This is a genomic window from Paenarthrobacter nitroguajacolicus, assembly GCF_051027655.1.
GTDB lineage: Bacteria > Actinomycetota > Actinomycetes > Actinomycetales > Micrococcaceae > Arthrobacter > Arthrobacter nitroguajacolicus.
This window is the reverse complement of sequence record NZ_CP073234.1, coordinates 4,273,834-4,329,780: the sequence shown is the minus strand read 5'-3', so window position 1 is coordinate 4,329,780 and position 55,947 is coordinate 4,273,834. Positions and strand designations below refer to the sequence as shown.

The 55,947-nt window shown below is 62.2% G+C and carries 55 protein-coding genes and 2 rRNA genes (2 of these 57 cut by a window edge); 35 read left to right on the top strand and 22 right to left on the bottom strand.

What is annotated here, in order from left to right; genetic code table 11:
* The 3 genes from KCX59_RS20395 to KCX59_RS20385 form a co-directional block, all read left to right on the top strand.
* On the top strand, window positions 1–695 hold the 3' portion of the coding sequence (locus tag KCX59_RS20395) for a hypothetical protein (protein WP_179016749.1). The gene continues 277 nt to the left of window position 1, outside the view; the window shows 695 of its 972 coding nt (coding positions 278–972); the start codon falls outside the window, past its left edge; it ends in the stop codon at window positions 693–695.
* 105 nt (window positions 696–800) lie between these two features.
* Entirely contained in the window at window positions 801–1,187 is a 387-nt protein-coding gene (locus KCX59_RS20390; protein ID WP_178993523.1) for an ArsR/SmtB family transcription factor, read from the top strand.
* On the top strand, window positions 1,184–1,651 hold the full coding sequence (locus tag KCX59_RS20385) for an SRPBCC family protein (protein ID WP_178993522.1): 468 nt from the start codon (window positions 1,184–1,186) through the stop codon (window positions 1,649–1,651). Before KCX59_RS20390 ends, KCX59_RS20385 begins: the two co-directional genes overlap by 4 nt.
* Before the next feature lie 11 nt (window positions 1,652–1,662).
* On the opposite strand, the gene KCX59_RS20380 is transcribed toward KCX59_RS20385, so the two are convergent.
* Window positions 1,663–2,319: a LysE family translocator gene (locus tag KCX59_RS20380; protein ID WP_091463573.1), complete on the bottom strand. Its 657-nt coding sequence runs from the start codon at window positions 2,317–2,319 to the stop codon at window positions 1,663–1,665.
* Window positions 2,320–2,422: 103 nt separating this feature from the next.
* Here KCX59_RS20380 and KCX59_RS20375 point away from each other — a divergent pair, with 103 nt between their 5' ends.
* The gene (locus KCX59_RS20375; protein WP_179016748.1) at window positions 2,423–2,878 is read left to right on the top strand and encodes an Lrp/AsnC family transcriptional regulator; all 456 of its coding nucleotides are present in this window, start codon (window positions 2,423–2,425) and stop codon (window positions 2,876–2,878) included.
* Between the two features lie 6 nt (window positions 2,879–2,884).
* On the opposite strand, the gene KCX59_RS20370 is transcribed toward KCX59_RS20375, so the two are convergent.
* Window positions 2,885–3,343, bottom strand: coding sequence for an Lrp/AsnC family transcriptional regulator (locus KCX59_RS20370; protein WP_024818488.1), 459 nt, complete (start codon window positions 3,341–3,343; stop codon window positions 2,885–2,887).
* A 360-nt stretch (window positions 3,344–3,703) separates the two neighbouring features.
* On the opposite strand from KCX59_RS20370, the gene gluQRS reads away from it, so the two are divergent.
* A complete protein-coding gene (gluQRS, locus tag KCX59_RS20365; RefSeq protein WP_179016747.1) occupies window positions 3,704–4,591 on the top strand; it encodes a tRNA glutamyl-Q(34) synthetase GluQRS in 888 nt (295 codons plus the stop codon).
* A 27-nt stretch (window positions 4,592–4,618) separates the two neighbouring features.
* On the opposite strand, the gene KCX59_RS20360 is transcribed toward gluQRS, so the two are convergent.
* Window positions 4,619–5,230 carry a TetR/AcrR family transcriptional regulator gene (locus tag KCX59_RS20360; protein WP_179016746.1) on the bottom strand — a complete coding sequence of 204 codons (612 nt, stop codon included), beginning with the start codon at window positions 5,228–5,230 and terminating at the stop codon, window positions 4,619–4,621.
* Window positions 5,231–5,333: 103 nt separating this feature from the next.
* On the opposite strand from KCX59_RS20360, the gene KCX59_RS20355 reads away from it, so the two are divergent.
* Together KCX59_RS20355 and KCX59_RS20350 are read left to right on the top strand one after the other, a co-directional pair.
* The gene (locus tag KCX59_RS20355; protein WP_178993518.1) at window positions 5,334–6,125 is read left to right on the top strand and encodes an SDR family NAD(P)-dependent oxidoreductase; all 792 of its coding nucleotides are present in this window, start codon (window positions 5,334–5,336) and stop codon (window positions 6,123–6,125) included.
* Window positions 6,126–6,253: 128 nt separating this feature from the next.
* The gene (locus tag KCX59_RS20350; protein WP_179016745.1) at window positions 6,254–6,790 is read left to right on the top strand and encodes an HD domain-containing protein; all 537 of its coding nucleotides are present in this window, start codon (window positions 6,254–6,256) and stop codon (window positions 6,788–6,790) included.
* 81 nt (window positions 6,791–6,871) lie between these two features.
* On the opposite strand, the gene KCX59_RS20345 is transcribed toward KCX59_RS20350, so the two are convergent.
* Together KCX59_RS20345 and KCX59_RS20340 are read right to left on the bottom strand one after the other, a co-directional pair.
* Entirely contained in the window at window positions 6,872–8,116 is a 1,245-nt protein-coding gene (locus KCX59_RS20345; protein ID WP_178993517.1) for a low temperature requirement protein A, read from the bottom strand.
* A gap of 117 nt (window positions 8,117–8,233) precedes the next feature.
* Window positions 8,234–9,532, bottom strand: coding sequence for an ATP-binding protein (locus tag KCX59_RS20340; protein ID WP_178993516.1), 1,299 nt, complete (start codon window positions 9,530–9,532; stop codon window positions 8,234–8,236).
* Window positions 9,533–9,738: 206 nt separating this feature from the next.
* Between KCX59_RS20340 and KCX59_RS20335 the strand changes: the two genes are divergently transcribed.
* Together KCX59_RS20335 and KCX59_RS20330 are read left to right on the top strand one after the other, a co-directional pair.
* A complete protein-coding gene (locus tag KCX59_RS20335; RefSeq protein ID WP_370629159.1) occupies window positions 9,739–10,893 on the top strand; it encodes an FG-GAP repeat domain-containing protein in 1,155 nt (384 codons plus the stop codon).
* 39 nt (window positions 10,894–10,932) lie between these two features.
* Window positions 10,933–12,108, top strand: coding sequence for an FG-GAP repeat domain-containing protein (locus tag KCX59_RS20330; protein WP_370629158.1), 1,176 nt, complete (start codon window positions 10,933–10,935; stop codon window positions 12,106–12,108).
* A 34-nt stretch (window positions 12,109–12,142) separates the two neighbouring features.
* Here KCX59_RS20330 and KCX59_RS20325 read toward each other — a convergent pair whose 3' ends face one another.
* Complete coding sequence (locus tag KCX59_RS20325; protein ID WP_179016744.1) at window positions 12,143–12,904, bottom strand: SDR family NAD(P)-dependent oxidoreductase; 762 nt, start codon at window positions 12,902–12,904, stop codon at window positions 12,143–12,145.
* A 4-nt stretch (window positions 12,905–12,908) separates the two neighbouring features.
* Window positions 12,909–13,823: a fumarylacetoacetate hydrolase family protein gene (locus tag KCX59_RS20320; RefSeq protein WP_178993513.1), complete on the bottom strand. Its 915-nt coding sequence runs from the start codon at window positions 13,821–13,823 to the stop codon at window positions 12,909–12,911.
* A 140-nt stretch (window positions 13,824–13,963) separates the two neighbouring features.
* Between KCX59_RS20320 and KCX59_RS20315 the strand changes: the two genes are divergently transcribed.
* The 4 genes from KCX59_RS20315 (at window position 13,964) to KCX59_RS20300 (ending at window position 18,469) form a co-directional block, all read left to right on the top strand.
* Entirely contained in the window at window positions 13,964–15,268 is a 1,305-nt protein-coding gene (locus KCX59_RS20315) for an L-fuconate dehydratase (RefSeq protein WP_179016743.1), read from the top strand.
* Entirely contained in the window at window positions 15,265–16,557 is a 1,293-nt protein-coding gene (locus KCX59_RS20310) for an alpha-L-fucosidase (protein ID WP_179016742.1), read from the top strand. The genes KCX59_RS20315 and KCX59_RS20310 overlap by 4 nt, the downstream gene beginning before the upstream one ends.
* A 102-nt stretch (window positions 16,558–16,659) precedes the next feature.
* Window positions 16,660–17,607, top strand: coding sequence for an aldo/keto reductase (locus tag KCX59_RS20305; protein ID WP_256871336.1), 948 nt, complete (start codon window positions 16,660–16,662; stop codon window positions 17,605–17,607).
* Entirely contained in the window at window positions 17,600–18,469 is an 870-nt protein-coding gene (locus tag KCX59_RS20300; RefSeq protein ID WP_179016740.1) for an amidohydrolase family protein, read from the top strand. Before KCX59_RS20305 ends, KCX59_RS20300 begins: the two co-directional genes overlap by 8 nt.
* On the opposite strand, the gene KCX59_RS20295 is transcribed toward KCX59_RS20300, so the two are convergent.
* From KCX59_RS20295 to KCX59_RS20275, 5 genes are all read right to left on the bottom strand, one after another.
* On the bottom strand, window positions 18,466–19,137 hold the full coding sequence (locus KCX59_RS20295; RefSeq protein ID WP_091463513.1) for a FadR/GntR family transcriptional regulator: 672 nt from the start codon (window positions 19,135–19,137) through the stop codon (window positions 18,466–18,468). The two genes, KCX59_RS20300 and KCX59_RS20295, sit on opposite strands and share 4 nt — an antisense overlap.
* 205 nt (window positions 19,138–19,342) lie before the next feature.
* On the bottom strand, window positions 19,343–20,851 hold the full coding sequence (locus KCX59_RS20290; RefSeq protein WP_091463511.1) for an amino acid permease: 1,509 nt from the start codon (window positions 20,849–20,851) through the stop codon (window positions 19,343–19,345).
* Between the two features lie 137 nt (window positions 20,852–20,988).
* Window positions 20,989–22,404, bottom strand: a complete 1,416-nt coding sequence (gene aspA / locus KCX59_RS20285) for an aspartate ammonia-lyase (RefSeq protein ID WP_091463509.1) — start codon at window positions 22,402–22,404, stop codon at window positions 20,989–20,991.
* 13 nt (window positions 22,405–22,417) lie between these two features.
* Window positions 22,418–23,443, bottom strand: coding sequence for an asparaginase (locus KCX59_RS20280; RefSeq protein WP_370629157.1), 1,026 nt, complete (start codon window positions 23,441–23,443; stop codon window positions 22,418–22,420).
* Window positions 23,440–24,159, bottom strand: coding sequence for a FadR/GntR family transcriptional regulator (locus KCX59_RS20275; protein ID WP_014923019.1), 720 nt, complete (start codon window positions 24,157–24,159; stop codon window positions 23,440–23,442). Before KCX59_RS20275 ends, KCX59_RS20280 begins: the two co-directional genes overlap by 4 nt.
* 102 nt (window positions 24,160–24,261) lie before the next feature.
* Between KCX59_RS20275 and KCX59_RS20270 the strand changes: the two genes are divergently transcribed.
* The 3 genes from KCX59_RS20270 to KCX59_RS20260 all read left to right on the top strand — a co-directional run bounded on the left by KCX59_RS20270 (window position 24,262) and on the right by KCX59_RS20260 (window position 26,000).
* Window positions 24,262–24,768, top strand: coding sequence for a hypothetical protein (locus KCX59_RS20270; protein ID WP_179016739.1), 507 nt, complete (start codon window positions 24,262–24,264; stop codon window positions 24,766–24,768).
* Window positions 24,769–24,846: 78 nt separating this feature from the next.
* Window positions 24,847–25,455 carry a hypothetical protein gene (locus KCX59_RS20265; protein ID WP_256870567.1) on the top strand — a complete coding sequence of 203 codons (609 nt, stop codon included), beginning with the start codon at window positions 24,847–24,849 and terminating at the stop codon, window positions 25,453–25,455.
* A gap of 83 nt (window positions 25,456–25,538) precedes the next feature.
* Window positions 25,539–26,000, top strand: coding sequence for a DUF3817 domain-containing protein (locus KCX59_RS20260; protein WP_218648887.1), 462 nt, complete (start codon window positions 25,539–25,541; stop codon window positions 25,998–26,000).
* Between the two features lie 188 nt (window positions 26,001–26,188).
* Here the strand turns inward: KCX59_RS20260 and KCX59_RS20255 are convergent, their stop codons facing one another.
* The 5 genes from KCX59_RS20255 to KCX59_RS20235 all read right to left on the bottom strand — a co-directional run bounded on the left by KCX59_RS20255 (window position 26,189) and on the right by KCX59_RS20235 (window position 30,799).
* A complete protein-coding gene (locus tag KCX59_RS20255) occupies window positions 26,189–27,055 on the bottom strand; it encodes a hypothetical protein (protein WP_434122538.1) in 867 nt (288 codons plus the stop codon).
* 95 nt (window positions 27,056–27,150) lie between these two features.
* On the bottom strand, window positions 27,151–27,579 hold the full coding sequence (locus KCX59_RS20250; protein WP_434122537.1) for a DUF6318 family protein: 429 nt from the start codon (window positions 27,577–27,579) through the stop codon (window positions 27,151–27,153).
* A gap of 362 nt (window positions 27,580–27,941) precedes the next feature.
* Window positions 27,942–28,319, bottom strand: a complete 378-nt coding sequence (locus tag KCX59_RS20245; RefSeq protein ID WP_018779945.1) for an RNA-binding S4 domain-containing protein — start codon at window positions 28,317–28,319, stop codon at window positions 27,942–27,944.
* Window positions 28,320–28,496: 177 nt separating this feature from the next.
* On the bottom strand, window positions 28,497–29,600 hold the full coding sequence (locus tag KCX59_RS20240) for a sulfite oxidase (RefSeq protein WP_178993545.1): 1,104 nt from the start codon (window positions 29,598–29,600) through the stop codon (window positions 28,497–28,499).
* A 164-nt stretch (window positions 29,601–29,764) separates the two neighbouring features.
* Window positions 29,765–30,799, bottom strand: coding sequence for an aldo/keto reductase (locus tag KCX59_RS20235; RefSeq protein WP_091463495.1), 1,035 nt, complete (start codon window positions 30,797–30,799; stop codon window positions 29,765–29,767).
* Between the two features lie 251 nt (window positions 30,800–31,050).
* Between KCX59_RS20235 and KCX59_RS20230 the strand changes: the two genes are divergently transcribed.
* Window positions 31,051–31,542, top strand: coding sequence for a flavin reductase family protein (locus KCX59_RS20230; RefSeq protein ID WP_091463493.1), 492 nt, complete (start codon window positions 31,051–31,053; stop codon window positions 31,540–31,542).
* A gap of 7 nt (window positions 31,543–31,549) precedes the next feature.
* Here the strand turns inward: KCX59_RS20230 and KCX59_RS20225 are convergent, their stop codons facing one another.
* A complete protein-coding gene (locus tag KCX59_RS20225) occupies window positions 31,550–32,413 on the bottom strand; it encodes a hypothetical protein (protein WP_179016989.1) in 864 nt (287 codons plus the stop codon).
* Between the two features lie 137 nt (window positions 32,414–32,550).
* Between KCX59_RS20225 and KCX59_RS20220 the strand changes: the two genes are divergently transcribed.
* A complete protein-coding gene (locus tag KCX59_RS20220) occupies window positions 32,551–33,006 on the top strand; it encodes a YchJ family protein (protein WP_179016991.1) in 456 nt (151 codons plus the stop codon).
* Between the two features lie 4 nt (window positions 33,007–33,010).
* Here KCX59_RS20220 and KCX59_RS20215 read toward each other — a convergent pair whose 3' ends face one another.
* A complete protein-coding gene (locus KCX59_RS20215) occupies window positions 33,011–34,975 on the bottom strand; it encodes an acyl-CoA dehydrogenase family protein (protein ID WP_178993548.1) in 1,965 nt (654 codons plus the stop codon).
* Window positions 34,976–35,037: 62 nt separating this feature from the next.
* Window positions 35,038–35,340, bottom strand: coding sequence for a hypothetical protein (locus tag KCX59_RS20210; RefSeq protein WP_091463474.1), 303 nt, complete (start codon window positions 35,338–35,340; stop codon window positions 35,038–35,040).
* A gap of 371 nt (window positions 35,341–35,711) precedes the next feature.
* On the opposite strand from KCX59_RS20210, the gene KCX59_RS20205 reads away from it, so the two are divergent.
* The 3 genes from KCX59_RS20205 to KCX59_RS20195 are packed head-to-tail and all read left to right on the top strand — an operon-like array spanning window position 35,712 to window position 41,621.
* Window positions 35,712–37,169 carry a DUF3375 family protein gene (locus KCX59_RS20205; protein WP_091463472.1) on the top strand — a complete coding sequence of 486 codons (1,458 nt, stop codon included), beginning with the start codon at window positions 35,712–35,714 and terminating at the stop codon, window positions 37,167–37,169.
* Complete coding sequence (locus KCX59_RS20200; protein ID WP_179016988.1) at window positions 37,162–38,133, top strand: DUF4194 domain-containing protein; 972 nt, start codon at window positions 37,162–37,164, stop codon at window positions 38,131–38,133. Before KCX59_RS20205 ends, KCX59_RS20200 begins: the two co-directional genes overlap by 8 nt.
* Window positions 38,130–41,621 carry an ATP-binding protein gene (locus KCX59_RS20195; protein WP_179016987.1) on the top strand — a complete coding sequence of 1,164 codons (3,492 nt, stop codon included), beginning with the start codon at window positions 38,130–38,132 and terminating at the stop codon, window positions 41,619–41,621. Before KCX59_RS20200 ends, KCX59_RS20195 begins: the two co-directional genes overlap by 4 nt.
* Before the next feature lie 100 nt (window positions 41,622–41,721).
* On the opposite strand, the gene KCX59_RS20190 is transcribed toward KCX59_RS20195, so the two are convergent.
* Complete coding sequence (locus KCX59_RS20190) at window positions 41,722–42,216, bottom strand: FBP domain-containing protein (RefSeq protein WP_091463466.1); 495 nt, start codon at window positions 42,214–42,216, stop codon at window positions 41,722–41,724.
* Window positions 42,217–42,673: 457 nt separating this feature from the next.
* Here KCX59_RS20190 and KCX59_RS20185 point away from each other — a divergent pair, with 457 nt between their 5' ends.
* The 7 genes from KCX59_RS20185 (at window position 42,674) to KCX59_RS20155 (ending at window position 49,774) form a co-directional block, all read left to right on the top strand.
* A complete protein-coding gene (locus KCX59_RS20185; protein ID WP_091463464.1) occupies window positions 42,674–43,744 on the top strand; it encodes an iron-siderophore ABC transporter substrate-binding protein in 1,071 nt (356 codons plus the stop codon).
* 5 nt (window positions 43,745–43,749) lie between these two features.
* On the top strand, window positions 43,750–44,865 hold the full coding sequence (locus tag KCX59_RS20180; protein WP_179016986.1) for a FecCD family ABC transporter permease: 1,116 nt from the start codon (window positions 43,750–43,752) through the stop codon (window positions 44,863–44,865).
* Window positions 44,862–45,971, top strand: a complete 1,110-nt coding sequence (locus KCX59_RS20175; RefSeq protein ID WP_179016985.1) for a FecCD family ABC transporter permease — start codon at window positions 44,862–44,864, stop codon at window positions 45,969–45,971. The genes KCX59_RS20180 and KCX59_RS20175 overlap by 4 nt, the downstream gene beginning before the upstream one ends.
* Before the next feature lies 1 nt (window position 45,972).
* Window positions 45,973–46,797 carry an ABC transporter ATP-binding protein gene (locus KCX59_RS20170; RefSeq protein ID WP_091463454.1) on the top strand — a complete coding sequence of 275 codons (825 nt, stop codon included), beginning with the start codon at window positions 45,973–45,975 and terminating at the stop codon, window positions 46,795–46,797.
* Window positions 46,794–47,849, top strand: coding sequence for a siderophore-interacting protein (locus tag KCX59_RS20165; RefSeq protein WP_091463451.1), 1,056 nt, complete (start codon window positions 46,794–46,796; stop codon window positions 47,847–47,849). Before KCX59_RS20170 ends, KCX59_RS20165 begins: the two co-directional genes overlap by 4 nt.
* 270 nt (window positions 47,850–48,119) lie before the next feature.
* Window positions 48,120–48,956 (top strand): SGNH/GDSL hydrolase family protein, encoded by an 837-nt coding sequence (locus tag KCX59_RS20160; RefSeq protein WP_178993557.1) that lies wholly within the window; start codon window positions 48,120–48,122, stop codon window positions 48,954–48,956.
* Window positions 48,953–49,774, top strand: a complete 822-nt coding sequence (locus KCX59_RS20155; RefSeq protein ID WP_179016984.1) for an SGNH/GDSL hydrolase family protein — start codon at window positions 48,953–48,955, stop codon at window positions 49,772–49,774. The genes KCX59_RS20160 and KCX59_RS20155 overlap by 4 nt, the downstream gene beginning before the upstream one ends.
* On the opposite strand, the gene KCX59_RS20150 is transcribed toward KCX59_RS20155, so the two are convergent.
* Window positions 49,750–50,037 (bottom strand): YciI family protein, encoded by a 288-nt coding sequence (locus KCX59_RS20150; protein ID WP_091463445.1) that lies wholly within the window; start codon window positions 50,035–50,037, stop codon window positions 49,750–49,752. The two genes, KCX59_RS20155 and KCX59_RS20150, sit on opposite strands and share 25 nt — an antisense overlap.
* Before the next feature lie 68 nt (window positions 50,038–50,105).
* Between KCX59_RS20150 and KCX59_RS20145 the strand changes: the two genes are divergently transcribed.
* The 7 genes from KCX59_RS20145 to KCX59_RS20115 all read left to right on the top strand — a co-directional run.
* Window positions 50,106–50,585 (top strand): MarR family winged helix-turn-helix transcriptional regulator, encoded by a 480-nt coding sequence (locus tag KCX59_RS20145; protein ID WP_091463442.1) that lies wholly within the window; start codon window positions 50,106–50,108, stop codon window positions 50,583–50,585.
* A gap of 53 nt (window positions 50,586–50,638) precedes the next feature.
* Complete coding sequence (locus KCX59_RS20140) at window positions 50,639–51,403, top strand: SGNH/GDSL hydrolase family protein (protein ID WP_091463440.1); 765 nt, start codon at window positions 50,639–50,641, stop codon at window positions 51,401–51,403.
* Between the two features lie 402 nt (window positions 51,404–51,805).
* Window positions 51,806–52,042, top strand: a complete 237-nt coding sequence (rpmB, locus tag KCX59_RS20135) for a 50S ribosomal protein L28 (protein ID WP_011776361.1) — start codon at window positions 51,806–51,808, stop codon at window positions 52,040–52,042.
* The gene (rpmG, locus tag KCX59_RS20130; protein ID WP_003798558.1) at window positions 52,042–52,209 is read left to right on the top strand and encodes a 50S ribosomal protein L33; all 168 of its coding nucleotides are present in this window, start codon (window positions 52,042–52,044) and stop codon (window positions 52,207–52,209) included. Before rpmB ends, rpmG begins: the two co-directional genes overlap by 1 nt.
* Window positions 52,210–52,213: 4 nt before the next feature.
* Window positions 52,214–52,519: a 30S ribosomal protein S14 gene (gene rpsN, locus KCX59_RS20125; RefSeq protein WP_011776360.1), complete on the top strand. Its 306-nt coding sequence runs from the start codon at window positions 52,214–52,216 to the stop codon at window positions 52,517–52,519.
* Between the two features lie 934 nt (window positions 52,520–53,453).
* Window positions 53,454–54,974: ribosomal RNA gene (locus KCX59_RS20120) — 16S ribosomal RNA — on the top strand.
* Window positions 54,975–55,544: 570 nt separating this feature from the next.
* Window positions 55,545–55,947: ribosomal RNA gene (locus tag KCX59_RS20115) — 23S ribosomal RNA — on the top strand (it continues 2,751 nt past the right edge of the window).
* The 16S and 23S rRNA genes sit together here, the layout of an rRNA operon.

Sequence of the window (55,947 nt, the reverse complement as noted above, 5' to 3'; positions counted from 1 at the left end):
CATATCCGGGCTGGGCCGGCTTATGCCACGTCATGGCGGGGCTGCTCACCTACAAGCATGGCGGATTCCTGAGGGCTTCCGAACTGTTGCAGCGCGGTTTAACAACAAGGATCGACGACGACGCCAGCCAGTTCTCGGCTACGTACCTTGGGCAGGTGGTCACGAAAGTCGAGGTAGCCGAACGCATCGAAGTTCCGGTCCTGTTCAGTGAGGAAGCCGTGTTTCTGGCGTTGTCCCATTGTCTCCGGGAAATGGGGATGATCGAGGCGGCCTTGGAAGCGGTGGTGACTTTGCCGCCGTCGTTGCCTTCTGCATTGGCGCGTTGCACGGCGGCGTATTCCCTGGAGCGCCACCGCGACGTGGTGCTGTGGACCGAAGGTTTGCTGAACACGGATGACCTGTCGGCCGCGCTGTTGTTGATGCGGGCGCGGTCGCAGCGGGCAAGGGGCGACTTCGAATCGGCCCAGGTTGCCTTGAAGGAAGTCCTCCGGCGTCGGAAAACCAACCTGGCCTTGAAGAATGATGCCTTGACCGACAGGGCGTTGCTCGCGCTTGACCAAGGCCGCCGCACCCTCACTCCGCGCTCCAAGCGGCCAGCCCCGCCCGCCGAGCTTGAGACCTTGGAAGTCATCCGCAAGGACGCTGAGATGCGGCGTCTCTGGGAGAACGACTTCAGGCAGCTGGGCGGCGAATAAAAACCCTTGTGCCGTACTTGGGAGAGGCGTATTCTCTTAATCAACCAATCAGTTGATCAACGATTCAGTTGACTAGCTTTGGTTGAAGAAAGGGTTGAAGCGGAGATGGAACAAGATGCCCTGGGGTCGGAGTCCCTGGACAGGGCCTTCATGGCGTTGGCAGATCCGGTGAGGCGGGCCATGGTAGCCCGGCTGTCGCGGGGAGATGCCACTGTCAATGAGCTGGCCGAACCCTTCGCCATCACCAAACAGGCAGTTTCGAAACACATTCAAGTCCTGGAGCATGCCGGTTTGGTCACCCGTTCCCGCGACGCCCAGCGCCGGCCGGTTCATTTGGATGCAGCAGCCTTGGAGCGACTGACGGCTTGGATTGACCAGTACAGACTGATCGCCGAGTCACGCTTCCGCCAGTTGGACGAGTTGCTGGGTGTCGGCATCTCCCACCATGAACAAGAGAACACGCCAGCAAAGAAGAAAGAGGAACTCAAATGAGCAATCCAACAACAATCACCGCTGATAGTGGCGTCCCGTTCGTTGATACAGTCCGCGAATTCGATGCCCCGGTCAGTGCAGTTTTCAAAGCCCACGTTGATCCGGACCTCTTGGCTAAATGGCTGGGCCCGCGCAGCACGGTCACGAAGATTACCGAATACAACGCCACCACCGGCGGAAGCTGGCGGTACGAAAGCGGCGACGATAGCGGGATGTACGGATTCCGCGGCGTGTTCCACACGGTCGAGGCCGACGCGTTGATCATCCAGACAATCGAGTTCGAAGGAGCGCCGAACCAGGTGGTCATCAGCACCACCATGTTCGAGGAAATCGACGGCAGGACCAGGATGTCGGCGCACGAGGTCTACCCCTCGGTTGAAGCACGCGACATGGCCCTGGCTACAGGGATGGACTACGGCGTGATCGAAGGATACGAGCGGCTGGACGAACTGCTCGCCGCCTAGCCGCTTATCGCTTAGCTGCTTGCAGCCTGGAACTGCGGCAGAAGCGACAGAAGTTGCTCTGACAGCAGCACTGTCCCAAGTCCGATCATGATGACTCCGCTGACCAGGGTCACTACCCGGGCGGCGCCGGGCCGGGAGGCCAGCAGCTTCCTGGAAGTCAATGCGACGGCGGTGTAAACCAGCCCGGCGAGGATTACGAACGTCAGGCCCAGCAAGCCCGACTGGACCGGAACAGGCAGTGCTGCCTCGGGGCTGACGAACTGCGGCACCAGCGCCACGAAGAAGAGCAGGCCCTTGGGGTTGATGCCGCTGGTGCCCATGCCCTGAAGGAAGGTGCGGAGCTGGTTTCCGGACTGCACGACGCCGCCTTCCGCACTAAAGCTGGCACCTCGCCACGTGCGGAGGGTAGCGATGCCGAGCCAGAGCAGGTAGGCGGCCCCCGCGATGGTCAGCCATCCCAATAGTCCTGGAACTCCAGCCAAGAGGGCGGCCAGTCCTGCAGCCATCAGCAAAGTGTGGATGACGTAGCCACTGCATAAGCCGGCGACGGCAGGGACGAAGCTGCGCTGACGGAGGCCCGCCGAAATCGAGTACGCCCAGTCGACGCCCGGTGTGCACGCCAAGCTGACGGCGACGAGCATGAAGGCGAGGAACAGCTGCGGATTCAAGTTTTCTCTCCCAGGCTAGGTGGTAGGAAAACTCTAGGGAAAGTAGGCCCATAAGTGTTCCCATTTTTAGCCCGGACGGAGCGGTTTTCGGTAAGATACTTGCGTGATCGACGGGATTGATAGAACTATTGTGCGCCACCTCAAAGAGGACGGCCGGATGACTGCCACAGCCCTTGCTTCCAAGGTGGGTTTGACCGTGGCTCCATGTCATCGGAGGCTCCGCGATTTGGAGTCCTCAGGGGTGATCCGTGGCTACCGCGCAGACATCGATCCTGCCGCGGTGGGCCTGGGCTTTGAAGCGATAGTTTTTGTCACGCTCAAGCAGGTGGAGCGCACCATCATGGCGGAGTTCGAAGAGCGTGTGACTGCCAGCCCCAACATTGTGGAGGCTCAGCGGCTCTTCGGATCCCCTGATTACCTGCTCAAGGTCATTGCCGCGGACCTGCCAGCGTATCAGCGCTTCTACGACGACGAACTCGCGGCACTTCCCGCCGTGGAGCGCCTCACGTCAACCCTGGTGATGAAGAATCTGAAAACCAACATAGGACCGCCGGTCTGAGGAGCCCTACTCCGCCAGTAGTCCAGTGGTCCGGTAGGGAATCACTTCGCGGAGGAACATGCTGGTGGACGTGCGCACGATCCCTGGGCACAGCCGGATTTCCTCGGATACCCGGTACAGGTCGTCCGGGCTTTTGGCTACCACCCTGATGATGAGGTCGGTATCGCCGGCGGGAGCATGGCATTCGAGAACTTCGGGTATCTCCCGCAGGGCAGCAATAGCTTCGTTGAGGTGGCTTTGGTCGAGCTCGGCACTGACGGCGGCAGCCACGCCACGTCCCAAGGCCGAGGGCAAGACGCGACTGCTGTTGGGGCGGAGGGCCCCGGACGCCGTCATTCGCTCGAGGCGCGACTGAACTGTGCCCCGGGCGAGGTGAAGTTTCTGGGCCAGCACCATGATGGGCACGCGCGGATCTTCGTCCAAGGCGGCGAGGATCCGACGGTCCGTGGCGTCGAGTTCCTGCAAAGTGACCACTTCCTGTCGAGCTTTTCACTTGAGACTGGTCAGATCGATCAATCAATATGATGTCCGTTGCACCAACTGTATGCCTTCTGCTGAAATGGTGACAACGAAGCAGGTCGCGGCTACCGCCAAACCCCGCAGGCATCAGGAACCCGGAACATCACCCGGAGCCCTGCACAGGTTTCCCGCAAGGAAGCAGCCGCTGATTGACTCTTGTTCACAGCATTGTCATTCTGCACCCGTCCCTACACTGGGGCGCCACAGCAAGAGCCCCTGAGCTACCGGATCGTTGCGGTAGCTGAGGGGCTCTTGTGTTGCCTGGCGCGGTCTTAGCCTCCCCTGTCCGGCGAATAGGCTTGGATCATGACTGCTGCTGGCCGCTTCGCCCCGAGCCCCTCCGGCGAACTGCACGTAGGCAACCTGAGGACCGCGGTTCTTGCTTGGCTGTTCGCGAAGTCCACTGGCCGCGATTTCCTGCTGAGAGTTGAGGATCTGGACCGCGCCCGCTCCGGCGCTGAGGCGGAGCAGCTCCGCGATCTGCGGGCCGTCGGCGTCAGTTGGGACGCCGCCGTCGTTCGCCAGACTGAACGCGCGGCGCTGTATGACGAAGCGATTGCGCGTCTGGCGGCCGATGGCCGGACCTATGAATGCTTCTGCACGCGAAGGGAAATCCAGGAGGCCCCCTCCGCGCCGCATGCTCCGCAGGGCGCTTATCCGGGAACGTGCCGACGGCTTTCCCATGCCGAACGTGAGATCCGGCGCGCCACGCGTCCCGCCTCCGTGCGCTTACGGGCGGAGGTTTCGGAGTGGGCTGTTGAGGACCAGTTGCGCGGTAAATATGCGGGCGTCGTGGACGACTTTGTGCTTCGCCGCAACGACGGCGTGACCGCCTACAATCTCGCGGTGGTGGTTGACGACGCCCAGCAGGGAATCGACCAAGTTGTGCGCGGCGATGACCTCCTCCCATCCACGCCGCGGCAGGCCTATTTGGCGACGCTGCTGGGGTTGCCGATCCCTGAATACGCCCACGTTCCGTTGGTTGTTAATCACGACGGCGTGAGGCTGGCGAAGCGCGACGGGGCCGTCACGCTGGGCGACCTCGCCGCCGTCGGAATTCCTGCAGAACGTGTGCGTGACCTACTACTGGAGTCCCTTGGATTGCCAGCGGGAACCCTGCAGGCGGCCCTGCCGCACTTCACTCCTCGTCACGTGCCGAAGACGCCTTGGGTGTGGAAAACTCCCCGGGCCTGAACTTGCACCGCGCAGGGCAAGTGCAGCTTAGTTGAGCTGCGCTGCCGGGACTCCGGCCGCCATTCCCGCCCACAACGTGTCGGTGGTAGCGGTGACCACGTACTCCACTGAATTCCCGTCCAGCTGCCCGCCGGCGGCGAGAAGGGCCGTGCCATGAAGGCTCACAAAGCACACCATGGCCAGGGTTTCGGGGTCACCGGCGGCCAGGACGCCGGCTTGCTGTGCCTCGGCAATCATTGCCCGGGCAACGTGGATGCCTTGCACGCCGGTGCTTCGCAGCTCTTCGCTGGAATCGGGATGGTGCTTGGTGGAGTACATCACCGTCAGCAGGGCGGGGTGATCAACCGCGAAGTCCACGTAGGCCTTCCCAACACTGACGAAACGCTCCCGGAGGTCTTCGCCTGACTGGGCGGCGTCGAGGATGCGGCGGTTCATCGACTCAAAGCCGGCCAGTGCCACGGCGTCGACCAGGGCTTGCTTGTCGCGGAAGTGCTTGGCCGGCGCGCCGTGGCTGACTTTCACATCACGGGCCAGTTGCCGCAAGGAGAGCCCGTCCACGCCAGCTTCTTCGATGGTTTCCATGGCGCGGCCCAAGAGTGCTTCCCGGAGTTTGCCATGGTGGTAGGGCTGGTCAGTCATGACTACATTCTATGCCAATGTAGTCATTGACAACAAAGTAGACACTGCCTACCATGTAGACAGCGACTACATTAGTCTCCGACTCAATTGATTGGATTCCGCCATGACCATGACATACACAGGCACCACTGCACTCATCACGGGCGCCAGCTCCGGCCTGGGCGCTGAATTCGCCGGACAATTTGCTGCACGAGGCTCAAACCTTGTCCTTGTGGCCAGGCGTGCAGACCGTCTGGAGGAGTTGGCTCAGGACCTGCGCGCACGCCACCGCGTCACAGTGACCGTCCTCCCCATGGACCTCGGCCGCGCAGGAGTGGGACGCGAGCTCCTCGACGAACTGGCCGGCCGCGGAATCACCGTCGACACCTTGATCAACAACGCCGGTTTCGGCACCCACGGTCCTTTGGTCAAGGAAGACCCGGACACCATCGCATCCGAGATTTCCTTGAACGTTGCCGCCCTCGTGGACATCACGCGTGCCTTCCTTCCGGACCTGCTCGCCTCCGGGAAGGGTGCCTTGGTGAACGTAGCCAGCACTGCCGCGTTCCAACCCATCCCCGGCATGGCCGTCTACGGCGCCACCAAGGCCTTCGTCCTGAGCTTCACCGAAGCAGTTGCCCACGAAACCAAAAACACCGGACTCAACGTCCTGGCCCTTTGCCCCGGTGCGACGCGTACTGAGTTCTTTGACGTCCTCGGCGGTGAGTCCGCAGCGGTAGGCAAGATGCAGACCTCTGCACAGGTTGTGGGGACTGCCCTCAAGGCCCTCGATCGCAAGGACACTCCCGGCAGCGTCGTCTCAGGTTGGGCCAACCGTGTTGCAGCCGGGTTCGCCCAGCGTTTGCCACGGGCCATTACCGTCGCCATCGCGGCGCGCGCTGTTCAGGACTGGTAGGACCGGCGGGGCTGGTAGGACCGGCGGGGCTTTGCGATTGATGGGGCTTTGCTGCGGGTCCGGGAACAGCGGATAGCCTGAAGGTGAGGACCGATCCCCGTCGGTCCCTCTTCAAGCCGGAGGCCAGCATGACCGAACCACGCTTTACCGTAGAGACAGCCCAGGTTTTGGCCGAGGTGGCTCACAACCGGCAGAAGGACAAGCTCAAACGTCCTTATCGGGAGCACGTTCTGGCTGTGGGCGACGCGCTCGCCGACTTTGACGAGGATATCCAGATCGCAGGCTACCTTCATGACATCGCCAAGGATACGCCCATCACTCGCCAGGCCCTGCTTGAAATGGGAGTGTCCGAGCGGGCGGTAGACATCATCGAACGCGTCACCCGCCGCTTCCACGACGACCCGGATGATTACGACGCCGGCATCCGTTTCGTTGCGGAGGACCACGACGCAACGTTGGTGAAGATCGCGGACAATGCGCACAATTCACTGCCGGAGAGGGTCAAGGCACTAGCTGAAAAGTGGCCGGACAAGCCGCCGGTAACCCGATACGCCGATGCCCGACCCGTGCTCTACACGGCGGTTCCCCGCGAAGAGGTCCGGATGATCCTGGAGCGGATCAACCCGTACCTGCTTCGGGAACTGGACGAGATCGTTCCGGAGTAGCCCACTCGTTGTGGGGCCCGCTCTGCGCGCAATGGGACGGACTTGGGGTGCAAAGCGGGCCCCGCAACGCAGGGGGATGCCTTAGCCCGCGGCCGTTTCCAGCCGCCGGAGTGCCGCGGCCCGGCCCTTGTGCCCGCGTCGTTCGTCGTAGGCAATGGACAGGCCCAAAACGACCATCATTTCCAGCATGCACAGCGGGACGGATGCGCCCGCGGCCGCCATGGCAACGCTTGCAGCCAGTCCAAGGACCACAACGGCAGAGCTCCAGAGCAGGTCCCGGTCCGGGCCAAGCATGATGCTGTAAAGCGCGGTGAGCGAGACCTTGAACAGGATGATCGGGATGGCGATGGAGGCCACCGCAGCGGCCGCAGGAATGTGTGCTTCGTGGTCAATGTAGTAAGCGGCAACATGCAGTCCCGCACCGGTAGCGGCAATAGCTGCGAAGACAGGCATGTGCCCGTAGCCGAACACCCATGAACGGTGCCGTTGGACGTGCAATGCAGGGCCTGAGGGCAGGATGAAGTAGATCCACCACATGGCAAAGGCCAACCCTGTTCCACTGAGCCCAACCAAGGCGGCATCCAAGGTCCATCCGTGCAGGGCAACGATTGCCCGCAGCGTCTCGATGGCTCCAATCAGGCACTCGCCCAGGGCGATGATGGCAAGCAGGCCATATCGTTCCGCGATGTGGTGGGCATGCCAAGGAGTTCGAATCTTTCGTTCTGCAAAGTACGGCGTCGCCATCTCAAGGACGAACAATGGAGCTGCGAGGAGGAACGTGGTGAGCACGTCCGTCTCGATCACCAAGGCGATGACCCAGCCCACCTGCACGATTGCGAGGTACTTTGCGTAGCGCAGGCATGTCTCACGGCGTTCGGGATCCTGGCGGGCTGCGCGCAGCCACTGGAAAATCAGGGCCACACGCATGATGATGTAGCCAAAGAGGATGGCGACGTTGTTGACGTGATCCCCCTCCACAATCGAGTGGAACATCGGCTCAATGCCCATTGCCAGGATGAGGACGCCCACCATCTGGATCATGGTGACCACCCTGAACACCCAGTCATCGGTGTCGTAGGCGCTGGCGAACCAGGTGAAGTTGATCCAAGCCCAGATCACCGCAAACATGGCGAAGCCAAAACCCAGAAGGCCCGCCCCGAAGTGGGCCTCCGCCACCGCGTGCGCGAACTGGCTGCCGGCAACGCCGAAGGCAATGACAAAGGTCAGGTCGAAGAACAGCTCCAGCGGTGTTGCTGTGCGGTGCTTTTCATGGGGATCGCGGCCGCCCATGCGGGACAAGGCATGGCGAAGGGGATTCGAGGACATGGCAAAAAGATTACCGTTGCCCTTGCCTCCACGCCGAGATCGCCGGAATGCGTCGAGATCCCCTGGAATGTTCCAGCGAGTCCGCAGCGTTCCGGCGAACTCGAGGAAAATGCAGCCCTACACGCGCCCCAACACGTCGATGTCTTCCAGAAAGTCCTGGTGAACTTCGGCGCTGACGGTGGTCCGGGTATCACCGATCGCGTCGAGGTAGTCCTGGGTGGCCGGCCCTTTACGTCCATTGGGCGCAAGCCCGGAGCCGCCGTCGTCGTACACTGCTTTTTCCAGGGCCCGCTGGGAGGCGCTGCGGGCAGCGAACTCGATGTCCGCGGGGGAGAACCCCTCGGTGCGCTCAACCAACTGGGCGATATCGACTGAATCCACCACGGTAGCGGGGATGAATCGCTGCCACATGGCTTCACGGGCGTGAACGTCGGGCAGCCCGATGGGGATGACGTAGTCGAAGCGGCCGTGGCGCAGGAACGCGGTGTCCAGCGCACGGATGAAGTTGGTGGCACAGACCAGCAGCCGGCCGGGTTGTTCGCGGAAAGCCGGGATGATCTTGAGGAGTTCGTTGGTGACTCCCTGCAGCGGCGACGGCGGATCACCGGCGCGCTGCGACGCGATTTCCTCCACTTCGTCGATGAAGACCACGGCGTGCTCCAGCTCGGCGATTTCCAGGAACGTCTCGCGTAGTGCACCGGCCAGGCCCTTGGGGTCGGCGGCCAGACGGGACGGGAAGACTTCCACGAACGGCCACTCAAGCCGGGATGCTATGGCTTTGGCGAAGGTGGTTTTGCCGGTGCCCGGAGGGCCGAAAAGGACTACTGCCCGGGGCGGGACAACGCCGTATTCGTCGGCGAGGTCGGCCTCAGCCAAGGGCAAAACCAGCCGCCGCTCCAGCAACTCCTTCTCGCGGCGCATGCCGGCCACGTTCTCCCACAGGTCCCGGGCAAGGATCCGCCCGCCCAGCAGCCCCAATGCGCCCAGCTCCTGCCGCTGCACGGGTATGGTCCGCTCGAAGTAGCGCAGGTTTTTCTTGACCACGAACCCGCGTCCCAGGAAGGCCTCGACACGTGTTTCGGTCTCCGGCATGAGCGCGGAGAGTTTGTTGAGGCCGTGCGGGGCCATGCGGTTCTCGACGGCGGATAGCAGCGAGGTGCCGATGCCGCGGCCGCGGAACTCCGTCAGGGTGGCCAGGAAAACGATCCAGCCTTGGTCATGGGCGGCGCGTCCGACGGCGGCGCCCACCACCTGGTCACCTTGGACGGCCACCACAGCGTGGTCCTTCTCGCAGGATGCCAAGACCTCGGACAATGCGTAGACGGGCTCCACGCCGTCTGCCTTGAGTGACTCCCAGAGGTGCAGGATGCCGTCCAAATCGGACGAGTGGAAGTCCCTGATGCGCCAGTTGCTCATGGCTGTATCTCCTGAGTCTGCTAAGTGAGTCGCCGTTGATCTCTTGGAGTTGAGCATAGGCGAAGCACAGCTGCCGGACGTTGCGGGTCCGTTGCGTTACGCAGCTACGCACGACGGCGGCCTGTCGGCGCGCAGGTTCGTTCCGGCGTCGTACCTCCCACCTAAGATGAGCCCAGAACCAGTTGGCGTCCATTCGAAGGAGAATCGTGGGCCTGTTTTCCGGGAAGTCGATGGCCACGGGCGGTGCGGCCGCGGCGCTCGCGGCTATCCTCATGGGCACAGCGCTCGTGCCGGCCGCTCATGCGGTGGATGCGGAGGACCTTGTCGTCCAAGGACCTGCTTTTGTGGGTAGCGGCCTATATGTAAGAGGCGCCTACGAGTACTTCTCGGCGTGTGATTCGAATCCACAGCCGAGTTACTCGGTTCAATGGCTTCGCGACGGACAGCCGGTGTACCCTGAGCCGGACTTCTCCCAGTTCTACGACCTGGACATCGAAGACGTCGGGAGCCGGATCTCGGCCGTGGTGACGGGGTCAAGCAGCTGCGAACCCGCGGAGGTTGTGGTCCCGGCATCCGACGTCGTCCGGAGCCAGCCCATGCGCGCCGAAGACTTCACCGGGAGGGGCGTTTTCGAACTGCTGGCGCGTCGCCACGATGGTGCCTTGATGCTGTATCCGGGCCAGGACAGTGTACAAGGCTGGAAGCCGCCACAGTTGATCGGCCCTCATTGGGGCTCTTACACCAGGATTATCGGTGGAGGAGACCTCACCAGCGATGGCCTGACCGAGCTGCTGGCCACGGACGCATCAGGCAGGCTATGGATGTTCTGGGGCCGCGGCGACGGCACGTTCCCGCCCAATGCATATCCGTCCGAGATCGGCTGGGGCTGGAATGCCATGGACAAAGTGGTGGGCCCCGGAGACTTCGACGGCGATGGGTACAACGACCTCCTGGCCACCGAACCCAACGGAAACCTCTACCTGTACCCGAAGGCGGCCAGGGGATGGACTCCCCGGGTTCACGTTGGCCTGGGTTGGAATGTCATGGATGTGATCCTGGCTCCGGGTGATTTCAACGGAGACGGCACAGCCGACATCCTGGCCAAGGACAAGACCGGCAAACTGTTCTTGTACGGCGGTGACGGCCAAGGTGGTTGGACTACGGCCCGGCAGATAGGACAAGGGTGGAACGTGCTGACCAATGTCGGCAGCGCGGGGGACTTCAACCGTGATGGCTTCAACGACGTCCACGGAGTCAATAGCGCGGGCGACCTGGTGATGTATTACGGAGACGGGCGTGGTGGCTGGAAAGGTGTAGAGACAGTTGGCCGGCTTTGGAATGTCTTCAACGGACTTTACTGATCGGATTTGCTGGACGCACCGAAACGAGCGAGGAGAATCGTGGCCTTCCTTTCCACAACGAGCATCATCAGGGGGAGCGCAGCGAAGGCGCTGGCTCTGACACTTGCGTTAGCAATAATTGCGTTGCAAATCGTCCTGGCACCAGCAGCCCGGGCCGTGGATGTGGACGAGGTTCAGGTCAACGGGCACACAATCGTTGGCTCCACGCTCACTGTGGAGGCAGCTCACCGCTATTTCGAGGGCTGCAGCGGCAGCTGGAAACCCAACCACACCATCCAATGGTTCAGAGATAGGGTGCCGGTTGAGATCAACCCGGTGCTTAGCCAGTACATCTACAAGTTGAATGCTGCTGACCTCGGGAGCCGGATCTCCGCTGTTGTCACGGCTTCGCCCGTCAACTGCCCCGGCCAGAGTCTGCGGACGGACGAGTCGGATATCGTCCGGAAGCAACCCACGCGGGCCGAGGGCTTCACCGGCCGGGGAGTGTTTGAGTTATTGGCCCGTCGGCACGATGGCGCAATGATGCTTTATCCGGGAATGGACAATGCCCAGGGCTGGAAGGAAGCTCGCCTTGTTGGGCCCGGATGGGGTGGTTTCACCAACATTGTTGGGGTCGGAGACATTGGAAGCGATGGCTCAAACGATCTTCTGGTCACTGAAGGCAATGGCCGTCTGTACCGGTTCGATGGGTACGGTGACGGTGGCATCAACGTCTACCCATGGAACATTGGCTGGGGTTGGAACGCCTTCGACAAGGTAGTTGGGCCAGGAGACTTCGATGGCGATGGGCGCAATGACCTCCTCGCTGGTGAGCCCAACGGGGACCTCTACCTGTATCCGTCGCGTGAGGTGGTCCATTTCAATCCCGGCGTCAAAGTTGGCCGGGGCTGGGACGTGATGGACGTGCTGATCACGCCGGGTGATTTCAATGGTGATGACACGGTGGATGTCCTTGCCAAGGACAAGGCTGGAAGGCTGTTCCTTTATGGCGGGAACGGCAGCGGTGGATGGTTGGCGCCCCGCCTCGTTGGCCATGGCTGGAACGTTTTGAGCAAGATCGGTAGTGCCGGCGACTTCAACCGGGATGGCTTCAACGATGTCCACGGGGTCAACAGCGCCGGTGAGCTGCTGATGTACTACGGCGATGGACGTGGTGGCTGGAAGGGTGTTGAAACCGTCGGATGGGGCTGGAACATCTTCAACGGGCTGTACTGATCCAGCCCCTTAACCGTTCCTACTGAAGCACCCCCTACTCGACCGGACGCAGCCGCAATCCCTGCATGCCGCCGTCGACCGCCAGCGAAGTCCCCGACGTCGACCCCGACAGCGGGCTCGCCAGGTAAGCGACGGCGCCGGCTACCTCAGCTGGGTCGACCATCCGCCCGTGCGGTTGGCGGGCGTTAAGGGCGGTGCGCTCAGCGGCAGGGTCAGCAGCTGAATCGAGCAACCGGCCAACCCAGGGAGTGTCCACGGTGCCGGGGTTCACGCAGTTCACACGGATCCCCTCGCGGACGTGGTCTGCCGCCATGGCGAGCGTTAACGACAAGACCGCGCCCTTCGACGCCGAGTACAGGGCACGCTGAGGAAGCCCGGCAGTCGCCGCAATGGAACAGGTGTTAACGATCGCGGCCGCCGGAGACTCACGCAAGTATGGCAAGGCTGCCCGGCTGACACGGGCGATTCCCACCACATTGACGTTGAGGACACGCAACCACTCGTCGTCGTCGTTCGCCGAAACGTCGCCCTGTGCGCCGATGCCGGCGTTGTTGATGACGATGTCCAGGCGGCCGAACTGCTGCACAACGTGCTCGACGGCGGCGCGCACGGAGACGTCGTCGGCCACATTGCACTGCACACCGAAGTGCGGGCTGGTTTCCGGGGCGAGGTCCAGGACCGCCACCTCCGCACCGCCGGCGGCGAGACGGTCGGCGATCGCTGCCCCGATGCCGGAGGCGCCGCCGGTGACGAGTGCCGTGAGGCCTTCGAAATCGTTCCCCACTCGGGTTGCCATGGCCTTAAGCGTTGACGTGGGCGGGAGTGGGCGAGCCGCGGTGAGCGCCGGCTTGCGCGGGGAAGTACTCCTGCCGTTGGCGGCCCAGTCCCTCAATCTCCAGCTCCACCACGTCCCCGGCCTGGATGAAGGGGAATCTGCCGGACAGTGCCACGCCCTCGGGAGTGCCCGTGATGATCACATCGCCCGGCTCCAGGACCATGTACTGGCTGAGGTGGTGGACGATCGTGGCGGGGCCGAAGATCATGTCCGAGGTATTGGAGTCTTGCCGGCCTTCGCCATTGACCAAAGTCTGCAGGCGAAGGTTGCCGGCATCGATGTCCGAGGCCGGAACCAGCCACGGGCCCAGGGGAGTTGAGCCGGGGAGGGACTTGCCCTTGGTCCACTGTCCCGCAGCGCCGGGGATCTGGTAGTCGCGCTCGGAGAGATCGTTGGCCACGGCATAACCGGCGATGCATGCTTCTGCTTCAGAAGTGGAGGAAAGGTATGACGCTTCCTTGCCGATCACGATTGCCAGTTCCACTTCCCAGTCGTACTTTTCCGACGACGGCGGGATGGGGGCTGCGTCGAACGGCCCGGCGATAGTGTTGGTCGGCTTGAGGAACACCACGGGAACCTCGGGCGGCGTAGCACCGGATTCGGCGGCGTGGGCCGTGTAGTTGAGGCCGATGGCCACCACGGCGCCGGGGCGCGCGATGGGGGCGCCGATGCGCAGGCCTTCCGGTGAGATTTCGGGGAGCTCCCCTTTGTCCAGGGCTTCCCGGGTGCGATCAATGCCGTCCGAGGCGAGGAAACCGCCGTCGATGTCGTTGGTCAGGGCCGTAAGGCTGAAGTACTTCTCGGTGCCGTCGGCGTCCTTGGCAATGACGGCCGGTTGTTCGTTTCCGGCCGTACCCAGCCTGGCGAATTTCAAGGTCATGGCTTCCTCCGTGCGTTCGGGGCTAACATCCGAGCTCTAGTGTGGTGTTTTCACGCATAATACGGAAATGTGACCCATTGACAAGTCAGACATCGGATGTTTAGGCTCGGTGGAGAATTGTGACGCACTTCAGGAGCCGCATGAGCACCATCACCGCAATGGATACGTTCGATATCCGCTTTCCAACATCCCTTGAACTGGACGGTTCGGATGCCATGAATTCGGACCCGGACTACTCCGCCGCGTACCTGATCATCCGCACGGATGCCGGGGACGGGCATGAGGGTCACGGTTTCGTGTTCACCATCGGGCGGGGGAACGAGGTGGAGACGGCGGCGATCGAGGCCCTCCGTGGGCACGTTCTTGGCCGCACGGTTGAGGACCTGCTGGCTGACATGGGGGCCACGTGGAAACTGCTGGCCCATGACTCGCAGCTCCGGTGGCTGGGTCCCGAGAAAGGCGTCATGCACATGGCTATCGGCGCCGTTGTCAATGCACTTTGGGATTTGAAGGCCAAACGCGCAGGGCTGCCCCTCTGGGAGTTGCTCGCCGGCATGACGCCCGACGAGCTCGTAGCACTCGTCGACTTCCGCTACCTCACGGATGCGCTCACCCCGGACGAAGCCCTGGACATCCTCCGCGCCGCCCAGCCTGGTCGGGAAGCCCGCAAAGAGGCCCTCCGCGCTGAGGGCTACCCCGCGTACACCACGACGCCGGGCTGGCTGGGTTACAGCGACGAGAAACTGACGCGGCTGGCCAAGGAAGCCGTGGCGGACGGATTTGCCCAGATCAAGCTCAAGGTGGGGGCGTCCCTGGATGACGACATCCGCCGCGTGCGGGCCGCCCGTGCTGCCGTTGGTCCCGACGTCAGGATCGCGGTGGATGCCAACCAACGCTGGGATGTGCAGGAAGCCATCGACTGGATGGCCCACCTTGCCCCCTACAACATCGCCTGGATTGAGGAACCCACCAGCCCGGACGACATTCTGGGCCATGCTGCCATCGCCCGTGGAGTGGCGCCTATCCCTGTGGCCACCGGCGAACACGTCCAGAACCGGGTGGTGTTCAAACAGATGCTCCAGGCCGGCTCGCTTCAGGTCCTGCAGATTGACGCGGCCCGGGTAGCGGGAGTGAATGAGAACATCGCCATCCTCCTTCTCGCTGCCAAGTTCGGTGTGAGGGTTTGCCCGCATGCCGGTGGTGTCGGTCTGTGTGAAGCAGTCCAGCACCTGTCCATGTTCGACTTCGTTGCGGTAGCCGGGACCAAGGAGGACAGGACCATCGAGTTCGTGGACCACCTCCATGAACACTTCATCACACCCGTGGACGTCCACGACGGCGCGTATTGGCCGCCGTCGGATCCTGGCGCAGGAAACGAAATGCTCAGTGAAACACTGGCCGCGTACAGCTTTCCGAACGGCCCCGTATGGAAGGAATCCCGTTGATCCAGCACGCACCTTGGTTTGAAGAGGCACGTTTTGGGATGTTCGTTCACTGGGGCATCTACGCCCTGCCTGCCCGGCACGAGTGGGTGATGAACCAGGAAGAAATCACTGCGGAGGAGTACTCCAAGTACTTCCGCCGCTTTGACCCGGACCTTTACGATCCCCGTGAATGGGCACGCGCAGCAAAGGACTCCGGGATGAAGTACGTGGTCCTCACCACCAAGCACCATGACGGCTTCTGCCTGTGGGACTCGGCGTTGACGGATTACAAAGCCACCAACACGCCCGCCGGCCGCGACCTGATAGCGCCTTATGTGGAAGCACTACGGGCCGAGGGGCTGAAGGTCGGCTTCTATCACTCGCTCATCGACTGGCACCACCCCGACTTCACCGTGGACGGCGTACACCCGCAACGTAACGCAGCCGACGTCGAGAGTTTGAACGCCGGACGCGACATGGCACGCTACCGCGAGTACCTGCACGGCCAGGTGCGTGAACTCCTGAGCAACTACGGCACCATCGATTACCTGTTCTTCGACTTCTCCTACACAGGTGGGCACGAAGAAGAGTTCTGGGGCGGCAAGGGCCGGAAGGACTGGGATTCGGAGGCGTTGCTCGCCATGGTGCGGGAACTGCAGCCAGGCATTGTGGTGAATGACCGGTTGGAGATCCCCGGCGACTTTGTCACTCCGGAGCAGTACCAGCCCGCCGGCCCCATGATGGTCGACGGCGAACCCGTCACCTGGGAGGCCTGCCAGACCCTCAACGGTAGTTGGGGTTATGACAGGGACAACCTGAACTACAAATCCGTGGACCTACTCATTCGGATGCTCGTGGACGGGGTGTCCAAGGGCGGCAACCTGCTGCTCAACGTTGGCCCCACGGGTAGGGGAAACCTCGATCCGCGGGCGGTGACGTCCTTGAAGGGCATCGGCGAGTGGATGAAGCTGCACTCCCGCGCCATCTACGGGACGGGGGCTTCCCGGTTCACGGCACCGGCGGACGCCCGGTACACGCAGAATGGAGACAGGCTCTATGTTCACTTGTTCGCCTGGCCGTTCGAGTACGTGCACCTCCCGGACCTCGCCGGGAAGGTCGACTACGCGCAGTTGCTGAACGACGCGTCCGAGGTGTTCCTCAAAGAGGTAGACCCCGGGCAGCAGGCCATGAATATGACCCAGGGAGGCCAACCGCCCGGCACCTTGACCATCAAGCTGCCTGTCCAGCGGCCGAACGTTGCCGTCCCGGTGCTGGAACTGTTCCTGACGCCCGAGGCCGTGAATGGTTGAACGCATCGCCCTGCACAAGAACCTCAAGATGGCTGAACTTTTGGAGGTCCACGACGATTACTCGGGGGAGGATACGGGTATCCAGAAGGTATGGGAGCTGCCATGAACTCACTTGAACCCGGCAAACTGGGCAAACTGGGCTTCGGTGGAGCGGGCATCGGGAACCTCTACCGGGCGATCCCGGACGGGGAGGCGCTCGCCACCGTGCTGGCTGCGTGGGACGCCGGCATCCGCTACTTCGACACCGCGCCCCATTACGGCCTTGGCCTCTCCGAGCAGAGATTGGGCGCCGTCCTCCGAGATAAACCCCGGGACGAATTCGTCATCTCCACCAAGGTGGGCAGGCTACTCCAACCCAATCCCAGTGGCGGCCAGGACCCGGAAGGCTTCGACGTCCCCGCGACGTCACGGCGCATGTGGGATTTCTCCGAAACAGGCATCCGGCGCAGCATCGAGGACTCCCTGGAGCGGCTCGGCTTAGACCGTGTGGACATTGCGTACCTGCACGATCCCGACGTCCACGATCTTCAGGCGGGAATTTCCCAAGGCCTTCCTGCACTCGAGAAGCTGCGCTCCGAGGGAGTCGTCCGGGCAATCGGAGTGGGCATCAACTCCGCCGAGGCAGCCTTGGAATGTATTGAAGCCGCCGATCTCGATCTTGTGATGCTCGCCGGCCGCTACACCCTGCTTGAGCAGCCCAGCGTGCCGCTGCTTGACCGCTGTGTGGAGCGAAGCACCGGCGTCGTAAGCGTGGGTGCCTACAACTCGGGCCTCCTGGCCCGACCCGACGTTCCGGAAAACGCGCACTACAACTACGATCAAGCACCGCCGGATGTGTTGGAGCGTGCGTGTGCGCTCGCGGCCATCTGCCGGGACTTCGGCGTTGAACTTCCGACGGCGGCGCTCCAGTTCCCGTTGCGGCACCCGGCCGTCGTGAACGTGACAGCCGGGGCGACGTCCCCTGAACAGGTGACCGTGAACGCTGCCCGAATGGAGGCAACCGTGCCGGAAGAACTGTGGAACGCGTTGGAGGCGGCCAGACATGATTGATTCGCACCTTCACCTGTGGACCCTGGATACCTTCGTCACCGGCGGTGTGCGCCACTATCCGTGGCTTGGACCGCAACACGGTGCGCTCTTCCGCAGCTTTAGCGAGGACGAGGCGCGTGAGACGTTGGACGCTGCCGGGGTGAGGGGAGCCGTCCTGGTGCAGGCCGACGACACCGTTGACGACACCGGGAGCATGTTGGCCGTCGCCGCGCGAAATTCCTGGGTGCTCGGAGTAGTGGGCTGGATTAGCTTGGACACGCCCGCAGAAGCTGAGGAACAGTTGCATCGCTTCACAGCGCATCCCGCCTTCAAAGGAGTGCGGCACTTGGTGCATGACGATCCCAGGGGTGACTTTTTGGATCTTCCCGCTGTTAGGGAGTCACTGGCGTTGGTGGCTCGGCGCGGGCTCACCTTCGACATCCCGGACGCATTCCCCCGGCATCTGGGGTCCGCGGTTCGGTTGGCCCGCGAGATGCCGGAACTGACGGTTGTGTTGGACCACCTGGGTAAGCCGCCGCTGGCTGATCCTGAGCTCATGGATTCGTGGAGCGCCGATTTCCGGGCGCTCGGGCGGGAACCGAACTCGGTGGCGAAGCTGTCCGGACTGCATTTGCCTGGCGTTGAGTACACCCCGGATACGTTGCGACCTCTGTTCGAGTCAGCGTTGGAGGCTTTCGGGCCGGAGCGTTTGATGATCGGCGGCGACTGGCCAGTGAGCACATTGGGCGCACCCTATGGCAGGACTCTGGATGTCTTGCTGGAACTCGTGTCTACCTTGAGTCCTTCGGAGCAGGACCTGGTGCTTGAGGAGACGGCCATCCGGACCTACGGCCTGGCGGTTACCCCTATTGCCGAAGGTTAGAGCGCCTGCCGCAGCCAGTTCTCGACGCCGCTGATATGCACGGTGACAAGGGCCCGCACTAGTTCGGCGTCGCCCCGCTCCAGGGCATCGGCGATGGCATGGTGCTCGGCCAGGGTGTGCGCCACGGCTTTTTCCTGCGTCAGGCCACGCCAGATCCGGGCTCGCACCGTGCTGCTGGACAGGGCTTCCAGGAGGCTCCCCAGGTAGTCATTTCCGGCAGCCTCGGTGATGATGCTGTGGAACTCCAGGTCATGGGCCACGAGCTCCTCGATGTCGGTGTTCTCGTCTATGCCCTCCATGGTGTTTCTCAGGGCAAGGAGTTCGTCCGGCGTGATTTTGCCCGCCGCCAAGTGTGCGGTGGCCGGCTCCAGGATTCGTCGGACCTCAAAGAGTTCCAGGATGGACCGGTCCTGGTGCAGGTCCACCACAAAGGCCACGGCTTCGTTGAGCAGCTTCGCATCGAGGCTGGTCACGTAAGTGCCGTCACCGCGGCGGACATCCAGCACGCGGATCAACTCGAGGGCTTTCACGGCCTCGCGCAACGAACTCCGGGAAAGACCGAGCCGTTCGCTCAGTTCCTTTTCCGGCGGGAGTCGATCGCCGGCCTTGAGTTCGCCGCGGATCAGCATGTCTTTGATCTTGCTGATCGCCTCGTCTGTGACAGCCATGGACCAATAGTAGCCACGAATGATCGGATGTCTGTCTCCGCCGCGTCCTCACCCAACTAGGTAACAGCACATGTTCTACTGAGCGGTCATTGGGACATGTGCTGTTACCTAGTTGGGGGCGTTAACCGACGACGGCGGCACCTGGGTTCCGATTGTTACGGAACCCGGGTGCCGCCGTCGTGATTTAGCGGTTGTTACTAGATGCCTACTTGTCGCCGCCGGGCAGCGGGCGGTTGGCAATCACCGGGGCGCTGCCGGTGTAGCCGTCGCGGGTGGCAGCAAGCTCATGGATTTGCTTGCGGCACAGGAACCAGCCCCAGACCATGAGTCCGCAGGCAATCGCGGTGACCAGCATGGTCAACGGGGACTCGATGAACACCATGATCAGCACGGCCGCCAGGAAGATCAAGGACAACCAACCTGTGTAGGGGGCGCCAAACATCCGGAAGGACGGGCGCTTCAGCCATCCCTTGTCGGCCCAGCGTTTGAGTTGCATCTGGCACAGGACGATGGTGGCCCAGGTGACGATGATGCCCACGGAAGCGACGTTCAGGACGATCTCGAAAGCGTCGGCCGGAACAAGGTAGTTCAGCGGAACGCCCAGGAGGGAAACGCCGGCGGTGATGGCGATGCCACCGTAGGGGACACCGGCCTTGTTCATGCGCTGGGCGAACTTCGGGGCCGAGCCGGCTACCGACATGGAACGGAGGATGCGGCCGGTGGAGTAGAGCCCGGCGTTCAGTGAAGACAGTGCAGCGGTGAGGACCACGAGGTTCATGATGACGTCCACGCCCTCCACACCGATGGAACCGAAGAACGTCACGAACGGGCTGACGCCCTTCTCGTAAGAGGTGTACGGCAAGAGGAGAGCCAGCAGAATCACGGAGCCAACGTAGAAGAGGGCGATGCGGATGACCACGGAGTTGATGGCCTTGGGCATGATCTTCTCAGGGTTGGCAGTTTCGCCGGCTGCGGTGCCGATGAGTTCAATCGATGCGTAAGCGAAGAGCACACCCTGCATGAGGATGATCATGGGAAGGACACCGTTGGGGAAGACCCCGCCGTTGTCTGCGATGAGGCTGAAGCCGACTTCCTGGCCCTCCACCGGGGTGCCGAAGATGACGAAGTAGGTGCCCACCAGGAGGAAGGCCACCAGTGCTGCCACCTTGATCAGCGCGAACCAGAACTCCATTTCACCGAAGACCTTCACGGAGACCAGGTTGAGGCACAGCACTACAACCAGCGCAATGAGCGCCCACGCCCACTGCGGAACGGCACCTATCCAGGCGACGTATTTGCCGAAGAACTCCATGTAGAGCGCCGCTGCGGTGATGTCCACGATGGTGGTGGTGGCCCAGTTGATCCAGTAGAACCAGCCCGAAACGAAGGCTGCCTTTTCGCCGTAGAACTCACGGGCGTAGGAAACGAAGGATCCTGACGACGGGCGGTGCAGAACCAGTTCACCGAGTGCGCGGAGGATCAGGAAAGCGAAGAAGCCACAGATTGCGTAAGCGATAACGAGGGAGGGGCCGGCTGCGTTGAGTCGGCCGCCGGCGCCCAGGAACAGTCCGGTGCCGATTGCGCCGCCGATCGCGATCATCTGGATCTGGCGGGGCTTGAGGTCCTTGTGGTAGCCGGAGTCCTCCTTGTGGAGGGCTTTCTCGCTGGCGTGCGCTTGGGCCGGGACCGTGTGGTCCGTGATGGGATTGGTCATTGGAATCCTTAGGGGTGTCCTGTTGGGGGTGTCCTGGGCGCGTCCGGTCGGGGATCCGGGCACGCAGAACAAAGCCTCGTGTGGGTGTGCCTCATGGGCGGGACGACTGGGTGGCGCTTTTTCAGGCCAGTTTCGGCCTATTTGCTGAGATTTGCCAGACGTTCGGGGCTTAGCAGTTCTTCAAGCTGGGCGGCGGTCAGGAGACCGTGCTCCAACACGAGTTCCGCAACGCCCTTGCCCGTTGCCAGCGCTTCCTGGGCGATGGCGGTGGCGGAGGCGTAACCGATATGGGGGTTCAATGCCGTGACGAGACCGATCGACTGCTCCACGGTAAGCCGTAGCCGTTCGGTGTTTGCAGTGATGCCCCGGACGCAGCGCGCCGTAAGGGTGCGGCACGCTGCTTCCAGGTGGGAGATGCTCTTGTGCAGGCTGTGCACAATGATCGGTTCGAAGGCGTTCAGCTGAAGCTGGCCGGCCTCCGCTGCCATGGTGACGGTGACATCGTTGCCGATGACTTCGTAAGCCACCTGGCTGACCACTTCCGGGATCACCGGATTGATCTTGCCGGGCATGATCGACGAACCGGACTGCACGGCCGGAAGGTTGATCTCGCCCAAACCCGCACGCGGTCCGGAGGACAGCAGGCGGAGGTCGTTACAAATCTTGGAGAGTTTCACTGCCACGCGCTTCAGCACGCCGGACAGGTGAACAAACGCGCCCACATCCTGCGTTGCCTCGATGAGGTCAGCGGCAGTGAGGAGGGGAAGTCCGGTGATTTCGGCCAGGTGGCGGCAGGCAGCTTCGGCGTAGCCGGCGGGGGCGTTCAAGCCGGTGCCAATAGCCGTGGCACCAAGGTTGATTTCGTGGATCAGCATGTGGGACTCGTCCAGGCGGGCCCGGTCCTCGCCGATGGTCACGGCGTAACCGCCAAACTCCTGGCCGAGGGTCATGGGAACGGCGTCCTGCAGCTGCGTGCGTCCCATCTTCACCACGGTCCGGAACTCCCGGCCCTTCTCAGCGAAGGCCAGCTCGAGTTCTTCGAGGGCTTCCAGTAGCTCCTTCACGGAGAAGATCGTGGCGAGGTTCACCGCCGTCGGGTAGACGTCGTTGGTGGACTGGCTCAGGTTCACGTGGTCATTCGGGTGCAGCTTGGAGTAGTCGCCCTTGGGGTGGCCCAAGATCTCCAGCGCACGGTTGGCAATGACCTCGTTGGCGTTCATGTTGGAACTGGTGCCGGCGCCGCCCTGGATCACGTCCACCATGAACTGCTCGTGGAGCATGCCGTCCATGATGTCCTGGCAAGCCTGCACAATGGCATCCGCCTTCTCGGCATCCAGCAGGCCAAGCTCGTGGTTGGTGCGGGCCGCAGCCTGCTTCACAGCGGCCAGACCCCTGACGAGGTGCTTGTTGGTGGAGAGCGGCTGCCCGGTGATGGGGAAGTTCTCCATGGCGCGGAGGGTGTGGACGCCCCAGTAGGCATCCGCGGGTACATCGCGGTCGCCCAAAAGGTCGTGTTCGGAACGGAGGGGGATCGCCTGATCGACGGTGGTCATAGCTGTCCTTGGTTTAGTTGCTGAAAATTTGGGCTGCGCGGAGCTCGCCGACCTGAAGGCCGCCGCCAAGCACGGGTGGGCTCTGAAGCGTGTCCAAGCTGCCGCCGTCGACGCCCAACTGGCGGAGAACCTCAACGGTGACGGGCATGCGGGCGCGATCGCCGCCGTCGGAAATCTTCACTGCCACGCCGGTGCCGTTCGGGAGGCCGACAAGCTGGAGTCCCTCAAAGCCGTCCTTCGCGAGGAGTCCCGGGACCGCCCGCATGAGCGCGGTGACGTCGCGGCCCTCGCCGGCCACCATCTGCGGGTAGCGGCGCATGGCGTGGGCAACCTTGCCTTCGTCGGTGCTTTCGTCGGCAGCGGCGATGCGGCCATAAGCGCGCGCCATACCGTGAAGCGAGTGTGCGAACAGCGGAGTGCCGCAGCCGTCGGTGCTGACTGCGGCAGCTTCCTCGCCGGTCAGTTCCGTGATGGTGTCGCGGACCAGGACCTGAAGCGGGTGCTCGGGGTGCAAGTACCCCTCCACAGGCCAGCCGTTGATGACGCAAACTGCGGTCATGGAAGCGTGCTTGCCGGAGCAGTTCTGCGCAATTTGGGTGGGGCTGTTGCCTTGGCGGAGCCACTCTTCACGTTCAGCGACGCCGTAAGGGAGGTCCGTGCTGTTACCCAGGGCCGCTTCAGTGAGGCCGTGCAGCTTCAGGATCTCGGCGGCACCATCGCGGTGCATCTGCGCGCCGGAGTGGCTGGCAGCGGTCAGCGCGAGGAGGTCCTGGGGGATGTCCAAACCGGCTTTGAGCAGAGCAACAGCCTGCAGCGGCTTCAGGCTGGAGCGCGGGTACATGGGGGCATCCGGTTCGCCGGCTTGGATGGCGGTGCTGCCATCTGCGCTGAGGGCGATCAGCGAGCCGTAATGGATGCTTTCGACCAGGCCGTCGCGGGTTACCTCTACGAGCGGGACGTGGTTCGGCGCTTTTTTCTCGTGGGCCTGGGCCGGTGCTTCGGGGGCGGGCATGGTGGCAGTGTCCTTTGGGTGTGTCATTTGCTGAGGATCGTGTCCAGCGCCACGCTGACGGCCTGCAGGTGGGCGGCCATCGCTTTGCTTGCGGCTTCGGAGTCGCCGGCTTCGATTGCGTTGAGGACGGCGACGTGTTCCTCGTCAGAGCGGTGTTGCCGGTCTGCCACGAGGTTCAAGGTTTCGGACTGGTGGGCCAGGGCTTCACGTATATCCGAGACGACGCTGGCAAATACCCTGTTTCCGCTGGCGCGGGCCACGGCTGAGTGGAAGCTGGCGTCCAGGTTCACCCAGGCTTCGGGATCGTTCTCCGTGAGCATTTCCTGGACGATGTCCTTGAGGTGCTCCAGCTCTTCCTCTGTCCTTCTTTGGGCAGCGAGACCGGCCGCCGGGATCTCGATGTGCGGGCGGGCTTCGTTAAGATCACGCGCACTGTACTGACCCAAGGTAAGGTCGTTAGCAACCTTGTTGGCCACAATGAATGTGCCCTTGCCTGTCTTGGTCACCGTAAGGCCCAAGGTGTTGCAGGACCTCAGCGCTTCCCTGATAACGGAGCGGCTTACGCCGTACTGGCCTGCCAGGGTCGCTTCGGAGCTCAGCTTGGTGCCGATATCGAACTGGCCGCCCTCAATGGCGCGCCGGAGGGCCGCAAAGACCGCCTCGGCTGCGGAAATGCGTGAGATGGGCGTGTGCCCACCCTGAGGGCCTTGCTGTCCGGCTGTCCGGCTGTCTGACAGGTTCACGTTTTGAATATGGCACGGGTCACAAGTGCCTGTCAACGCTGAAAGGTTTGCTTCAGGCTTTGGCGTCTTTGGGCCTATCAGGGGCGGCCCGCACAATGGAGCATGCTCTTCACCAAAAAGTCACTCACTGAGGACGGGTTCACCGGATTCCGGCCGCTCGACGAACTCGATCCCATGAGGATTCCCCAGGGACCTAGGATCTTCGCAATCCTCCGTCCCGCGGATTTCGAGCCCTCATTCCTCAGCAAGAGCACTGCCGGCACGTTCAAGAAGAAGGACCCCAACCTCAAACGTGAAGACCTGGAGTCTGAATGGATTCCCGATGCTTCTGTGCTGTACATCGGCAAAGCCAGCGCAGGGAGCCAAGGCAACAGGGGGCTCCGCAAGCAGCTCCAAGAGTTCATGGATTACGGCCGTGGACGACCCACCGTCGTCTGGGACGCCCGGCTCATCTGGCAACTCCGCGACGCCCTTGACCTGATCGTTGCATGGAAGGAACTCCCCGCCTCCGAAGTAAACGCCGCCGAGGCCGCCTACCACGCTGACTTTGTTGCCGCCTTTGGTCGTCTTCCGTTCGCCAACCTGGTTCAGGCCCGCTCCAAGAAGTAGTGCATAACGTACGACGCCGGTACTCAGCTTGCGTCGTCGGCCTGCCGCTGGCCTGGATTCCGGCGCATAATGGCACCCATGACGGACCTTGTCTCCCCTGGAAGCAAACCTCATGGATCCCGCATCACTGTGGAGGTGCCCGTCGTACGCGTCGGTTCCGGATCCTCGGACTATGAGGGTCTCAACCGCTTTGTCGACTCCCTTCGCAAGCCGCAAGGGCTGCACATGACATTGCTGCACGTTGGGATCCTGGACGAGCTGGGAAGGGACATCGTGGCATGGACCAAGGGATTCTCTCCTCCGGAGAAAGTGCTCCCCGAAATCTCCAGTTGGTTGACGGAGTTGCCTGTCATGCAGGGCTTCCTCGGGAAGTCGGACAAGTTGATTCCTTTGGGCGGTGGGCGCCTTATGGGGCTCGAAGTGGACGTGCCACAGGAGGTTCACGATTACCAGTCACTCTTGGTGCAAGGGCTGCACGTACTTCTTGACGACCTCGGCCTCGACAACATCGACGACTTCATCCTGAGCTCGCCCGCGCTTGGTTACAAGTCACCCCGATGGTTGCCGCACATCGCAGTCGGGAAAGCCCGGACCAGGCACGAGCCTGCGATGGAGATTGCACCTGTGGCCTTGGAATTCGGCGACTCTCGGATCCGCAACCGGGAGGCGCTCCCTTCTCCAGGGTGACTGCGGTTGCACTGATTGACGCGCGAGAAGTTCTACAGCCGGTAAAATATGACGTGTCTCCCGTTTTCTACCTGAGGACTTCCATGCAGCCCCGCACTTTGTTCCGTACCGTTGCTTTTGCCGAGGCCGTGACATGGACGATGCTATTGATCGGACTGTTCCTTAAGTACGTCACGCGCACTACAGACGTTGGTGTGAGCATCGCCGGAGGCATCCACGGGTTCGTGTTCCTTTGCTACGCCGCGACGGCCGCGTTCACGTGGATTAACCAGAAGTGGGCAACCCGCACCGGCCTGCTTGCCATCGCTTCAGCAGTGATCCCCTATGCCACCATCCCCATGGAGAAGTCGCTGGACCGTCGCGGCCTCCTCGCCGGTGATTGGCGCTTGGCCGCTGGGGGAGATTCGCCCCAAGGTGGCTTCGAGAAGGCCCAGGCTTGGGTCCTGCGTAACCCGATTCTTGCTGTTGTGGTGACTTTGGTTGCCGTGGGCGCAGTGTTTAGCTTCCTGCTGTTCATGGGTCCTCCAGGTACCTGGTTCTCCTAGGCTTCAGCAGGCGAAAAGCATCAGTTCTTAGAAACTGATGCTTTTTTCACTTAAGGCGAAGGATCCCTGACTCCACGGGCCGCAACCATCCACTTTGAATCGTGGGTGGTCTCGAGGCACCGTCTTTTTGGTGTGTCGCCAGGATGCGGCGATCAAAGTGGGTGGTGGCGGTACGTGGCGCCGTCCGTCTATCTGCTCTCCGCGCCGGGGCAGCCCCAGGAGTTGGGGTTTTCCTGGCAGGTGTCGGCGACGAGTGCTTTTTCTGTTTTCCAGACTTGGATGGTTTTGGCGGGTGTGGTGATGTCCAGGGTTCCGTTGATGGGTAGTGGTGGTCCGTTGTTGACGGAGTAGGTGCCGGTGAAGCTGGTGGTGAGGGTGGCTTGGTAGTTGCCGGTGTTTGTGTAGGTGTGGCTGGTGCGTGTCTCGTTGTTGAGCCATTCGGCTTCGGGGATGGAGTAGCCGGCGGCGGGTGTTGGTCCGAGGTTGGTGCCGTCGCCGAAAGCGTAGGTGTAGTTGGCTGGAGTGGCGGTCAGGTGGACGGCTTGGCCGAGGATGGTGACGTCGAAGCCTTGTTCGCCCGTGGTGGCGTAGAAGTTGGTGGGTCCGCCTTTGAGGGTGTGGGGGAAGGGCTGGGCTTCGAGGCTTCCAGGGTTGACGGGAAGTTGTCGGAAGTCTGTGAGGATCCTGGCGGCGATGTTGGCCAGGACGTTTTCGGGCTGGGGGTCGTAAAGGCAGGTGGGTCCGCTGATCGCACGGTACTCCGTCCAGTCGGGGTTGGTAATGGCCTTCGGAGCTTTCTTCCAGACCACTGGAATTCCTTCAGGTCCGCCAGGTGCTTTGGGCGGGCATTGAAGTCCTTGGCACCCCAAGCCTCCACCGCCGGCGCGGCACATGGTGTCCGGTTTGTATTGGTAAGGGTCTTCTGCGGCGGAAGTGCCGTCGAGCTTGGGCGTCGATTTACCCGTTTCGGAATGAAACTCCCATACAGCTCCTATGAACGCTGATCCTTCTTGGAAGCCTGCATCAGGGGCAGTCGCCATATTAGGGAGATTCATCGCCTCCACCCTCGGCGTGGTTGTCGAAGCATGTGCGGGCATGGATAAGAGCGACGTAAGAGCTGCCAACGCTAGATGGACGGCCCAACGGGCCATCATCGGATGATGCCTACGTCTGTGGTGAGCCAGGAACCTTGGCGATACTCGGCGAAGAATGCGGCGGCATCGTTTGTGGCTGCAGTGATTTCTCGACTTTCCGATCCATCAGCGTCGAAATATTGGATCTCTTGCTGAATCACTTGCAACTTGCCCTGCTGAGTGGCTGTGTTGGGATCCCAAAGGACTTGCACAACAGGGGTTCGAAATGTCCCCCCTGATAGCCAGCGCCCATTCGTATAGTTAGCTTCGACAGATTTTGCGAGATGCTGACAGAGGGAACACGTATTGGACGACAACTCCAAGGACTTGGTTGCATTGCCGGTTTCGTACGCATAACCGAGCTCCTGGAACCAGTACCCAATAAACGCCTCCAGCCCCGCCTCCGAGTTCTCCTTTGCCAGCTCCGGCATCACCGGAACGGGCACGTTCTCCGCCTTCCCCTTCGCGTCGGCAGGCTTGTAGACAGGAGGCGCTGACGGAGTAGCCGAAGCCGTGGGAACCGAATCGCTCGCGGTGGGCGACGCCGTCGTCGAACTTGTTTCTGAAGGTGGGCCGCCAGGCGCCGAGCCACCCTGACAACTGCTCAGAAGCAGCGCAGCGGTCAGAGTCAAAACCGCCGTTCGGACGCGAACGCAAGAAAAAGAAGCAAACGAATGGCGTGACATGACAGGCTCCCCAGCAGCTGTTTGGCGGTGTGCCGGTCAGTCTAGGCGGGGGACGGGTAACCATTCATGTCAGAAAACGCGGCCTGTGGATAAGTGTCAGACGCGGCCACTCACAAAACCACCTACCCCCGAAGCTTCTCCATATCCCGGCGGTCCTTCTTGGTGGGTCGGCCGGCGCCGCGGTCACGCTGGGGGAGACCGAGCTTTGGAGCAACGGGACGCGGGGGAGTGTGGTCGGTGAAGCAGTGGGAAGCGGCTTCGGCACCCACACGCTTGGCGATGAGTCGCCGGACTTCGAGGATCCGTTCCCAGCCGGACTCGCGGACCCGGATGGTGTCGCCGATGATCACGCTCTGCGACGCCTTGACAGGGTTTCCGTTGATGCGGATGTGCCCGGCACGGCAGGCAGCGGTGGCGGCCGAGCGGGTCTTGTAGGCGCGGATCGCCCAAAGCCAGGCGTCGACGCGGACATTTGCCGGGGATGATGACGGGATACTCATGGTTGGGAAGAGTCTAACCGGGCCTCGCAAGAGCCGCGAGACCGCCGGAAACGTGCGCGTACGCGGGGAAGCCGCCGAACACGCCGCAACGCTCCGGCGATCACGCAGCGTTCCAGCGATCTCGGCGGGCCGGGCGTCGCCGGGCCGGGCGTCGCCGGAGGCCGGAACCGAAAGAACCTACCGCACCGTCACCTCGACTACCTGCGCCATGTTGTTCCCGATGCCCTGGTAGTTCCACACCTGCTCGGTGGGCTGCAGCGCGCCCGACGAATCCATCGCACGGCACCTCAGCACATGCTCGCCCGGACTCGCGACCCACACCATGGACCACGAACGCCAGGCAAAGTCACCCAGTACCGGTTCCAGGTGCGCCGGCATCCATTCGCCGTCGATTCCTACCTCAACCCGCTCGACCTCGCCGTGCCCGGACCACGCGCGCCCGTGCAACATTACGGGACCGGCGTCCACCACGCGCCGCCGGGTGTAGAAGTCCGGGATTCCCGGCGGAATCATGAGGGAGCGGACGCGAATATGGCTCACGGGTATGCCTGGGCCGTCAGGACCTTGAAGGTAGTGGTAAGCGACGGCCTGCTGGAACCCCATGAACCGCGACTTCACGGCCTCGATCGACGTCAACCACTTCACACTCGCCATGCCGTACCATCCCGGAACCAGCAGCCTGAGCGGGAACCCGTGCTGGATGGGCAAAGGTTTGCCGTTCATGGCGTAGACCAGCATGACTTCGGGATGCATCGCTTCTGCCACTGAAAGGCTGCGTGCATAAGGCTCTTCGACGCCACCTTGGATGCCGTTGTCGGCGCCGGTAAAAACAAGTTCGACGGCGTCACTCGCCAAACCTGCTTCCTCCAGCAAGGGCGCCAACGGGGTGCCGGTCCACTCGGCTGTGCCCACGGCACCCAGAACCCAGGGTTGGCTGACGGGACGAGGTTGCAGAAGGGACCGGCCGTTGCCTGCGCATTCAAGGGTGACAGGCATGGTGACGGCGGGCCGGGCTTTGATGTCCTCAAGACTCAACTCGAGACTCCGATTAACGGCGCCACCCAGGCGTAGTCGCCATGTCTCCGCGGAAACGTGCGGGATATCGAAGTGGATCAGCAGGTAGTGAAGGCCGGCCGGCGTGATGTCGTCGTGCAGGGCTTCAAGTGGCATGGAGTGATTTCGCCCGGAGAGCTGCAGTTCTTCGTGGGTCAGTGGACCTTGGGTCGGCTGACCGGGGTTGGCGGCTTTCGTTGCTCTTTGCTTGAGATGGTGTTTGGACATAGGACGGCGGCGTTCTACTGGAATCTAAACGCTGCGGAGTGCCGCAGCACCTAGGTCAAGGATCACGCCGCGGGCGAACCCCGTCAATAGCTCGTTGTGAGGCCTGCTCTGCGCCCAAAAGCGAGCACATAGCGCGCAAAGCGGGCCTCACAACGCAAAGGGGGCTACCGGCGTCGCAATTCCGGGTACTCAAGGTGGGGCGCGACCGTGCCGGCATCGCGCTCCAGGAAGTTCACGGCCGGGGCAACGATGTCGTCGATTTCGTCGAGGATCGCCTCGCTGAGCACCACATCTGCGGCCTTCAAATAGTCGGTGAGGTGGTCCTCGGTTCGCGGCCCGATGACCACGCTGGTGACTGCCGGGTGGTTGAGGGCGAAGCCCACGGCAAGCTGGATAAGGGTCAACCCGTGGCGGGCTGCAAGCTGCGCGAGGGCATCTGCCGCGTGAAGTTTGCCTTGGTTAAAGGGTGCATGAACATCGAAACGGCCCGGGACCGCGGCCGATCGCGAACTTTCCGGCTGGCCGCCGCCGACGCGATAACCGCCAGCAAGCCACCCGCCGTCGAGCGGTCCATAACTCAAAACGCCGACGCCGTACTGCTGGGTGATGGGGAAAACGTCCCGTTCGTTAGCCCGCACCAGGAGCGAATACGGAACCTGGTCCACCACGGGCGGCGTCAGGTGGTTGGTGTTGGCGATCCACTGTGCCTCCACAAGCTGGGCCGGGCTGAACACGGACGTGCCGTAGTACAGGATCTTGCCCTGCCGAATGAGGTCGTTGAGGGCTGTGATGGTTTCCAACAGGTCGGTGTTGTAGTCCGGGCGGTGTGCTTGGTAAAGGTCGATCCTGTCCGTGTTCAGCCGCCGCAAGCTGTCCTCCACAGCCCGGACAATCCAACGGCGCGAGTTTCCCGCGTGCGCAGGGTTGGAGCCCATCTGGCCATGGAACTTGGTGGCGAGGAAAACGTCGTCGCGGCGGCTGTGGATGGCCTGGCCAACCACAGTCTCGGCCTCGCCCTGCGAGTAGATGTCAGCGGTGTCAACGCTGGTGATACCGGCGTCAAGGGCGGCCTTAATGATGCGGATGCTCTCCGCTGGACCCGTGGGTGCGGCACCGGTGCCGAAGTTCAAGGTGCCCAGAGTCAGGGGGCTGATCAGGGCGCCAGTGCGTCCAAGCGTTCGTAGCTCGTTGAGGCTCATGTCGGCTTCCTGTGGTGGGACGGTGCTGGTGGGATGTTCAATCGAGGCTACACACGGCCGCCGGAGGCATAAACGCAAATGGTAGAAGTTCTTCGTTTTTCGTCTTGGGAGGTAATGGAAGCGGCCTTACTTCGCGACATTTCTTGACATGCGGCAACACAAATGTCTTTCGAATCAACAAATATTGCCGTTGCCCCAAGCAGGTGAATTATGGAAAGGAACTCAGGCTACGCACGATAGGGGACAGCGGAATGACACAGACCACAGTGGAAGAAACGGCGGCCATCAAGGCAGCATTTGCGCAGTTTCCGTCCGGAGTTGCCGCGTTCAGCGCGATGGTGGATTTCACGCCGGAAGCCCTGGTGGCGTCGTCCTTTACGGTTGGTGTTTCGCTGGAACCGCCGTTGGTGATGTTCGCAGTGCAAAACTCCTCCACCACCTGGCCGAAGCTGCGCCAGGCCCAGCGCCTGGGAGTTTCGGTTCTCGCCGAAGGTCAGGAAGCGGCGGCCCTCCAACTGGCGTCCAAGACGCGCGACCGTTTCGCCGGGCTGGACACCAGCGTGAGCGACTCAGGTGCAGTGCTGATCGACGGCGCGGTGCTGGGTTTCGAATGCGAAGTCATCTCCGAGACGCCGGCCGGTGATCACGCGATTGTGGTTCTCGAGGTAAAAGCGACCACCATCAACCTCGAGTCCAAGCCCTTGATCTACCACGGTGCGACGTTCCGGCAGCTGGCAGCGTAGGCGTCAGCTAGGAGTTGCGGCTGGCTCCGCTGAGCGAACCTTTTCGAATCGGGCTCGGCGACTTTCCACTCTTGGAAGTGCTCGGGCCTGGTTTCTTGGCTCCGTTGCTTGATCCAGGGCCTTTGGTTTCACCGGGCTGCACGGAGCCGTTGTCCGGCCTCTTGGGCGGGAAGTCCGGACGCTTGGGAGTCGGAGTTTTGCCATTGGGCGACGGCGTGGGGTCGTCAAGGTCGCGGACAGTCACCTTGATGGCGGGCGGCTGTTGGGCTTTGGCTCGCGCCGCAGCGCGTTCGTCTGCCTCGGCCACAGCATCCGCCCAGTCCTTTGCGAGCACAGGCGGTTCCTTGGCGGCTGCAACGACTATGGGATGGTGGGCGGTCTGGTGTTCCACCACCGATTTCACCTCGGCCGGTTTCGGAAGGTTGCGGGGGTCGACTTTTGCCTTCCACGCGCCTTCCTTGAGCGTGGAAGACGCACCCGAGAGCCGCCGTCGAACGTCTCCCATGAGGTCGCGCTTGGGCGCGGCAGCTGTGGCGGGCACGGTAACCGGGGCATCTGCGGCGGGCTCCGAAACTGCAGCAGGTGCAGGTGCGGGCACCAAAGCAGGCTCCGGGGCGGAAAGCGCGGAATCGTCGGCAGCCACGGGATCAGGCACATGCGCCGGATGCTGGGGAAGGTGAACGATGGGAGTGTGGTCCTTCTTGGGGAAAATCCCCACCATCGCCAAGAGGATGATCGACAGGAGCCGTCCAATTCCGGCGACCACAAGAGTGATGATAATGATCAACCCGAGCCCCAGGAACATCAGGACCGCGAGTCCCAGTGTGCCCAAATACGTCAGATTGATGGCGAGTGTTGTCGGATCCTCCACGTTAGCCTCCCCTGGCCGTCGTTTTGTGATGCGCCCATTGCCCACCCAGCTTGCATATACAAGCCTAAGGTCCAGCGCCGATGGAATCACGCCCCGCCCCACACTCCGGCGGGGTTGTTTCAAAGCTGTTATACGGCGTGGGAAAATATGTTGCCCAGCTCTCATTTTCAGCCTCAGATTGGGACCTCGTGACCCCTGATTCAGCCCGACTGCGCAATGGCGCTTGCCCGTGTCTCTCCGGTGAGCAGTACGTCGATTGCTGCGGACGTTTCCACCGCGGCGAGGCCGACGCGCCCACGGCCGGGCAACTCATGCGCTCCAGGTATGCGGCCTTCGTCGTCCTTGATGCCGGCTACCTCCTGCGCACATGGCACGCCTCCACCCGTCCAGCGTCCATGGACCTCGATTCAGACATGGAGTGGCGCAGGCTGGACATCGTTTCCGCAACGAAGGGTGGCCCCTTGGATATGTCGGGCACCGTGGAGTTCGCTGCCCATTACAGGCTCGACGGCGAACGCGGCGTCCAGCGCGAAATCAGCCACTTCGTGCGGGAAGGGAAGCGCTGGTTCTATGTGGACGGGGACGTTCGCTAATGGCTCACCGGTAGCTGCGGTGCAGGTTCTCCTTGGTTGAGGCGCCCGGCGAGGCATCGCCGATCCAAGGGCCGGTTCCCTCGGACTGGTCCAGGACGCCGGCCTCCAACCAGGCGTAGTCGCCGGCGAGGACCTTGCGCGAAAGGTCGTGATCGCCGTCGTCAGTATTCCTCCACAGCTGATCGAAGTATTCGTCCACCCGCACGCGTGCCTGCTCGCAGAATGCCTCGGCCAGCTCGTACGCGGCAGCGCCCTGTTCGGGGTGGGTCCGGAGCAGCATTTCGGCGCGTGAACAGCATGCGGCCATGGCGAACAGCTCAGCGCCGATGTCCACGATCCTGCCCAGGAACGCCTGCTTGTGCTCAAGCTTGGCCTGCCACCTGCCCATGCCATAAAAGGTCTGCCGGGCAAGCCGACGCGAGGACCTTTCAACGAAGCGCAGTTGCTTGCCCAAACGCCCGAACTCCGCATAGGACCGCGGATCCATCCCGGCGCCGGCTACGAGTTTCGGGAGCCATTTCGCGTAGAAGCCGGAGGCCCCGACGGCGGCCCTCGCCTTGTCCTGCAGGCTCGCATCCGCGGAGGCAAGGTCGCCCGCGGCGGCAAGGTGGGCATCCACGGCTTCGCGGGCAATCAGGAGCTTCATGATTTCGCTGGAGCCCTCGAAGATCCGGTTGATGCGGAGGTCCCGGAGGAGTTGCTCGGCCGGTACTGCCCGTTCGCCGCGGGCCTCCAGGGATTCGGCTGTTTCGAAGCCCCGGCCGCCGCGGATCTGTACGAGTTCGTCAGCGATCCGGCAGCTCAGTTCCGTGGACCACAGCTTGGCCAGCGCGGCTTCGATACGAACGTCCTTTTGGCCGGCGTCAGCCATTTCGGCGGAAAGTTCAAACACGGCCTCCAACGCGAAGGTGGTGGCGGCGATGAAGGCGATCTTTTTGCCTACGGCCTCGTGTTTGCCCACCGGGCGCCCCCACTGGGTCCGTGCGTTGGACCATTCGCGGGAGATTTTCAGGCTCCACTTTCCGGCAGCGACGCACAGGCCAGGGATGGAGAGCCGTCCGGTATTAAGCGTAGTGAGGGCGATCTTGAGACCCTGCCCTTCGCGGCCGAGCCTGTTGGCTGCAGGGACGCGAACCTGGTGGAAGCGCGTCACCCCGTTCTCGATTCCGCGCAGGCCCATGAAGGCGTTGCGGTTCTCCACGGTGATGCCGGGGGAGTTCATTTCCACCACGAAAGCGGAGATACCGCCCTTATGCTCGGTGCCGTCAGCATCGGTGTGCGAAGGCACCCTGGCCATGACCACCACGAGTTCGGCTATCACGCCGTTAGTGGTCCACAGTTTCACGCCGTCCAGAAGGTAAGACTCGCCGTCGTCGGACAGCACCGCAGTGGCGCCCATGCGCGCGGGGTCGCTGCCGACGTCGGGCTCTGTCAGGAGGAACGCGGTAATGGCGCCGGCGGCGCAGCGCGGCAGGTATTCCTGCTTCTGCTCAGAGGTGCCGAATTCTTTTACGGGTTCCGGAACACCAATGGATTGGTGGGCGGAAATGAGGGCGCCGAGGCTCGGATGTACCGACCCCAGCAGGGCAAGGGCGCGGCCGTAATAGACCAGAGACAAGCCCAACCCGCCATATTCACGCGGAATCTTCATGCCGAATACACCCAGGTTGGCGAGCCCTACCAGGTATTCGTCGGGAATTTTGGCATCGTGCTCAATGACGCGGCCGGACATAGTTTTGGCGAATGTCACCAAGCGGGCCATGAACTCCTCGCCACGCTGGACATCGTCAGGTCTGGCTTGCGGCCATGGGTGTATGAGGCTGAGGTCAAAGCTGCCCAGGTACAGGCCTTTGGCGAAACTGGGCCGGTTCCATTCTGTTTCCCGGGCAGCCTCGGCAACGGCGCGGGCTTCTTCTGCGGTGGCATTGACGCTTGCAGCGGCGAGACTGTTGTCAGTGGCGGACGTCATGGGGTAACTCCTCTAGCCGGTGGTGCCGGATGGAGCCAGGGTCCGCCTTGGGTGCGAACCCTTCAGCTGTCCCTCAATGCTACCCGCGAGTAGCTACCGGTGCTAGGGGAAACCTGCGGCTGGAATTCGGCAGGAATTTCCACTTGTCCGGCGTGGTGAACCACACGGTCCCACGCAAAGTTAATGCCGTGGACAAGGCCGCCCAGCACCGCCTTAATGGCGTACCAAGCAATGCCCGCTGCTCCGATAAGAATAATTGTTGCCATTGCTGCTGCGGCGATAAAGGCCACAAGAATTGCAGCGAAAACCAGCGTTCCAATGAATACGTAAGTGGCTGTATCAAGCGCAGTGAAGTCGAAATTCATGGTTCCCCCCGGGGCGACGATGCATGGGTTGACGCGGCGTGGCTGCGTCGATGCTCTGACACTAGGGGCGGGAGTACTTTCCGGCCAGAGCAGAAACGCGTCGTGGCGGCGTTGATATGGGATCGAAACCATACCGGGCGGTAGGTTACGGAATGGTTGCGGCAGGCAAGCTTCCACCAGGTACGAGGACGGGTTCGACGGCGGCACGGGAGGCGCGCTTTTCGGCGGCTCTTCGGCGGCTCATCCGCCGCCGGCCGCCCCCCAGCCGGCCAGCGATGGGCCCGTCGGTGGCCCCCGCGACGCTCTGCGTTAACCTTGTACGGGGCAGTTTTCGCTGCCAGCCAGGTTTCGCAGCAGCTGAAGGAGAGTAATTGTCCCGTTCAGCCATGTCCTCCGCCGACGCCATTAGCGCGAGGCTCCGTGACCTCGAACAGTTGACCAAGGGCCCCGCATGGGCTCTGACGCGGTCGGCGCCGTGGGTGATCGCGGTGCTGCAAGCATCCTTTACCCGCACCCGGCCGCAGCTTCCACTCGAAGAGTTTCACGCCGACGTCGACGCTTTCCTTGAACAGCTCCGCCGGCAGGACCCGGCGTTGGGCGGCCAGCAGAACGGCAAGCTTTTCGGCGACGAATGGACCCGTAAACAATTCCTGACGCGTCGCAACCAATCAGGTCAGATCGTCTACGAAGTTACCGAGCCCGCTGCCCGTGTGCTCGCGTTCCTGGACAGTCTCTCCAGCGAACGTTCCACACTGAACGGTTCGCGGCTTGGCACGCTCCTGGGCGACGTGGAGAAGCTCGCCAACGAGACCAACCCGGATCAGAGCGCGCGATTGGAAGCCCTGGAAGAGGAAATCCAGGAACGCCAACAGCTGGTGGAAGACATCAGCTCAGGCGAGTTTGACGGCCTCCTGGATGATGAGGAAGCCGTTGAAGCGGCCGGCAACATCCTGGATCTCGCGGCTAGCCTGCCTGCCGACTACAAGAAGATGCGTGACCGCATCGAAGAGTTGGTAGGCGAGCTCCGCAACCAGATCATCGAGGAATCCCTGAGCAAGGGCGCCACCATGGCCCAGGTTCTGGAGGCCGACAAGCGCCTGCGGCAAAGCCCCGAGGGCCGCACCTTCCGCTCGTTCACTGCTTTTCTGGAGGATCCGCAGCAGCAGTTGCGGTTCCGCTCTGCGATCGGCGAGGTGCTGAGCCGGCAGTTCGCGGACGACCTCTCCCATGAGGACCGTGAAACGCTGAAGAACCTGGTGGCCGAGCTGCGCACGCAGCACAGCCAGATCCAGCGGATCTACGGCAAGCTCTCCGAAAGCCTGAACACTTACATCCAAAGCGACGACGTCAGGCAGTCCGTCAGCCTGCGAAAGGTGCTGGCCGAGGCCGAACAAGCCATCCGATCCATGCCCTACGAACGCGACCGACCCGGCCTGGTCCGCGGACCCGCGCTCTTCAATGCCGGGTTCGAGTCGCTGGCCATGGTCAAACTCTTCGACCCCGACGAATTCGCAACACCACCACGCCTGGCCGATCCCATCGCTTTCAGCGACTCGGACCGGGTGCGGTCAGCGCGAACCGGCAAAGCGCGGCCTGAGGTTGTCCGGGCAGCCATGGCAGGCGCAGCCACACTGGGCGACGCGTGGGACAACCTGCCCGCCGAAGAGCGGCACATCAACACCGTGCGCACCCTGCTGTCCATGGCACTGCAGACCGGCGCGGCTTTCGACCGGGCCGCCTGGGAACACATCGACTTCGAACAAATCGACGGCAGCATCCGCACCGCGTACCTGCCGGTCGTCTCGCTGAATAAGGATTCTGATGACTGAAGAAATCACGACGACGGACATCACCGAAGCGGACGAGGTCACCGAAGACGCGACTGACGCCGAGTCTGCTCCTGAAGTCAGCCATACTGACCCGTTCCGGGTCACGCCGCGGGATACGTTCGTGGACGGCGCCGCGCTGTTCCCTGGCGACACGGGAGTGCTGCCCATGAAGGTGCGGCATGCGCTGGTGAAACTGCTCAAGGGCCCGTACATCGACGGTGGCCGCGACGAGAAACTGTGGACCACGCTGCTGGACAACCAGTTGATCCTCCGCAGCCGCCTGTCCGAGCTCTTCCTCAGCCTCCAGCTCGACCACGACCGCAAAATCGCAGTCCTCCGACCCGTTGACCCGGAAGTCGTCGGTGCCAGTTCCCGCTCAAGCATCCTGCGCCAGCAGCGTGCCCTGAGCCGGGTGGAAACCATTGTCCTGCTGCGCCTTCGCCTGCTGCTGGACCGCCACGTCACAGCCCAGACCGACCCGACCATCACCCGCGAGGAAATCGCCGACCTCGTCGCTAACTACACACCCGCTGGCCAACAGGATGCCCTCCGGGACTCTGACGTTGTCACCCGTACCATCACAAAGCTCCTGGCCCGCCAACTCATCCTCCCCACCCCGCTGGATGACACGTACACCATCAGCAACGCCCTCCCGCTTGCACTCCCCTTCGAAAACATCGGCGACATCCCGGCCCAAATCGAGGCCCTGATAGCCGTAGCAGCCGACGAATCCGGAACAGAGCCCTTCCTGGACCTCGACTCCTCCGACTCATCCGCTGAAGACGACCACGCCGATGCCGGGGACATGCGGCAGCATGCGTCTAAGGTGGGCCCACGGGAGCAGGGTTCCCTGGCCGAGCTTGCGAGGGTAGGGGGCTTCCGGGGAGGAACGACCGAGCATGCCGAGCATGTGTCCGGTACCGCCGCGATAGGCGAGCCAGCAATAGAGGAGGCAGCCAAGTGACCATTGCAAGCATGCTCCCGCTCGGCGAGCTCACGAACCCGGGCCAGATGCGTTTGGCGCTCGTTCAGGTGGTCAATTGGGGCACCTTCCATGGGGCTCACACCATGCACGTGGACCGCAAGGGCACCCTCCTTACGGGTAACTCGGGTGTCGGCAAGTCGACTCTCTTTGATGCGATGCTCCGCGTGTTTGATGCCCGTCCGCGCTCGAACGAGGCTGCAGCCCAGCGTTCCGGCGGTGCTGTGGAGGACAAGAGGACCACGTTCACTTACATGCGCGGCAAGGTGGGTGATAAGGCGGTGGGGGACAGCTCGGCGAGTGCCTTCCAGCGCCCCGGTGCCACCTGGTCCGCCGTCGCACTGACGTTTGATAATGCGGCTGGCACGAAGGTGACGGTGTCGGCTCTGTTCGACTTGCCAAAGAATGGCACGGAGTCGAGTGTCGGGCGTTTTTATGTGATTGACAGCAAGCCGTTGGACCTTGAGGCGATCGAGGGCATTGCGCAGAAGCGGTTTACCAAGGGCGCGTTGGAGTCGATCTTCCCCGAGGGCCAGGTCTTCGACGTGCACAAGGCGTTCGCCGAAAGGTTCCGCAGGCTCCTGGGCATCAACTCGGATCAGGCGCTTCCGCTGCTTCGCGTAATCCAGGCCGGTAAGGGCTTGGGCGGCAGCGTGAACACGTTCTTCCGCGACCAGGTACTCGATGCTCCTGCCACGTTGGCTGCCGCCGATGATGTGGTGGAGGAATTCAGCAACCTGATGTCCATCCGGCAGCGGTTGGAAGACGTACGGCAGCAGCGGGACCAGTTGGCACCGGTTCCGGAGCTGAACAAGGAGTACGCGCAGGCGTTGCTGGACGCGAACCGCCTCCGCGAGTTGGCCGGCGAGGAGTTCGAGGCCTACAAGCAGCAGCTTGCGGTCACGGTGCACGCCAAGACGCTGGCCCGTTTCAAGGAGCTGGCTCAGTCCAAGGCTCAGGAACTGGCTGCTGAACGCACTGTGCGGGATGCTTTGGCCAAGGAGCTCCGTGACCTTGAGCTGGATTACAACAACCGCGGCGGCAACGCGATTTCGGCGATTGAGCAGTCGTTGGAAAACGCCCGGGTTGGCCTCAAGCTGCGTCAGCAAGTTGAAGATTCCGCCAAGAAGGCGTTGGCCGATGCCGGGCTGAACCTGGAGTGGACCGCCGAGGGCTGGGATCAGGCGCACGAGCAGGCAGCTGCTCGCTCGGCGGAGTTGAAAGACGATTCCGAGGCGCTCAAGGAGCTTCGTTTTGAAGCCTTTGACGGACACGCGACCAAGAAGCGTGAGCTCGCCGCGGCCCAGCAGGAGCTGCTTTCGTTGCGGTCGCGCAAGTCGTTGCTGCCGCCGTCGAGCATTGAGAACCGGGCTGCTATCGCAGCAGCAACCGGGGTTCCGGAAGAGCGGATGCCGTTTGGCGGTGAGCTGATCGATCTGGCAGAGGGCCAGGATCAGTGGCGTCCGGCCGCCGAACGAGCGCTGCGTAACCTCGCCACCACATTGCTGGTTCCGGGTGAGCATTTCGCCGCTGTGACGCGGTACCTGAACGACAACACCGTCCGGGGCGCGCTTCGCGCTGTCGATGTTTCCAAGCCGCTCGCCGGTGGCGCGCTGGCTGTGGAGGACGTGTCCGACGGCGACCTCTTGACTAAGCTGAGCATTCTCACCTCGGGCGCCAACGCCGACGCCGGGGAGTGGATCCGCGAGCGGATTGCCTTGGACTTCGCGTACCCGTGCGTTGAGGACCCTGACGAGCTTGCTTCGATGGACAAGGGCCTGAGCCTTGGTGGCGTGGTCAAACGCAACAGGCACACCGTGGAGAAGGACGACCGTTTCACGAGCCGTCAGGATTACGTCCTCGGTTTCGATAACGCCTCCAAGCTTGAGCTTGTGGCAGCGCGCGTGGGGGAGCTGGAAAACGAGCTCGTGAAGGCCGCGGAACTTGCCCAGAGCCGCGAGGATTCGCATCAGGGTATGGCACGTCAGCTCGAAGCGCTGCGCAGGGTCGCTGAAGATGAGCGGCCATGGGAGCAGGTCTCCGCAGCCGTGGCCGCGGATGAACTTGCCAGGATCGAACAGCGCCTAACCGACGCTCTGGCCGCCCAGGCAGACTTGGAGCCGCTGCGTGCCAACATCGAAAGTGTCCGGGAAAAGCACCAGTCCTCCACAGGTGCGGCCGCCGTCCTGCAGAGCGAATACAAGGCGCTGGACCACAAGATGACCACGGCGGACGGCCTGCTCGATGCGGCGAGGTTGAAGCTGGAGCAAGCACCGCCGTCGGCCTCTACCGTCACCGCGCTGGAGCCGTACTTCGACGGCGTCGGTGAAGTCTCCGAACTTTACGAGCTCGACAACCTTGCCAACAGCGTCCGGAATAAGTTGCTCGACGAACTGCATGCTGCGGAATCCCGGGGCCAAGCGACGGCCGAGCGGCTGACCCGTATGTTCGAGGCATTCGTGCGCGACTGGGGAAGTGCCATCAGCGCCGATCACGGCACCTCGATTGGAGCTGCAGGGGACTTCGAATCCCGGTACCACGCGATCGTGAGCGATGGCCTGCCCGCGCAGGAGGCCGAATTCCGGCTGTTCTTCAACCAACGCACGCACGAGTCCTTCAGCACGCTGTTACATCTGCTGGATGAGGAACGGCGAAGCATCACCAGCCGGATCCTGCCCCTCAACGGCATCCTGTCGCAGGTCAATTTCCATGAGGGCAGCTTCCTGGAACTGGACATCAAGCAGACACTGCCGGCCACGGCCAAACAGTTCAAGGATGCGATCCAGAACGCCCTGAAGGCCAAGCACACGCGGCCGTCGCGCGGCACGGCTGCTTCAGCAGGTGCTGGTTCAACGGCAGAAGTGGACGACGACGCCGAGCTCACTGCGCGCTACAAGTCGTTGGAGACCCTGGTGAAGCGGCTTGGTTCGCAGACGCCGGAGGATCGGCGCTGGCGGGCTGAGGTGCTGGACGTCCGCGGGCACCTGTTTATTCAGTGCAAGGAACACCGCGAGGTTGCTTCGAAGTCAGGCAAAACCGGCACCACTGGAAAGTCCGGCAAGAAGAAGACCGAAGTCTTCATGCATGCCGACACAGGGTCCATGTCCGGCGGTGAGCGCCAGCGGTTCACGGCGTTCATCATGGCCGCGGCACTGAGCTACCAGCTGGGAATCGCCGAGCAGGGCTTCACGACGTACGGCACCGTGATGATGGACGAAGCCTTCGTGCTGGCGTCCGAGGAATTCGCGGGTGCGGGTATCAAGGCGCTTCACGAATTCGGGTTCCAGTTGCTCCTGGCCGCACCGGAAAACGTGATTGACCTGTCCAGGCACCTTGGCTCCGTCACGGAAATCCTCCGGGACAAGCGCACTAACCGCTCGGGTGTGCTCACGGCTCCGGTCATCGCCGGGCCTGGGGAACCAGGAGCATGGCGTTCCGAAGCCAACCCGGTGGACATCGTCCTGCGCTGACGTCACCTCTCGTCGGGCGGGCCCAAGTAGGTAGCAGATGATGCCGTTTTGAAGGTTCTAAACGGCACCTGCTGCTACCTACTTGGGATTGTTCCTGGACTTACTTCGCGCGGACGCGGTCAAGGAACTGTTCGGTCCTGGACTCCAGTCCTGCGATTTGTCGAACAACGACGGCGGCCGGGTCCGGGTTGATCTCGTTGGCGGGCGGTTCCTTGCGCACGTTGGCGCTGCAACCGAATTCGGCGCAGATCAGTGTCCCCACGGTGTTCCCGTCCTTACCGGATTGTCCGGCTTTCTTGGCGACCCACAAGTAAACGTCGTCCTTCGAAAACACGTCGCGGCAGAGTTCGCAGAGGACTACGCGCCTCTTCCCGGAGCCACCTTCGGGAGCCCGGAGCATGATCCCGGTGAGTTCGCCCCGGTGCGGAACCACGAGGTATCCGCGCTGGGGCATTTTTTCGTCCCGCCAACCCAGGAATTCCAGATTGTCCCAGTCGATGGTTTCGAAGTTGCGGGGGAGGTTGGCTTTGGCTGCCTCGGAGCGGCTGGCGTTGATGAAGGACGAACGGATCTGTTGAGCAGTGATTTTCTGCATGGCAAGCTTCTCTCGGAAATGGTCGACGTCCGCGCTCTGAAGATGTGCGCGGAAATGGCGGGATGCGTCGGCCATCGAGGGAAGGAAGGGCACAGCTGTCTAGCCCCTATCAAGGGGACGTGCCTTGAAACCTAGGAAGATGCCGACGTGCGGGGGAGTGCCAAGCAGGCCAAAGCGGCCACCTCGCCAACCATGGCTGCAGCAACTGAATCAGTGCGCACGCTCATCCCCTCGTCGTGATCCTTGGAAGCGGTAGTCCGCTGCCGCTAATACTTTCAAAACTCCGGGGCAGATGTCCACTGCGAGAGCGATCGGGTGAAGGACGCGGGATGTGCGAGAGCGTGTGACCTGCATCCCATTTCGGCAAGGAGTTGGATTAGGTGACGCAAACGTTTCTTAATTCTCGGCAGGCTAGGCTAGCCTTACTTAGGTTCGCATCACTTACTTAAGGAGTCCCGTGGCTTCCCTTCTCCCACGCCGCGCCCTGCTGAAAACAGCAGGAACCGCGACGGCCGCTTTGGCCGCCGTCGCTCTTACCCTCACCGGCTGCTCAACTGGCCCCGCAACCTCGGCTCCGGCAACTGAGCAGGCAGCAACGGCAACTTTCCCGGTAACCATCAAGAACGTCTTTGGTGAGACCACCATCAAGGAACAGCCCAAGCGCGTAGTCACCATCTCCTGGGTCAACGACGACGTTGCGATCGCCTTGGGCGTAGTACCGGTGGGCGTTCCGAAGAACGAATGGGGCAACAACGACAAGGGCTCTACCCCTTGGAAGGATGCGGCGCTGGAGAAACTCGGAGCGGGCTTTGGCACCGACAAGGCCCCGGTTCAGTTCTCCGAAGCTGACGGCATCAACTTCACCGAGATCGCCAAGCTCAGCCCTGACGTTATCCTGGCCGCATACTCCGGCCTGGAAGAGGCTGACTACAAGAAGCTCAGCGAAATCGCACCCGTCGTGGCGCAGCCGGAGCTCGCTTTTGGTACGCCTTGGCAGGAAAGCACCACCCTCATCGGCAAGGCCCTCGGCAAGGAAGCCGAAGCCAAGAAGCTGATCGAGGAGACCCAGGCCACCATCAAGGAGAAGGTGGACAAGTTCCCGCAGATCAAGGACAAGACCTTCATCTACGGCAATCTCGATCCAGTGACGCCTGCTTCCACAGGCTTCTACACGGCCATCGACAACCGCCCTCGCTTCCTCTCCGAAATCGGGATGAAGCTCGCTCCCGTGGTGGAGCAGAACACCAAGACGTCCACGGACTTCTTCATCCCATGGTCCGCTGAGAAGGCCAATGAGCTCGAGTCCGATGTCTTCATCACCTGGGTTGCCGACACTGCCACCGCCGACACCATCAAGGCTGACCCGCTCTTCAGCCAGATTCCGGCCGTGAAGAAGGGTTCGTTCATCGCTGACACGAACTCGAGCCTTACCTTGTCGCTCTCCGCTTCTTCGCCGTTGAGCCTGCCGTGGGCGCTGGACACATTCCTGCCGCAGCTGGGTAAAGCAGCAGACGCAGCGGGCAAGTAACTGTAATGAAACTGAGTACGACGGCGGCAGTCCAGGGGAGGGGCAACGGCACTTTGGTGTCGGCTGGCCCGGGAGGCATCTCCCCTGAAACTGCGGGAACCGGAGGGGGAACCGACTCCCGCAGCACCGCAGGCAAGCGTGCCGCTTGGTTGCTGGCGGCCGTCGTCGTACTCACCGCAGTGTGCGCTGCATCCCTGGCGATCGGCGCACGCGGCCTTCCCCTTGATACCGTGTGGGAAGCACTCACCAAGTTCAATTCGACAGATGGCAACCACGCTGTGGTGATCGCCCGGATTCCCCGCACGGTGCTGGGCCTCCTGGCCGGGGCCGCACTTGGTTTGGCCGGTGCAGCCATGCAAGGTGTTGCCCGCAACCCCCTGGCCGACCCCGGCATCCTGGGGCTAAACGCCGGTGCTGCCCTTGCAGTCGTCGTAGGGATCTACGTTTTCGGCGTCGGCTCCCTGTCCGGCTACATCTGGTTCGCCTTCATCGGCGCCGCGGCTGCCGCCGCCGTGGTTTACGCCGTTGCTTCCCTGGGCCGCGACGGTGCCACGCCCGTCAAGCTAGCCCTTGCTGGTGCGGCCCTGAGCGCCGGCCTGTTCTCCCTGATGAATGTCATCCTGGTTTCGAGCCAGGACACATTCGACCGCTTCCGTTTCTGGCAGGTAGGCAGCATCGGCGGACGTGACTGGTCCGTCCTCCTTCCCGCGCTGCCGTTCCTCGCAGCCGGGGCGTTGATCGTCCTGGCCGGCGGTCGTATCCTGAACAGCCTTGCCCTGGGCGATGACATTGCCCGCGGCCTCGGCCAAAACGTCACCTTGGCCCGTAGCATCACCGGGCTGGGCATCGTCCTGCTCTGTGGATCCGCCACCGCTGTAGCCGGACCGATCGCGTTCCTGGGCCTCGTCATTCCGCATGCTGTCCGCTCGCTGACTGGCCCGGACTACCGATGGATCCTGCCGTTTTCCGCCGTTGTGGCCCCTATCCTGCTGATCAGCGCCGACATCATCGGTCGCGTGGTCCTTCTCCCCGGTGAAGTCCCGGCAGGCATCGTGACCGCCATCATCGGCGCTCCCGTCTTCGTCTGGCTCATCCGCCGCGGAAAGGGGGCCGGACTGTGACCACCGTTCACAAGCTCCCCACCGAGTTGGCACTTAACACCAATGATTCCCACAAACATGGGCATCAACTGTCACTTCGGCGCGTGCTCAGCCGCACATTTTTTCTGGGCCTTGCAGTCATCGTCATGTTCGCGGTGTACGTGCTCCTGGGCAGCTACACGGTGACCATCCCGGACTTCTTCACCATCGTCATCAACCACCTGACCGGCGGCGAGAAAATCCCCGGAGCCAGCTTCATCGTGATGGAGCATAAACTGCCCCGCGCCGTCGTTGGAACCATGATCGGCATCGCCTTTGGCCTGGCCGGCGCACTGTTCCAGACCATGCTGCGCAACCCGCTGGCCAGCCCGGACATCATTGGCATCAGTTACGGCGCCAGTGCGGCGGCCGTGACGGCAATCGTCATCTTCGGCGCTTCCGGAGCCGTGGTTTCCGGTGCTGCCCTTGCCGGAGCGCTCGGCGTCGCGGCCATCATCTACGCAATCTCCCGCGGCGGCTCCGGCGCAGGCGGAGGAAGCCGCGGCAACGCTGCAGGCAACCGGCTCATCCTGGCTGGCGTTGGCATCGCGGCTGCACTTCACGCGGTGGTCAACTTCCTCATGACCCGCGCGGACATCCGCACTGCCGCCGATGCCCTCGTCTGGCTCAATGGATCATTGAACTCGGCCACGTGGGATCGGGCCGGCGTCCTCGCAGTCTCGTTGCTGATCCTTGTTCCGGCCGTCATTGCCCTTGCCGGGCCGTTGCGCATCCTCGAACTCGGAGACGACGCCGCCGCTGGCCTCGGGATCAAGGTCAACGCCGCCCGGCTGGCACTGGTGCTGACCGCCGTCGGACTTGCCGCCGTCGCAACCGCTGCTGCCGGTCCCGTAGCGTTTGTCGCTTTCCTCGCCGGGCCGATCGCCCGACGCATCGTCCGCAAACCCAGCCTGCCGGCGTCGGCCCTGACTGGCGCCCTGATTGTGTTGCTCGCAGACTTTTTCGCCTCCAACATCGCACCCGTCATCCTCGACGGAACCGTCCTTCCGGTCGGTGTCATCACCGGCGCCCTGGGCGCCCCCTTCCTGCTGTGGCTGCTGGTCACGTCGAACCGAAAGGAGGCCTGACATGGCCATCCTTAATGCCAAGGACCTCACGCTCCAGTACGAGGCACGCAAGGTGGTGGAGGGACTCACCACCGAGATTCCCGAAGGCAAAGTGACCATGATCGTTGGCGCTAACGCCTGCGGTAAGTCCACCCTCCTGCGCGGACTGTCCCGCCTCCTCAAGCCGGCCCGCGGTGCCGTGACGCTGGACGGCAAGGACATCCACACCCGCCCCGCCCGCGAACTCGCCCGCACCCTTGGCCTGCTCCCGCAGCACCCCACCGCTCCCGACGGCATCACCGTCCGGGACCTCGTGGGCCGCGGGCGATACCCGCACCAAGGCTTCTTCCGCAGCTGGAGCGCAGCCGACGACGCCGCGGTGCAGCGCGCGCTGAACGCCACCTCAACGCTGGAACTCGCTGAGCGAAGCATCGACGAGTTGTCCGGCGGACAACGCCAGCGCGTCTGGATCGCCATGGCCCTCGCGCAGGAAACCGAAGTCCTGCTGCTGGACGAGCCCACCACGTACTTGGACCTGGCACACCAAGTGGAAGTCCTGGACCTGATCACGGACCTCAACCGCAGCCGCGGAACCACCGTGGCGATCGTGCTCCACGACCTCAACCTTGCTGCACGCTACGCCGACCATGTCATCGCCATGAAAGGCGGGTGCATCGTGGCCGAAGGACCTGCGCCCGTCGTGGTGACAGAAGAACTGGTCTTGAACGTTTTCGGTTTGGAATCCCGAGTGGTTCCGGACCCCATCTCAGGCACACCGCTGATCGTCCCCATTGGACGCCACCACGCACGCCCCGCTTCAACCAACGAACTGGAGATCGCCTCATGAGTGCACAACCGACACAGGCAAAAGCAAGCGCCGCCGTGGAGCCCATGACCCTCGCCTTTGACGTCACCGTGACGGCCGTGCAGGAGCTCAGCCCCAACTTCCGTCGCATCACCTTCGGCGGCTACTCGCTGCGTGACTTCGGCGTTGCAGGGGACACTTTGGACCTCCGCGTGAAGTTGATGATCCCGTCCTTCGACGCCGCCGGACAGCAGATCCCGCTCCCGCCCTTCAAAATGGAAGAAGCCGGCTGGTACCAGGAATGGTTGGCCATGGACCCGTCCGTCCGCGGTGACATGCGCACTTACACGGTCCGGTCCGAGCGCCTCGACGCCGTGTACCCCGAGATCGACATCGACTTCGTCATGCACTTCGACGACGCCGGACACGGCGGACCCGCTGCCAACTGGGCACTTGCGGCGAAACCAGGGGACGCCATCACCATCATCGGCCCCAACAACCGAGCAGCCCAGTGCACCACGGCCGGCGCCTACGGCGGCATCGAATGGCGTCCGGGCCTGGCCCAGCGCGTACTCCTGGCAGGCGATGAAACCGCTGTCCCTGCCATCAGCGCCATCCTGGAAAGCCTGCCCGCCGATATGACCGGCCACGCCTTCCTCGAGGTACCCGAAGCCGGCGACTTCCAAGACATCTCCACCGAAGCCGATATCGAAATCACCTGGCTCGCACGTGGCGCAGCCATCGGACGCTCACGACCCCACGGCGAACTCCTCAAGGAAGCCGTCGCCAAGGCCGTTCCCGTGCCGGGCTGGGTAGGCATCAAGGGCGCAGGCACCGCCGCCGGACCCGAGCCCGAAGACGTCAACGTGGACCAGGACATCCTCTGGGAAACCCCGCAACGCATGGACACGGCAGCCATCGAGGCCACCAAAAACCCCACCCTTCCCGCAGGCGCACTCCCGTTCTACGCATGGATTGCCGGTGAAGCGTTCGTGATCAAGGAAATGCGGCGGTACCTGGTACGGGACGTTGGTATCGACCGCAAGCAAGTTGCCTTCATGGGTTACTGGCGACGCGGCAAGGCGGAGGGCTAAGCCTCTTCTTCTGGTCCGCCGCAGCGGCTGGGTGGCCGCTCGGTGGCCATCCTCGGCGTGCTGCTCCTTCGTCGCTTTGACGCACGCTGCCGGATGCCCACCGAGCGGCCCGTTCTTGCGTCACCTTCCGACGCTCGTTCACGTCCCTCGGGTTTGGGGGCGACGCTCGCTCACGTCCCTCGGGTTTGGGGGCGACGCTCGCTCACTTCCCGTTGGCTTGTTCACTTTGGGTTGGCTCCGGCGTAACCGGGGGCGGGTAGCGTCGGCTGCGTGCGGGAGGAATTCGGGGACGGGAAAAAGGTTCGACGGCGGTATGTCGCCATCGGAGATTCCTTCACCGAAGGCGTGGGGGACACGAGCAAGATCCTGCCCAACGGGGTCCGCGGATGGGCCGACCGGGTTGCCGAGAAGTTAGCCAAGGCCCAGCCGGGCTGGGAGTACGCCAATTTGGCAGTGCGCAGCAAGCGGCTTCGGCACATCATCGATGAACAACTCGAGCCCGCCCTCGCCATGGAGCCAACGCTCGTCACGCTCTACGCAGGCGGAAACGACATCCTCGACTTCGGCACCGATATGGATGCTCTCCTTAATGACTACGAGTTGCTCGTCGCGCGCCTCAGCGAAACCGGTGCCACTTTGGTCCTGTTTACCGGCTTCGACGTGAAAGTGTCTGCCGTCCTGGAACCCTTCAAGAAACGCAACACCCACTACAACCAGAGAGTCCGCGGCATCGCAGCCAAATATGGCGCAGTCCTGGTGGACTACTGGTGCTTCGACGCGTACAAGGACTCGCGGATGTGGGCCCCGGACCGGCTCCACATGTCCAAGGCGGGCCACAAGTATTTGGCTGCCCAGGTTCTGGACCATCTCAACGTTCCGCACAAAATCTCACCGAAAGAATGGGACCCGCCCAGCCGCATGTCCATGCGCGAATGGGAGCGCCGGCAACGCCGCTGGGTCAATGACTGGGTGGTTCCGCTGTTCGGACGCAAATTACGCGGTGTCACTCTTGGGGACTCCATCGGCCCGCGCTGGCCGGAGCCCGTGAAGGTTCCACGCAAGGGCGGCTTGAAAAAGCTCATGGAAGACCGGGAGAAAGCGCAATGAAAGACCAGGTCCGGTTTGTGGCCCTCGGCGACTCCTTCACTGAGGGTGTCGGCGACAACGATCTCAGGCTCCCCAACAACTGCCGGGGCTGGGCGGACCGGGTGGCCGAAGAACTGGCAAGACACGACGAAACCGTGCGATACGCCAACCTGGCTGTTCGTGGACGGCGCCTCCATCGGATCATCGACGAACAAATCGAGCCCGCCCTCGCTATGAATCCCACGATGGTCAGCTTCTACGCCGGCGGGAACGATCTCCTCATGGCAAGGCTCAACATGGCCAGGCTCATCCGGGACTACGAAGACGCCGTCAAAAGGATCAAAGCCAGCGGAGCCATGGTCCTGCTCTTCACGGGGTACAACGTTCCTTTGTCGCCCCTGCTTGAGCCGCTCAAATTGCGCACTGCCATCTACAACCGTCACATCCGGCGTATCGCCGCAAAGTACGGAACGCTCTTGGTGGACTACTGGTGCTTCGAGAAGTTTCAGGACCCGCGAATGTGGGCTCCGGATCGCCTGCACATGTCCACCCCGGGCCACAGCTACATGGCCAAGAAAGTCCTCGAAGTCCTCGGGGCCCCCCACTCGCTGACCTCACCAACGCTTGCCGCTCCCCGTCCGCGGACCTTCACCGAAAACATTGCCGACGACGCCGCCTGGCTGAGGCGCGACGTCGGGCCTTGGCTTAAGCGGCGGGTCCGCGGCGTATCGAGCGGTGACCATCTGGGAGCGCGGTGGCCGGAACTGATGCCGGTGGTGTTGCCGGAACGGCTGGGAACCGCTCGGGCAAAACCTCAGCTGTCAAGCAGGTTTTCGTAACCTTCAGCCACGCTGGTGGCAGTGAATTCGATGATCTCGAACTCGGCAACGCCATTGCTGTAGAACGGGTCCTTCGCCAGAGAAGCATCCAGCGTCGCCCTGTCCACTTTGGAGAGCAGAACGCCGCCGGTGGCTGGGACGCGGCGTCCGGACGCTAGGAATGTCCCGGCGTCGAACGCGTCCTTAAGCCAGGCCATATGGCCCGGGCGGTGGAAATCGACAATTTCGTCGGGAACTTTGTAGGTCAATGAGACGACAAACATGCCGTCAGCCTATCGCCTGAGGCCGGGCCGGGACCTAAGGAAGTGGGGAATTCTCATAAGATGGAGGCATGACTCAACCCCGCTGGCTGAATGCCGACGAACGCCGTGCTTGGCTGGCTCTGCTGAGCATCAACACTTTGCTTCCCTCGGCGTTGGACACCCAGCTTCAGTCGGCCGGCAAACTGTCCCTGTTCGACTACAACGTACTTGCGATGCTCTCCGAAACCGAGGGCCGGTACCTTCCCATGAGTGAGCTCGCCGCACGGACAAGTGCCTCGCTGTCGCGACTCTCCCACGTGGTTACCAAGCTGCAGAAACGCGGATGGGTGGAACGGCAAGCGCACCCCGGCGACGCCCGTGTCACCGTAGCGCACCTGACCGACGCCGGCATGTCCACCATCGTGTCCTTGGCCCCGGGACACGTGGAGTCAGTGCGCACGTTGATGCTCGATTCCCTTAGTCCCGAAGATGTCTCGGACCTTGCACGCATCGGCGAGAAAATCGTTGCCCGCTTGGACAACAACCACTGGATCCTGCGCGATTCCTAGCCCTCCTGCTGCAGGCTTTGTGGCCTCAAGCGTTGAAGTGGCAGACTGACGGCATGGATTTTTCTGCCCGTTATGTTGCCCTGGGGGACTCGTTCACCGAGGGTGTTGGAGACGACGATCCCGCCCGCCCCAACGGCGTTCGCGGCTGGGCCGACGTCGTTGCCGGGCAGCTCGCCTACAGCAACCCGGACTTCGGCTACGCCAACTTGGCTATCCGAGGCCGGAAGCTCCGGCAGATCATGGCGGAGCAGGTTGATGCAGCCGTCGCGATGAAACCAACTTTGGTGACGTTGTATGCGGGGGCGAACGACATCTTGCGGCCCAAGATCGATATCGACTCGCTTTTGGAGGAGTACGACGCCGGTATCGCCAAGTTGAGCGCGTCGGGAGCCACAGTGGTCCTCTTCACGGGCTTTGATGCGAAGGGCTCGAAGGTTTTCAGCGCCATGCGCGGCCGCACTGCGATCTACAACGAACTGGTGCGCGAAATCGCCGAAAACCACGGCGCCCTCCTAGTGGACTATTGGCGGTTCGACGAGTACGACGACTGGCGGCTCTGGGGTGAGGATCGCATGCACATGTCCACCGCAGGCCACGTCAACATGGCAAAGCGCGTCTTGGATGTCCTCGAGCACGAGCACGTCATCGAGGTTCCCGAACTGGCGCCGGTCCGACTGATGAACCGCGTTGAGGCATTGAAAGCAAACGCACGATGGTTCCGCGAATCCGCGGCGCCATGGGTTGCCCGCCGCGTGCGTGGAGTGTCCTCCGGCGACGGTTTGAGCCCGAAATACCCGGAGTTGATCCGGCCGCTGTAATCCGGGCTGCCGGGCGACCCGCCAAGGTTGAGTCGGTGTTCCGGCAGTGGACGCCAAGGGCTTATGATGCCGGATTGGTCTTAATTTGGCCTGACCCGTAGAATAGTTAGGCGCTAGGTAGTGCGGATCGTGTGCAATTGCTCCGGTTGGTGGTGACTGTCGGTTTTACTGACGTCCCGGTGGCCGGTAGTTAGGGGCTCAAGTTGCGTGCATTCCTGTATTCGCCCGGTATCCCAGGATCTATTCCAGTGATTATCACTGCCCGGTCCTGAGGCCAACCTTCTTCGCCGCACTTGCTGCGGAAACTACCGAAATGGTTTGGACCCGGATGCGGACGCTGCCTGTCGCACGGCAACGCAGGAACATCTGCACGCCGTTACATTCAATCTTTGGAGGAGAGTCATGGCAGCACACTGCCAAGTGACCGGAGCCGAGCCGGGCTTTGGACACAGCATTTCGCACTCGCACCGTCGCAACAAGCGTCGGTTCGACCCGAACATTCAGAAGAAGCGCTACTGGGTTCCGTCCCTGCGCCGTAACGTCACGCTGACCCTGTCAGCCCGTGGCATCAAGACAATCGACGTACGCGGCATCGACTCAGTCGTCGCCGACATCCTGGCACGAGGAGTAAAGCTCTAATGGCAAAGGACAAGGACGTACGTCCGATCATCAAGCTGAAGTCCACCGCGGGCACCGGTTACACCTACGTAACCCGCAAGAACCGTCGTAACGATCCTGACCGCCTGGTCTTGAAGAAGTACGACCCCAAGATCCGCCAGCACGTCGAATTCCGAGAGGAGCGCTAAACACATGGCAAAGAAGTCAAAGATTGCTCGCAACGAGCAGCGCAAGGTCATTGTTGAGCGTTACGCTGCCAAGCGTCTCGAACTGAAGAAGACCCTGGTTGACCCCAACGCGACTGACGAAGCACGCGAAGCTGCACGCCTCGGCCTGCAGAAGCTGCCCCGCAACGCCTCCCCGATCCGTCTGCGTAACCGCGACCAGATCGACGGCCGTCCCCGCGGCACGCTCCAGAAGTTCGGTATCTCCCGTGTTCGCTTCCGCGACATGGCTCACCGCGGTGAGCTCCCGGGCATCACCAAGTCTTCCTGGTAATCACGAAGCTCTAAAAGGGCCGGCAACCGTTACGGTTGCCGGCCCTTTTTGCGTTAAGGGTCTTTACCCGCCCCGTTCCGACGCTCTCTCACTTCCCTCGGGTTTGAGCCCGTCGCTCGCTCACTTCCCTCGGGCTTGAGCCCGTCGCTCGCTCACTTGCCTCGGGCTTGGGCCCGTCGCTCGCTCATTTCCCTCGGGTTTGAGCCCGTCGGTCTCTCACTTCCCTCGGGTTTGAGCCCGTCGCTCTCTTACTTCCCTCGGGCTTGGGCCCGTCGCTCGCTCATTTCCCTCGGGTTTGAGTTGAACGTTCGACGGCGGTGGTGGGCCTAGGCGCACTGCGTTGGGTTGGTGGATGGCCGGGTCTTGTGACGGGCTTCACGTGGGCTGGTTTTGGCTGGTTTTGGTTGGTTTGGGGTCGCAATGGTGGTTTTTGGCCTGTGTTTGTGGGGGTTTCGGGTGGTGTTGGTGATGATTTGTGCCCGAGCTTATGGACGTGTAATGTCTTCTGAGTCGCCGCGAGTGAGACAGCCTGGAGCTGAGAACTGCGGAGGCCAGCCCCCTTGATAACAGCCTGGAAAATGGCACGCTTCTAAGTGTGCCTTGTGCCGGGTGGGGCCGGGACTTGGATCGAAAATCGCGGAAACGCTGATTTGCGAATATCCGGTTGATCGGGTAAGTTTGAAAAGTTGCTCCGGAGCGATCCTGGCCCCTTGTGTGGGGTTTGGTGGTGCCGGGTGTGTCTGTTGTTTGAGAACTCAATAGTGTGCCAAGTTTGTTGATACCGATTGTTTTTCAATTGGTTGAAATTATGGCTGGATCATTATGCACCCCCGTGTGTGGTGGTCTGGTTTTCAGCTGGTTTCGAATTTTGTGCAGCCGCGTTCTACCGTTATTTCCGGTGGGTGTGGTTGTGTCTGTTTGGTTTTGTTTTACTTCAACGGAGAGTTTGATCCTGGCTCAGGATGAACGCTGGCGGCGTGCTTAACACATGCAAGTCGAACGATGATCCCAGCTTGCTGGGGGATTAGTGGCGAACGGGTGAGTAACACGTGAGTAACCTGCCCTTGACTCTGGGATAAGCCTGGGAAACTGGGTCTAATACCGGATACGACCATCTGGCGCATGTCATGGTGGTGGAAAGCTTTTGTGGTTTTGGATGGACTCGCGGCCTATCAGCTTGTTGGTGGGGTAATGGCCTACCAAGGCGACGACGGGTAGCCGGCCTGAGAGGGTGACCGGCCACACTGGGACTGAGACACGGCCCAGACTCCTACGGGAGGCAGCAGTGGGGAATATTGCACAATGGGCGCAAGCCTGATGCAGCGACGCCGCGTGAGGGATGACGGCCTTCGGGTTGTAAACCTCTTTCAGTAGGGAAGAAGCGAAAGTGACGGTACCTGCAGAAGAAGCGCCGGCTAACTACGTGCCAGCAGCCGCGGTAATACGTAGGGCGCAAGCGTTATCCGGAATTATTGGGCGTAAAGAGCTCGTAGGCGGTTTGTCGCGTCTGCTGTGAAAGACCGGGGCTCAACTCCGGTTCTGCAGTGGGTACGGGCAGACTAGAGTGCAGTAGGGGAGACTGGAATTCCTGGTGTAGCGGTGAAATGCGCAGATATCAGGAGGAACACCGATGGCGAAGGCAGGTCTCTGGGCTGTAACTGACGCTGAGGAGCGAAAGCATGGGGAGCGAACAGGATTAGATACCCTGGTAGTCCATGCCGTAAACGTTGGGCACTAGGTGTGGGGGACATTCCACGTTTTCCGCGCCGTAGCTAACGCATTAAGTGCCCCGCCTGGGGAGTACGGCCGCAAGGCTAAAACTCAAAGGAATTGACGGGGGCCCGCACAAGCGGCGGAGCATGCGGATTAATTCGATGCAACGCGAAGAACCTTACCAAGGCTTGACATGAACCGGAAAGACCTGGAAACAGGTGCCCCGCTTGCGGTCGGTTTACAGGTGGTGCATGGTTGTCGTCAGCTCGTGTCGTGAGATGTTGGGTTAAGTCCCGCAACGAGCGCAACCCTCGTTCTATGTTGCCAGCGCGTTATGGCGGGGACTCATAGGAGACTGCCGGGGTCAACTCGGAGGAAGGTGGGGACGACGTCAAATCATCATGCCCCTTATGTCTTGGGCTTCACGCATGCTACAATGGCCGGTACAAAGGGTTGCGATACTGTGAGGTGGAGCTAATCCCAAAAAGCCGGTCTCAGTTCGGATTGGGGTCTGCAACTCGACCCCATGAAGTCGGAGTCGCTAGTAATCGCAGATCAGCAACGCTGCGGTGAATACGTTCCCGGGCCTTGTACACACCGCCCGTCAAGTCACGAAAGTTGGTAACACCCGAAGCCGGTGGCCTAACCCTTGTGGGGGGAGCCGTCGAAGGTGGGACCGGCGATTGGGACTAAGTCGTAACAAGGTAGCCGTACCGGAAGGTGCGGCTGGATCACCTCCTTTCTAAGGAGCTGCTAACAGCTGGTTGCTGCGCCTGCATGGGTGTGGTGGTGGTTGTCAGTGTTGCCCATTGCGCAGGCGTCTGTTCTGCGGTGGGTGCTCATGGGTGGAATATCAACGAATCAAACTTGTTTGGCATGGCCTTCACTGGTTGTGTCCTGGTGCCAGTACGGCGACCTGTGCCCCTTGTGGGTGTGGTGTTGTTTGGAACGCGTCGGGGCGTGGATTGTGTGGGGTTGTGTTTGGCGCACTGTTGGGTCCTGAGGCAACAGGACCTTTTTGCAGCAATGCATGGGGGCATCTTCTGGTGTTTCTTTTGTTCCTGCTTCCGGTAGCACTGTTCATCGTGCACGGCCCCGCTTTGGTGTGGGTTGTGGTGGGTGGTGGTCTGGTTGACGGGGTTGTTGTTTGAGAACTACATAGTGGACGCGAGCATCTAGAACACGCACGTGGCTGATCGTCTTTACCCTTTTGGGTGGGGTGGTTGGTGTGTGTGTTCTTACAGCAATTTCTTATGAATGAACCTGGCCCTTGTGGTCGTGGTTCTCTCGAGTAAGTTTATTGATCTTGTGTGGTCAAGTTTTTAAGGGCACACGGTGGATGCCTTGGCATTAGGAGCCGAAGAAGGACGTAGGAATCTGCGATAAGCCTGGGGGAGTTGATAACCGAGCGTTGATCCCAGGATGTCCGAATGGGGAAACCCCGCACAACGCTGCAAGGTGATTGTGTGACCCGCATCTGAACACATAGGGTGCGTGGGGGGAACGCGGGGAAGTGAAACATCTCAGTACCCGCAGGAAGAGAAAACAATAGTGATTCCGTTAGTAGTGGCGAGCGAACGCGGATCAGGCTAAACCGTTTCCATGTGTGATAGCCGGCGGGCGTTGCATGGGCGGGGTTGTGGGACTTTCCGTTCTGGTTCTGCCGGACCAGTGAGGTGAGGTGCAGGCATAGGTGAACGGTCTTGAAAGGCCGG

Coding starts and splice junctions, on each gene's coding strand:
- KCX59_RS20390 (WP_178993523.1), top strand. CDS start 801: ATGGAACAAGATGCCCTGGGGTCGGAGTCCCTGGACAGGGCCTTCATG.
- KCX59_RS20385 (WP_178993522.1), top strand. CDS start 1,184: ATGAGCAATCCAACAACAATCACCGCTGATAGTGGCGTCCCGTTCGTT.
- gluQRS (WP_179016747.1), top strand. CDS start 3,704: ATGACTGCTGCTGGCCGCTTCGCCCCGAGCCCCTCCGGCGAACTGCAC.
- KCX59_RS20360 (WP_179016746.1), bottom strand. CDS start 5,230: ATGACTGACCAGCCCTACCACCATGGCAAACTCCGGGAAGCACTCTTG.
- KCX59_RS20355 (WP_178993518.1), top strand. CDS start 5,334: ATGACCATGACATACACAGGCACCACTGCACTCATCACGGGCGCCAGC.
- KCX59_RS20350 (WP_179016745.1), top strand. CDS start 6,254: ATGACCGAACCACGCTTTACCGTAGAGACAGCCCAGGTTTTGGCCGAG.
- KCX59_RS20345 (WP_178993517.1), bottom strand. CDS start 8,116: ATGTCCTCGAATCCCCTTCGCCATGCCTTGTCCCGCATGGGCGGCCGC.
- KCX59_RS20340 (WP_178993516.1), bottom strand. CDS start 9,532: ATGAGCAACTGGCGCATCAGGGACTTCCACTCGTCCGATTTGGACGGC.
- KCX59_RS20325 (WP_179016744.1), bottom strand. CDS start 12,904: ATGGCAACCCGAGTGGGGAACGATTTCGAAGGCCTCACGGCACTCGTC.
- KCX59_RS20320 (WP_178993513.1), bottom strand. CDS start 13,823: ATGACCTTGAAATTCGCCAGGCTGGGTACGGCCGGAAACGAACAACCG.
- KCX59_RS20315 (WP_179016743.1), top strand. CDS start 13,964: ATGAGCACCATCACCGCAATGGATACGTTCGATATCCGCTTTCCAACA.
- KCX59_RS20305 (WP_256871336.1), top strand. CDS start 16,660: ATGAACTCACTTGAACCCGGCAAACTGGGCAAACTGGGCTTCGGTGGA.
- KCX59_RS20300 (WP_179016740.1), top strand. CDS start 17,600: ATGATTGATTCGCACCTTCACCTGTGGACCCTGGATACCTTCGTCACC.
- KCX59_RS20295 (WP_091463513.1), bottom strand. CDS start 19,137: ATGGCTGTCACAGACGAGGCGATCAGCAAGATCAAAGACATGCTGATC.
- KCX59_RS20290 (WP_091463511.1), bottom strand. CDS start 20,851: ATGACCAATCCCATCACGGACCACACGGTCCCGGCCCAAGCGCACGCC.
- aspA (WP_091463509.1), bottom strand. CDS start 22,404: ATGACCACCGTCGATCAGGCGATCCCCCTCCGTTCCGAACACGACCTT.
- KCX59_RS20280 (WP_370629157.1), bottom strand. CDS start 23,443: ATGACACACCCAAAGGACACTGCCACCATGCCCGCCCCCGAAGCACCG.
- KCX59_RS20270 (WP_179016739.1), top strand. CDS start 24,262: ATGCTCTTCACCAAAAAGTCACTCACTGAGGACGGGTTCACCGGATTC.
- KCX59_RS20265 (WP_256870567.1), top strand. CDS start 24,847: ATGACGGACCTTGTCTCCCCTGGAAGCAAACCTCATGGATCCCGCATC.
- KCX59_RS20260 (WP_218648887.1), top strand. CDS start 25,539: ATGCAGCCCCGCACTTTGTTCCGTACCGTTGCTTTTGCCGAGGCCGTG.
- KCX59_RS20255 (WP_434122538.1), bottom strand. CDS start 27,055: ATGAATCTCCCTAATATGGCGACTGCCCCTGATGCAGGCTTCCAAGAA.
- KCX59_RS20245 (WP_018779945.1), bottom strand. CDS start 28,319: ATGAGTATCCCGTCATCATCCCCGGCAAATGTCCGCGTCGACGCCTGG.
- KCX59_RS20240 (WP_178993545.1), bottom strand. CDS start 29,600: ATGTCCAAACACCATCTCAAGCAAAGAGCAACGAAAGCCGCCAACCCC.
- KCX59_RS20235 (WP_091463495.1), bottom strand. CDS start 30,799: ATGAGCCTCAACGAGCTACGAACGCTTGGACGCACTGGCGCCCTGATC.
- KCX59_RS20230 (WP_091463493.1), top strand. CDS start 31,051: ATGACACAGACCACAGTGGAAGAAACGGCGGCCATCAAGGCAGCATTT.
- KCX59_RS20215 (WP_178993548.1), bottom strand. CDS start 34,975: ATGACGTCCGCCACTGACAACAGTCTCGCCGCTGCAAGCGTCAATGCC.
- KCX59_RS20210 (WP_091463474.1), bottom strand. CDS start 35,340: ATGAATTTCGACTTCACTGCGCTTGATACAGCCACTTACGTATTCATT.
- KCX59_RS20200 (WP_179016988.1), top strand. CDS start 37,162: ATGACTGAAGAAATCACGACGACGGACATCACCGAAGCGGACGAGGTC.
- KCX59_RS20190 (WP_091463466.1), bottom strand. CDS start 42,216: ATGCAGAAAATCACTGCTCAACAGATCCGTTCGTCCTTCATCAACGCC.
- KCX59_RS20180 (WP_179016986.1), top strand. CDS start 43,750: ATGAAACTGAGTACGACGGCGGCAGTCCAGGGGAGGGGCAACGGCACT.
- KCX59_RS20170 (WP_091463454.1), top strand. CDS start 45,973: ATGGCCATCCTTAATGCCAAGGACCTCACGCTCCAGTACGAGGCACGC.
- KCX59_RS20165 (WP_091463451.1), top strand. CDS start 46,794: ATGAGTGCACAACCGACACAGGCAAAAGCAAGCGCCGCCGTGGAGCCC.
- KCX59_RS20155 (WP_179016984.1), top strand. CDS start 48,953: ATGAAAGACCAGGTCCGGTTTGTGGCCCTCGGCGACTCCTTCACTGAG.
- KCX59_RS20150 (WP_091463445.1), bottom strand. CDS start 50,037: ATGTTTGTCGTCTCATTGACCTACAAAGTTCCCGACGAAATTGTCGAT.
- KCX59_RS20145 (WP_091463442.1), top strand. CDS start 50,106: ATGACTCAACCCCGCTGGCTGAATGCCGACGAACGCCGTGCTTGGCTG.
- KCX59_RS20140 (WP_091463440.1), top strand. CDS start 50,639: ATGGATTTTTCTGCCCGTTATGTTGCCCTGGGGGACTCGTTCACCGAG.
- rpmB (WP_011776361.1), top strand. CDS start 51,806: ATGGCAGCACACTGCCAAGTGACCGGAGCCGAGCCGGGCTTTGGACAC.
- rpmG (WP_003798558.1), top strand. CDS start 52,042: ATGGCAAAGGACAAGGACGTACGTCCGATCATCAAGCTGAAGTCCACC.
- rpsN (WP_011776360.1), top strand. CDS start 52,214: ATGGCAAAGAAGTCAAAGATTGCTCGCAACGAGCAGCGCAAGGTCATT.